The sequence below is a fragment of the Coprococcus aceti genome, assembly GCF_025567285.1.
Taxonomy (GTDB): domain Bacteria; phylum Bacillota; class Clostridia; order Lachnospirales; family Lachnospiraceae; genus Coprococcus; species Coprococcus aceti.
This window is the reverse complement of the sequence record NZ_JAOQJT010000007.1, coordinates 123,025-180,695: the sequence shown is the minus strand read 5'-3', so window position 1 is coordinate 180,695 and position 57,671 is coordinate 123,025. Positions and strand designations below refer to the sequence as shown.

The window sequence follows — 57,671 nt, the reverse complement described above, 5'->3', positions numbered from 1 at the left end:
TGAATCAGCATCAACACCCTGCTGAGCCTCGATAACAGCGTCTGCCATCTTTGAAACGATAAGCTTTACAGCTCTGATAGCGTCGTCGTTACCAGGGATTACATAATCAAGCTCCTCTGGATCACAGTTTGTATCAGCGATACCAACAAGCTTAATTCCAAGTGACTGAGCCTCCTGGATACATATTCTCTCCTTCTTAGGATCAACAACGAAGATCATGTCTGGGATTCTCTTCATGTTCTTGATACCGCCAAGATTCTTCTCGAGCTTCTCCATCTCCTTCTTGATCTGGATAACTTCCTTCTTAGGAAGAACGTCAAATGTACCGTCCTGCTCCATCTCCTCGTACTTCTTAAGAGTAGCGATTCTTGTCTGGATTGTCTTGAAGTTTGTAAGCATACCTCCAAGCCATCTCTCATTTACATAGTACATACCGCAACGCTCTGCCTCGCTCTTGATTGAGTCCTGAGCCTGCTTCTTTGTACCAACGAAAAGGATTGTTCCTCCGTTTGCAACACAATCACCGATTGCATTGTAAGCATCGTCAACCATTCCTACTGACTTCTGAAGATCGATGATGTAGATACCATTACGCTCTGTGTAGATGTATGGCTTCATCTTAGGGTTCCATCTTCTTGTCTGGTGTCCGAAATGTACACCTGCCTCTAATAACTGCTTCATTGAAATAACGCTCATTTTTTCTACCTCCATGGTTAAAATCTTCTGCCGGCATCAACTCTTTGGACCACCCGAGCACAGGCACCACGCCAACTATCAACCAGCATGTATATTTGTTATGCGCACTCACGCAATCGACATTGTAACACAAAAAAAAAGTGCATTCAAGCACTTTTTTCTTGTGTTTTATATATTTTTATTTACTGATGACCTAAAAGGATCCACACTATTCCGCCGTTTGTCTCATTTCCGGTAAATGTGTATGTTCCAGGTACAAGACTCTCAGAATATCCCGATCTGAGAAGCCAGTCGTAATACTCATCTGCATCCCTGATGCCTATCTGTCCAAGCAACTGGCATATCTCGTATGCTGATGTGCCGGCTCCAAATGTGATCTCTCCGCCGCCATTGTCATACTTGATGGCACTCGCTTTCACAGCCTCTGTCGCCGCCTCGGTAGTCTTATTTGTGCTGCTTCCTGAACCGGTCTGCGAATTCTTATCCTCTGTATAGCCGTTGTCCTTGGCAGATGGAACTCTCTCTGTCTTATCAGAAAGACCTCCGTTGTTATCTGTTGTGCCGGTTCCATTTGACTTGTCGGAGCTTCCGGTCGTACCACTGTTGCTTCCGCTGCCGCTCTCTGCATCGCTCTTGCCATTTTCTGACTTGCCTGTCTCTGTTGTAGTCTTATCGGCATTGGCATTCTTTTCCGTGGTTACTTTCTGTGTCGTTGTCTTTTCTGTCGTCTTATCCTCAGTCTTCTTCTCTGTTGTCGTCTCTGTGGAAGAATCCTCTGTGCTCTTATCCTGCTGCTGACTTACGACCGCCGTCTTGCCCTGACCTGAATCAGTTTTTCCGGCATTTCCAAAATTAAACGCAACAGTCATGGTAAGTGCTCCTATCACCAGCCCTGTACCAAGGCCTCTGAAATAACTTTTTTTATACATAGCTTACCTCCCGGACTGATTACTGTTTGTCAGCCTCATTGATCTTGTCTATCATAACCTTAGCCTCTCCAACTCCTATTCCAAGTTTGTTTGCGATCTCCATGATGCTGAGTCCCTTCTTGTGCAGATCTGCAACCTGCGACTCTACATCTGTGCCTTCATCCCATATATCAACAACCTTGTTCTGAGCGGCTTTCTTCTTTTTTCTCTTCTTTGAACGATTGTTTCTAGATCTGGCAGCATTGTTATTCTCAGCGATCGCTGCGGCTGCCTTCTCAGGATTTTCAGCCTCTACCACTGTAAATGCACTGTCTGTTACCGGTGCATCCTCCACACTGACTGCTTTCTCGGCAGCCTCTGCATCTGCAGCAGCCTCAGTGCTGCTCTCTGACTCGGTATTCTCTTTCTGCGCTTCACCCTCGGATGTCTCCGACTTATCATTGTCAGCGATACCGTCTGTCTTTACGTCATCTTCTGCTTCAGCATCAGCTTTAGTCTCAGCTCCATCTGCTGTCTCTGTCTTATCTGCTGCCTGAGAATCATTTTCTGACTGAGCTTTCTCTGCATCCGGCTCAGTCTTCTCTGATCCGTTATCTGCCTCCGCAGGCTCTGACTCGGAAGTCTCTACAGTCTCAGGCTCATCGTATGTCACAGGCTCTTTCTCGCTGGTGTCATCCGGATCATATGCCTCGTATGCGTCCTTAAGGCTCTGGTTGATGTAATCTATCATCTGCTTCTTGGCCTTCTCTGACAACTGTTTCTCACAAGCCTCAAGCTCTGTCTGCATCTTCTTCTTTGCAGCCTCTATACCCTCCTCGTATGCCTTGACTGCATCATCTATCTTCTTCTGGGTATCAGCCTGGGCTGTCTCATTTGCCTTGACTGTGCCGGCTCTGAATTCATCCAGCTCATTCCTTGTGCTGTCCATGAGCTCACTCATTTCCTTCTTTGAACTCTCTCTCATCTCAGCAAGCTCTTTTTTCGATGACTCCCTGACCTCATCAAGGCCCTTTTTCATGTCTGATTTCACAGCTTCGCCCTGTTTCTTCAGCTCATTCTTCTTCTTCTCTACAAGGCTGTCACAATACTCATCAAGCTTCTTCTCCAGATTCTCCCTGCTCTCATCCATCACAGAATTCTCTGTATTCTCTTTTGGACCGTCAGTGAGGAAAAAGCTTACTATCACTATCGCTACACCTACTATCAATGTCACTATTGCCGGTATCATATACGTCTCTCCTTTTCGATGTATTTATAATTCTGTTCTCAGGCATTCTTCAGTTCATCAAACACCACATCATTCAGCACTTTTATGTACGTGCCCTTCATTCCCGATGATCTCGCCTCGATAACACCTGCGCTCTCAAACTTTCTGAGTGCGTTCACTATAACCGATCTTGTTATGCCTACCCTGTCTGCGACCTTGCTTGCAACCAGTATTCCCTCTTCGCCGTCAAGCTCGGAAAAAATGTGTTTGATCGCCTGCAGCTCTGAAAACGACAGAGTGTTGATTGCTGATCTCACTATGGCCAGCTTGCGGTTCTCCTCAGCATTCTCCTCATTGAGCGCCCGCATCATCTCAAGCCCCACAACGGTGGTTCCATATTCGCCAAGAATGATGTCATCTATATCGTACTCAGTCTGAAGTCTGTACAGAAACAGAGTTCCAAGTCTTTCTCCTGCTATATCAATAGGAAGGAGCAGACCATGATACTTGTCTATATCCTTTCCATCAAATCCAAGTGTCGTCAGATTAACGTTCTCCTTAGTGGACAGGACGAGAAGAAGACGCTCGTTGAGCATGTTGTCTATGAGACTTCCTACCTTACCCTCAATGAGCTCATGGATCTCCGGAATATCCTCTCTGTTCTTGAGTCCGAGTATCTTGCCCTTCTTGCTTATTACCATCACGTTTGAAGCAAGAATGTCGCTGAGCACATCACAAATGTCATTAAAAACAACCTTATGTGAATTGTTATTGTGCAATAACTTGTTGATTTTTCGTGTTTTATCTAACAATTGTACACTCATAAGTTATCCTCCATTTTTTTATGTAACAAAAAGTATCTTTTGCTCGAAATATTATGACTATTTGTGATTCTACCACAACAAGATTGACATAACAACCATATTTTATGTAAAGTTGTCCTAAAAACAAAGATTTAAGAAAGTGTTGATTTTACTGGATTTTTCAGCCACAACATATAGTGGTCAGTCTTTTTTTCGACACAATTTTAATAATTATGACAACCATACACTTCTTTTAATTTTTCTACAATTCAACAAAAAAACAGACAAATTCACTAATTGTCTCCAATTAGGAATCTGTCTGTCACATATCTTATATCTTAATTATTTATCAGCAGTCTCCGCCGCCTTGTTGTTGCAGGTATAACCACACTCCTGATCTGAGCATACCAGCTTATTGCCCTTTACTATCATGTACTTTCCACATTCAGGACATTTCTCATTGCTTGGCATTGCCCATGACATGAAATCACACTCAGGTGCATTGATACATCCATAGTATCTTCTGCCCTTTCTCGTCGTCTTGATGACCACGTCTCCGCCACACTTAGGACAGGTAACACCTATCTTCTCGTAGAACGGCTTTGTAAATCTGCACTCAGGGAATCCAGGACACGCTAGGAATTTGCCGTGAGGACCATACTTGATGACCATGTTTCGTCCGCACACGTCACACACTTCCTCGGACACCTCATCCTCTATCTTGATGGACTCAAGTTCTGCCTCCGCCTTCTTCACCGCCTCGTCGAGATCCGGATAGAAATTGCGGACAACCACTTTCCAGTCCACGGTTCCCTCTCCTATCTTATCGAGAAGGGACTCCATGTTAGCCGTGAAATTAACATCTATGATAACCGGGAACGCCTGCTCCATGCTCTGGTTAACCGCATCACCTATGGCTGTCACATATAACTTCTTCTGTTCCTTCGTTATATATCTTCTCGCAAGTATGGTCGATATGGTTGGAGCATAGGTACTTGGTCTTCCAATTCCAAGCTCCTCCAATGTCTTGACAAGCAATGCCTCTGTATATCTTGCAGGCGGCTGTGTAAAATGCTGTTTCTCCTCAAAGCCGTCAAGCTCCAGCACATCGCCCTCAGCAAGATTGTTGATTCCCGCAACTGTCTCTCCTCTGTCATTGTCCAGATTGTATACAGCAAGGAATCCGTCAAATGCTATCTTTGATGCGGATGTCTGGAATGTCGCATCGCCGCAGCTTACCTTTACACTCTTGACAGAATATACCGCCCCCGCCATCTGGCTTGCAAGGAAACGATTATATATGAGCTGATACAGTCTGAACTGATCCCTTGAGAGCTGTTCCTTTACCATGACCGGTGACAGAGTCACATCTGTAGGTCTGATAGCCTCATGAGCATCCTGTATCTTCTTATCTGTCTTGGCGCGTCCATTTGAATCGCCAATATATATATCACCGAAATTGTCCGTTATATATTTGTCAGCAGCAGCAACTGCTTCCTCTGATATTCTAGTGGAATCTGTTCTCAGGTATGTTATGAGACCTATCGTTCCACGGCCCTTGATATCAACTCCCTCATAGAGCTGCTGTGCGATCCTCATCGTCTTGGATGTCGCAAAATTGAGCTTCGATGAAGCCTCCTGCTGCAGCGTACTTGTTGTAAATGGCAGCGGTGCCTTCTTGTTTCTCTCACTCTCTTTTATGGACTTTACAACGTACTCTCCATCTTGAAGACCGCTGAGTATCTCATCGAGTGCCGCTCTGCCTGATATCTCTTCCTTATTCTTACCATCTCCGGTAAACTTGAACGTGATAGGCTTCTTGAGCTTGCCGCCGGTAAGATTCGCGTCCAGTGTCCAATATTCCTGCGGGATAAAATCATTTATCTCCTTCTCCCTGTCACACACGAGCTTGAGTGCAACAGACTGTACACGTCCGGCAGAAAGACCTCTCTTGATCTTTGCCCAGAGAACCGGGCTGATCTTGTAACCAACAAGTCTGTCGAGCACTCGTCTCGCCTGCTGGGCATCCACAAGGTTCATGTCTATGTCCCTTGCCTGCTTTATAGAATTCTTTACCGCATTCTTTGTGATCTCATTGAACGTAATTCTCTTGTAATCCTTATTCTCCAGCTTAAGTGCTTTCATCAAATGATAGGATATAGCCTCTCCCTCACGGTCCGGGTCAGTTGCGAGATAGATCTTGTCGGCCTTCTTAACCGCTTTTCTCAGAGCGGCAAGGATATCACCTTTACCCCTTATAGTGATATATTTGGGCTCGAAATCATTATCAACGTCTATTCCCATCTGACTCTTTGGCAGATCTCTCACATGGCCATTCGAAGCAATCACCTCATAGTTTGATCCAAGAAACTTTTTTATTGTCTTAGCTTTAGCTGGAGACTCAACAATAACAAGATTTTTTGCCATAGCTATCTGTCCTTTCTGTAGGTTTCCTGTAATTCTTATCATCCCAGAGCATCTTCCGGCAGTGTTCATTTTCATGGTCAGGCTCTGACATAATAATTTCTTACCAACTGTTTTATCAATCTTTTCTGTTCTAATTCATACAATATCTGAGTCACCTCAGACACTGAAATCCCAGTCTCGAAGCATATATCATCTATATGCCTTGATTCCAAACGTACACAACTATACACTTTTTTCTCTGCAGGCGCAAGTAAATTTTTGTTAAATGCCTTTGATTCAGCTCGGTTTATGCCCATTTCATCAAGTATATCCTCCACCTGTGTGACACACACCGCCCCCATTCTGATAAGTCCGTTACAGCCTCTGCTGCCCGAATCCGTGATCCTCCCGGGAACAGCATACACTTCCCGCCCCTGCTCCAGCGCCTGGTCCGCAGTGATCAGAGAACCGCTTTTTTCCCTCGCCTCAACGATGAGCACACCGGACGAAAGTCCACTGATTATCCTGTTCCTGTACGGGAATCTGAAAGCATCCGGTCTTATGTCAAGCCCACATTCCGACAGCACTACTCCGCCGCCATTTCTTATGTCGTGATATATATCATAGTTCTCCCTCGGATACGGAACATTTATACCACTTCCGAGCACAGCCACAGTCTTTCCTCCGGCCTTCATGGCAGCTCTGTGCGCAGCGCCATCTATTCCCAGTGCCATTCCACTGACTATAGTAACCCCTGATGCTGCAAGCTCCCCCGACAGCCTGTTGGCAGCTTCCCTTCCGTACACAGAGGCCTTTCTTGCCCCTACCACCGCAACCGCAGGGTCCAGATCCGCCAGCACATCCACATCCCCTGCTGCAAACAGAAGCATTGGGGGATCCGGTATATCATACAGCTTCCCGGGATACAGCTTATGTCCCGGATAAATATATGTAATGTCATTTCTTCGAAGCTCCTCTGCATATGCCGCAACTTTCCCGGCATCCCTGTGTTCAAGGAATCCGTCAGCCTGAGCCTGTGTGAGTTCATCCCGAAGCTGTTCCTCAGAAGTGTTCCACAGTCCTCTTATACCTCCGTATTTCATGGCAACGTTCATCTTCACAGTGTGAGTCATCTTGCTTATCATCCCAAACCAGAGATAAAGTAATTCCTCCGTCATGTCACACACCTCCCTGAATGTCCGCATTTCTGAAGAACACCGCTTCTCTCAGGTGTTTTATCCCGACCTCAGGATCTCCATCGAGATCCGCAATAGTCCTGGCTATCTTGAGTACCCTGTATGCTCCTCTCGCAGTCATATCCATATCGGCAAAACAATCCTCCATGAAATTCTTTGCCTCGCCGTCAAGTACTACATATTTACTGCATAATGACGAATCCATCTGGGAATTGAACCGTATATTTTCATCGCTGAACCTTTCACTCTGTATCCTCTGGGCCCTCAGCACACTCTCCCTCATTTCTGCTGAATTCTTCCCTGTCCGGCCACCAAATAACTGTCTGCAGTCCACCTTCCTAACATCCACATTTATATCTATCCTGTCAAGCAGAGGCTTGCTTATCCTGGCATTATAATTCCTGATCTGCCTGACCGTGCATGTACACCTGTTCATATCCGGGTACTGTCCGCAGGGGCATGGATTTCTCGCCGCAACCAGCATGAAGTCCGCAGGAAATCTGTATATTCCACCAAGCCTTGATATACTGACCTCACCGTCTTCAAGGGGCTGTCTCATGACCTCGAGCACGTTCCGGTTAAACTCCGGCAGCTCATCGAGAAACAGCACACCACCGTGTGCAAGACTTATCTCTCCTGGTCTCGGATTATGCCCGCCGCCGGACAGGGCATGCAGGGATATCGTATGATGAGGTGCCCGGAATGGACGGCGGTTTATTATATGACAGGATTCATCCAGAAGCCCCGCCACACTGTACACCTTCGTTATCTCTATACTCTCCTCAAGGCTGAGTCTCGGAAGTATCGTCGGGATACGTCTGGCTATCATGGATTTGCCTGCCCCGGCGGGGCCTGTCATGAGTATGTTGTGCATTCCCGCCGCGGCTATCTCCACTCCACGTTTAAGGGATTCATGCCCCATTACCTCAGAGAAATCCACTTCAGCTTCATCCCCTGACGTATCCAGCATGGCTTCTACATCAACATATTCAGGCTCTATGGTCTGTATACCACTCAAGTGATCGACCAGCTCTCCTATACTTGTGACCGGTATAACAGTCATCCCACGTATAATGGCGGCCTCCCTGGAATTCCCCGCCGGCACTATACAGCTCCTCACACCTTCGCTGTACGCAGAGTGAACTATGGGCAGCACACCGCTCACCGTATTCACATGTCCATCAAGCCCCAGCTCTCCAAGGATAAGTATGTTCTTTATATTGTCTGTTGGAATAACGCCCATGGACGCCAGCATACCCGCTGCGATGGGCAGATCGAAGGCAGTGCCTTCCTTTCTGATATCCGCCGGAAAGAGATTGATCGTTATTCTCTTCGGAGGAATGTTGAAACCAGAATTGCGCAGTGCAGTCCGGACCCGTTCTCCTGCTTCCTTCACGCAGGAGGACAGGTATCCGACCATATTCATAACGGGAAGCCCATCGTGTATATCCGTCTCCACTGATATGAGCGTCCCGTCGATTCCCTGTACAAGTCCACTTAATACTTTACTATACATAAGCAAGTGCTCCTTCCCGCTCTGCCGAGCAGCCTCTCCATCGGAGCACATATTACACTAAAAAGGATATCCCATAATCAAACACAAGTCAAACTCCATTTTGTATACCTATTTGGAATATCATATCCTTGACTTTTTCCTTTTTCTGCTGCCCTTAACCAGCTTCACCGAAGCCACCTTAAGCAGCACAAATGATGCTGCGAGATTCACACACACTGAGATCACGGCCATATGATCCACCACGAAATTCGTGTATTTACCGTATCCCGTCATGGTTTCCACCACAGATTCATCCTTGAGCAATCTGATGAAATTTTCTGCTATCCATATGGCAGGATTGACTGCATAGCACACTGCCTTTCCCATCATATAAGCAGCATAACTGCTTCTTGAACCGTCCGACATATACATCATGGATTCAAAAACGTTTCCTATCGCATATGATAAAAACACAACAGCCGCTATAGTCACTATGGTTGATATGGCCGCCGACACAGAAGTTCTCTTCACGCAGGAGTAAAATATTCCGATACTACCAACGTATATATCTATAAAGAGAACCATTCCAAGGTATTTGAACAGTTCGTCCCAGCCCATTCCTCCAACTATGAATGCAACCGCCATAAACGGAAGAGTTGCTATGACATACATTGCCGTGGTGGCAACTGCCGACAGGAGCTTTCCGGCAACTATCGATATAGGTCTTACCGGAGTCGTCAGCATGATCTCAAGCGTCTGTCTCTCCCTCTCACCGGATATCGAGGTGGATGTGATTATCGGAACTATGAGTCCTATTATGCACAGCTCACACACCGCAAGCACAGGAAACATCTGTGCAATATTTGAATAATATACCTGATATGCTGAGCCTCTGCTCGTCATGAAGAGCATTCCGACAACCAGCGCAAACAGGCAGTTGATGACTGTTATCGTCACGACCATTCTGGCACTTCTCGCATTTACCAGAATATCCTTCTTCAATATGGGATTAATAATTGTTCTTCGCGCCACGATTCTCACCTCCCGTAATCTTAAGGAACAGGGATTCCAGATCTTCCTTCTCCCTGAAAAACTGATGAACGTGCACACCGTTGTCCACAAGACTTCTGAGAAGCTCGGCGTCAGACTCCCTCGTGCCTGAATAATAGACAAGAATTTCTCCATCTTGTATACTTATGCGATCCACATTGAATCTTTCCTTCACAATGACAGATATCCTGTTGGCTGAGGCCTCCGCATCAAGTCCCAACATATATCCCTTTATCCTTACAGGAGGCATGTTTTTATCACCATTTACAATCTCATCCACGCTTCCGCTGGCCACTATCTTTCCGTGGTCTATGACACCTATACTCGTACACATCTCTGAAAGCTCCGGCAGAATATGCGAGCTTATCACGATGGTCTTGCCCATCTCCTTCAGATCACGCAGTATATTCTTCATATCATGTCTTGACCTTGGATCCAGACCCGAACTCGGCTCATCGAGCACCAGAAGCTCGGGATCATGTATGAGCGCTCTTGCTACACAGAGTCTCTGCTTCATACCTCTTGAAAGGCTGTCGACGAACTCGTCCTTTTTATCCTGAAGGGCGACAAGCTCCAGATATTTATCTGCGACCTTCTCCACTTCCCGCTTGCTCATGCCGTACATGGAGCCATAAAAATCCATGTACTCCATGACCTTCAGATTGTCGTACACACCGAAAAAGTCAGGAACATATCCTATCTTCCGTTTCACATCCGCAGGTCTGCCAAGTGCGTCTACACCGTCTATGGTGACCTTTCCCGATGTGGCTTTAAGGAGTCCGCACATGATCCTCATGGTTGTCGTCTTACCGGCACCATTTGGTCCGACAAATCCGAATATCTCGCCCTTATCAATATGAAGATTCATATGATCGAGCGCAACAAACTTTCCATATCTCTTGGTGAGTTCTTCTATATCAACCATTACCGGACACCTCCCCTCGCACTGATATGTGGAAGGTAACTGTCCACATAATAATCTCCCTGCTGAGGAGATATAAATCTCATAGCCAGGCATCCGTCCGACATATATTTGTCAAGTTCCTGCCCCTTTATGATCGTTTGTCCATCGGCAAATACCGTGTCATATTCACCGGTCTCTCTGTTGAGCATCTGCACTACGACCTTGTTCTTGCCGCTTCCCGCCTGGGTCTTATCGTATATCAGTTCCGTTATATCATCATTCTTGCCAAATCTGATGTTAACGTCCACGGTTTCAGAATACATCAACAGATCGTCATCACCATAATCTGATCCGCCGATTCCATTCTCATCCCTGTCATAAATGCTGTAATAATAAACTCCATCCACATCCTCATATTTAAGGGTATCTATGTCGTATACCATATAGCTGCCATAATTTTCCGTATCGGCATCACTCATCATATCCGGATCCCGCTGTATGGTTCCCCACACAGCCACAACGCCGTCATCTGCAGCGAGTCTACTGTACTGGGCAAGCCGGAGCTGCATGTAATAATTTCTGGACCATTCCGCCGACGATTCATCATCTCCGAAATAATCCTCACCATACTTCTTCGTGTAATATGATCTCATTCCGTCAAGTATGGAGCCGCCGTCAAATTTGTGGGTATTCTTCCTGCTTATCCGTATGGTATCTCCCGCTCTCAGGACATCAGCAACGTAATAATATCCCTCGGACATGACCACAAGATTCTCCACATCGTACGAGGTGTCATTTGTCAATGTTCCCTCAAAGCCATCTGTATATAATGTCAAATTCTTCCGAATTCTTCCAATATCGTTGCTTCCAGCAAAGCTTGCATTAGCTGATATAGTGCCAAATGAACGATTGCTGTAATAATTCAGTGTAACGCCATCTTTTCCATCATTTTTTACCGCATTGAGATTGTCATAAAAGCTGGATTCCATGGAATCATCCATCTCGATGTTGGAATATTTGCTGTTGATGTCTATCTTGTATTGGCCTGATCTGCCGCCTATTATATATGAATATGCATCCTCCCGCTTGGTATCACCGCTTATATCCGCAGCCACAAATGTAAGTCCGATAGGCTTTGTAACTCTGTACTTGAGGCTTACCATATATATGGCACCTGTACCGATAATTGCACATACCGGGATAACTCCCCATATGAGCTCCTTCTTTTTGAGCCTGCTGAGGACGATGTACGCCACAGGACCACACACAATGATATATATGATCAGCACGAGCATAATGACAACAGGTGACGGGGTGCTTCTCTTGTTGGCTGCATTTGCCACATCATATCCATAATATGTGCCACCATAATACCAGCCTCCATCGATCCAGTTCTGTGTCATATCCGTAAAGCCTGCCTCCAGAGCAGCCTGCGCCTGGGCAGTCTTATCCTTCTCATCCGTCTGTGCAAGCGAATACGGGAGCACCACGATCCTGCCATATCCCATATTCAGATAGTACCCATCTGAGCCGTCCAGCTCATGTACCTTCTGTGTGTCATTCACAGCGGAGACAAAATCGCCGTCAAAGCTGCTGAGTTCATTTTCATCTGACGACTTGGCCAGTATCATAGCTCCACCACTGTACACCCATTGTTTTATGGCAGCACTCTGCTTCTCTGACAATCCCGACAGATCATAATCATCCACCAACAGGTACTCTATAGCCTCCAGTCCCTCCTCGGACTCAGGAATGTCTGAGGGTGATAATGCAACAGTCTCTACCTTTGCATTATCATACACATTGTCCATGGAAACATCCTCTATATAAGACATGGCATCCTGTCTGTCACTAATCACTCCCACTGCGGCTACCATATCATTGCCCTCTATACTCAGCGAATCCCGCTCTGAGTACACCAGCACTCCGTCGCTGTCCTTGATCTCAACCTTTGCTATGCCGGAGCCCATATTGTCGACACAGAATTCCAGCGTTGTATTTTCACCCGCCTTGAATTCCACATCTTTGGCATATGTCATATTCTTTGTGCCAAAACCCTCGGAATAGCTCGTCTGCACAGACACATTTCCCGCAAAATCTGTGTCACACACAATATCCAGCCTGATAACACTGCCTCTGTCATTTACCGCATATCCATTGAGTCCATACTTTAGCTGTATATCAAAATCAGGGTTATTTTCAATTATCCTCTGTTCAACCCGTCCATATGCACTATCTGTGTTCGTTTCCGCCATAGCTGGACAGATCATACCTCCAAGCAGCATAAGTGCAACCGCACCGCCACAGGCAAGTTTCGCCGATCTGATCATAAGTCTTTCCTTCCAATTTGACTTTATTTTTTACACTAAACTTATAATAAATTCTGCCGGTAAATAACGCAACTTACACTTTCGTAAGGACACGTCAAAGCTCTTCCGGCATTCCCCGTCCGCGCAAAAAAAAGCTCCCCGGATACATCAAATATCATGTATTCAGGGAGCTGCTCAACTCTTAACTGAAATATACTACCTCTTCATCAGGTGCACTTGTGAGTGTGACCTTCTCTGCTGTGAGAACAGGTCCTTCACCTTCAAAATCTGGGTAATACTCGTAGCCTATCTTGGCTGTGACATCAACCCACTGTCTGTCCACAAGATTCTTAGCACCCTGATAATAGCACTTGAATCCGACAAACTGGATATCCTCAACACAGCATGTCATGGCGAATCTTCCAGGAACAAATGCATTGCTGCCGTACTGCTTTGGTCTAAATACCATGGCCTTGAAGTGGATCTTCTTGCCGTCGTATCTCTCTTTCATGTCAGATGCATCCACATACCAGATACCGAAATCGTCATCCGGCAGTTCTATCACATCTGCGCTCACATCGTATGGCAGATCCTCAGGTTCATTTGTCTCAGGTGCAATGGATCCATCTTTCATCTCAAAGATGATCTGTGCTCTTCTGTTCACCGCCTTGATGGATCTTCTCCACTCAGGGATCTTGGAATTCTCATCACATCTGTTGAAGATGACCATGTCCGCACTGTTGAACTGCTCAACCATGGTTGCCTTCATGTTCTGTGAGTACACATCGTATGTCTCCGCATTCACAAATGAGATAACCTGGACAACCGTCCATCCCTTTGGAACCCTTATCTCAAATATCTTATCGAGCTTCCACATACCATTGTACTCGATCATGACCTGTTCCGGATTGTATTTGTCCTGAAGGTCAAGGAGATGGTCTGTGGTGAGCTGATCTTCCTCTATGAACTCTGTATATATATTAGCCTTCTTCAGAGCCTCAAGATCATACTCCTCCTCTCCGTCCTCACAGACGAGAAGAAGTGTCTTGGCTCCACCTGTAAAGCCTCTGTCCATCAGGGTCTCCTTGGCAAATGTTGTCTTACCGCTCTCAAGGAATCCCATGAACACATATACAGGTATCTCTTTATTCTGACGTCCCATCATATTAACTCCTTATCATAGAACAACCTGCTTAAACCTCGAACAGTTCTGCAAGGTCGTCCTCCTTAAGCTTGCTTCCTATTACGCAAAGCTTACCAGTGATGTCAGCCTTGCCCTTTCTGACCTCAAACTCGCCTGGTACAAGATCAAAGTACAGCCACTCACCTGCATCGCTAGGTACGATACCCTTTGCTCTGAGGATAACACCGTACTTCTCTGTGTCAGCCAGAGTGTCAAGGATCTCTCTGAGTTTGTCCTCATTGTACTTGTGTGGTGTCTCCTTGCCCCAGCTTGTAAATACCTCATCTGCATGATGATGGTGGTGATCATGGTCATGGCAGCCACATGTACACTCATCACCATGGTCGTGATCATGATGATGATCGTGGTCATCGTGGTCGTGGTGATGCTCGTGCTCATCGTGGTCGTGATGATGCTCATGGTCGTCATCATGGTCGTGATGATGGTCATGGTCGTGACAGCCACATGTGCACTCATCGCCGTGGTCGTGGTCATGATCATGTCCCTTCTTAGCCTCATCCATCATTGTCTCCTCAAGAGACTTGTAGTTCTGCATAGCCTCTCTGATGGCTGCTCCATCGATCTCATCCCATGGAGTTGTAATGATGGTTGCATGATCGTTCTTCTCTCTGATCATGGCTACAGCCTTCTCTATCTTGTCCTGTGTAGTAGTCTGTGTTCTGCTCAGGATGATAGTGTTAGCACTCTCGATCTGGTTGTTGAAGAACTCGCCAAAGTTCTTCATATAAATCTTAACCTTTGACACATCGGCAACTGTTGTGTAGCTGTCGAGCTCTACATCAAGATCTCCTGATACATCCTTTACTGCCTTGATAACGTCAGACAGCTTGCCAACTCCTGATGGCTCAATGATGATCCTGTCAGGTGTGTAATCTGTGATAACCTGCTTAAGTGCAGTACCGAAATCTCCGACCAGTGAACAACAGATACAACCTGAGTTCATCTCTGTGATCTGAACGCCGGCATCCTTCAGGAAACCGCCATCGATTCCTATCTCACCAAACTCGTTCTCTATAAGAACCAGCTTCTCTCCCTTAAATGCCTGCTCAATAAGTTTCTTGATCAACGTTGTCTTGCCAGCTCCAAGGAAGCCTGAGATAATATCAATCTTTGTCATATCAATCACTCCTTAAACAAATTTATATTAAGACCATGTATACTAAATACACGGTCTTTGATATCTACATCCACATGATTATACTCGATTGCTTTTATTTTTGCAAGAAATCAGACATCATATGTGGATTATTGAGTATTTATTTCATGTGTACATCCATCTGATTAAATGGAATCTCTATGTCATTCTCGTCAAATGCCTTTTTCAGCTTCCACATGGCATCCCACTTGGCATCAAAGAACTTCTCTATCGTCGCATAGAACTTCACATACATATTGATCCCACTGTCTGCAAATTCATCTATATAGAACAGAATCTGCTCATCCGGAAGATAACCATCCACATCCTTAATGGTCTCAATGGTAACCCTCTTGACCTTCTCCATATCAGAATCATACGCAACAGAAAATGGTATATCCACCCTCCTCATATCATGCTCTGTCACATTCACAAGGGATGTGTTGGATATGTTGCCATTCGGTATGACGACTGATTTGTTGTCGAAAGTTATCAGCCTTGTATAGAATATGTCTATGGACACGACTGTTCCTTCGCAGTGGGTATTGTTCTCCACAATATAGTCACCGACCCTGAATGGTTTTAATATGAGAATCAACAAGCCGCCCGCAAGATTCGACAGACTTCCCTGAAGTGCAAGTCCGAGGGTAACCCCCGCTGTGCCTAGTATAGTTATAAATGAAGTGATCTGAAATCCCACAATGCTCGCCGCAGTGAGCACGATCAACACATTCAGAACAATCTTGACCGCAGATATGAAAAAACCAGCAACGCTTGGATCCAGCTTTGACCTCTCAAAACTCTTCCTGAGTATCCTGAGCAGCAACTTCACCAGCTTGAAGCAGACGACCATGAATATGACAGCCACAACTATACTGCCAAGCTTGGACATACACCAGTCTGTAAGCTTCTGGATATACTGCCCTACGATACTTACCTGATCCGTGGCCTCCTTCACCGCATCCCCGACCACACTCTCTGTGGTCGCAGTATCAGCCGCCATGTTATACAGATCACCAATCAATAGCATAAATGTCTATTCCTCCTATTTTACATGGGCAAACACTGCAAATGACAGTGCAGGAGCACTCACTTCTATCACGCCATCCGCAGCAGTCTTATATCCTTTGTTATTGTTGCCCTCGCCTCCGTATTTCAGGTTATCACTTGAGAAGATCTCTCTGTACTTTCCATCCGTCTCAACCGGAAGCTTATATCCTGTCACATTTTTAAGTCCGAAGTTGCAGACAATATACACATCATCTGCGACATCCAAACCATGTCTTACAAATGATATTACCTGTCCCTTCTCCTGTATATCAAGTGCACTGCCGGCAAGGTTCCTGCCATCACCGCACAGAGCATTCTTTGTATCGTATAATTTGTTGAGTTCCTTTATATATTTCTGAAAATAGCTGTTTGCATCGAACTCAAGAACCGACCAGTCGATCTGGGTTCTTCCGTCAAACCCGACAAATCCGCCTAATTCCTGTCCCATAAACGTCAGCTTTCTTCCCGGTAGTGACATGATGAGACCAAACAGAAGTCTGAGATCAGCATACTTGTCCTCATAGCCACCCGACATCTTGGATGCGTAACTTCCACGCTCATATGCAACCTCATCATGGCTGAGCGCCCATACGGTATCATCCTTCTCGTCAAATGGTATACCACATGTATAATCCATAAAGCTTCCTCTGTTCACTGGAGGTATCATCATGAAATCTGTCACTCTGGACACAGCTTCATTATTCCACCTGAGATCTGTCATGACAGCATCGCCTGCAGTGCCGAGGGTTGTTCTCAATGCTCTGATAAGTTCCTCGTCCTCCAGCCTTACTCCGTCCAGATGATATGTGTCTATCCAATATGCGATGCAATCCACATCCCTCACAGATACCATATCCATGATAACGCCTATTCCCTTGCTGTGGAAATGGTCGACCATAGCCATGAACTCCGTAGGTGTTCCAAATCTCGATGTCGGAGCGAACATTCCCACGGTATCATAGCCCCAGCCATTGTCATCTCTATATTCCATAAGTGGCATAAACTGTATGTAGTTGTATCCCATATTCTTCACGTACATGGCAGCCTCTTTGCCAAATTCGAGATAGTTAAGAGGATATCCATCTGAGTTTCTCTTCCATGTCGGCATGTGGACCTCATATATATTTACCGGGGCAGATACACTGCCTCTCTTCTTCATATATGAAGAGTCTGACCAGCTATACTCAAGCTTTGCAAGTACCGACGCATTTCCCGGTGCCACCTCATAAACCTCAGCGTAAGGGTCTGCAAATATATCTGTATTTCCATCTCTGTATAATGCCTCGAATTTGTATCTGGTATTCATGAGATCGCCCGGAATAAACAGCTCAAACATATCAGTGTAGTCAATCCTTCTCATAGGATTCACGCGTCCATCCCATCCGTTGAAATCTCCGACCACACTGACCCTGGTTGCCCCCGGCATATTCATGCAGAACGATACACCCTGTACACCATCGAGCGTGATCTGTCTTGCTCCAAACAGATCCTTTACATGGAAATCCGACAATATTCCATCGTCTCCATTTACCACCTTCATGACATTGACCGGATCCACGCTGTATCCGAATGAATACGGATCATAGAATTCAGCCGCCTGCTCGCCTTCTGTTATGAGCTTATATGCAAATGCCCCGCTATCCTCGATCTTCACTGTAAAAAATCCCTGTGAACCTATCTCGGTCATAGGATATTTAAATATCGGCTCGCCCGTTTCTTCATTTATCCTGAGAACAAACGCAGCCGTAGCCCTCGGAAGGTATGCATTTACATAGCAGTCATTAAGACACTGGTGCATACCAAGAATATGATGAGGGTTGCCATGCGTACCCCTTGTTATCGCTGCAACCTCATCTGATTTCAATACAAATATCTCCATAAAACCCCTTCTCCTAATGTTAGTCTATCTTGTGTATAAATATTCCGCTTCTGAGCTTTGGCTCAAACCACGTTGACTTTGGAGGCATGAGAAGTCCCGCATCTGCAATGTCGAACAGTTCAGTGATGGATGTCGGATACATCGAGAATGCAACCGCCATTCCTCCATCCACCAGACGCTCAAGCTCTGCAAGTCCTCTGATTCCACCTACGAACATGATCCTCTGATCAGTTCTCGGATCCTGTATTCCAAGTATCGGTGCAAGCACATTGTCCTGAAGTACCGATACGTCAAGTCTGCCCACGACATCATCCGGAACAATACCTTCTCTGACATCCAGTCTGTACCAGCTTCCATCCATGTACATTCCCACCTGTCCTTTGACCTGTGGTTCCACCGGAACATCACTGGCTGTCACATCAAATATCTTTGAAACCTCATCCATGAATTCCTGCTTGTCATGTCCGTTGAGATCCTTTACCACTCTGTTGTACGGCATGATCATAAGCTGGTCATGAGGGAAAAGTACAGAGAGGAAATAATTGAATTCCTCATCCCCGGTATATCCCGGATTCTTCTCTCTCATATGGATTCCCGCCTTGACGGCCGATGCCGCCCTGTGGTGTCCATCCGCTATATAGATATCGTCCACTCCTTCAAATGCAGCTCTGATGGTGTCTATATCTTCCTGGCCATCTATTATCCATACGTTGTGAGTGATCCCGTCAGGTGATGTGAAGCCGTACAACTTATCACCCTTCTTCACTCTATCGATGATCTCGTCAACCTTATCTATCGCTCTGTACGCAAGGAATATAGGTCCCGTCTGCGCTCCGCATGCCTCGACATGCTTTATTCTGTCTATCTCCTTGTCCTCTCTGGTATTCTCATGCTTCTTGATGACTCCATTCATATAGTCATCTATAGAAGAACATGCCACGAGTCCTGTCTGATGCCTGCCATCCATGATAAGCTCATAAATATAATAGACTGGTCTGCGCTCCATGATATATGTTCCATCATCTATCATGCCCTGAAGCAGCTGACCAGCCTTATCATATACACATGGAGCATATGTATCCACATCTGGTCCAAAGGATGTCTCTGCTCTGTCCACTTTCAAAAATGATAATGGTTCGCGCTTGACCTCTATCTCTGCTTCCTGACGGTTATACACATCGTATGGCAAGGCAGCTACTCTGCCTGCAACATCTGGTCTCGGTCTATAGGCTCTAAAACTTCTGATTGTTGCCATATTCTCTACTCCTGTCATAAATATTTTATTGTATGTGCCAATTAACCTCTCACAGCCTTGACAACCTTCTTGATCGAATCCTCATATTCCTCCTCTGATGAGTTCTCGAATATGAAGAGATCCTTGATGTTTGTAGGCGGATTGAAGTTCTGGCTGTTGATGTACTCATCCCAGTGCTCAAGCTTCCATGTATCTCTGTCTGAAGCTCTCTTGATCATTCTCTCATGACATACATCTTTTCTTGTATTTACCCAGATAACGAAGAGCTCTGCATCTTTCTCTGCAAGCTTAGCGCGAAGATTGTCAAGATACTCATCATCTCTGATCTCCTCTGTGAACGGAGCATTGATGAGAACTGTATCATTGTAATCCAATGCCTCAAATGCAAGATCCAGCACACAGTAATACTCGTAATCTCTGATCTCCTTCTGGAAGAAGTCTGATGAACGGTTGTACTCCTGTCCGGCAACTACAAATATCTGCTTTGAAAGTACGATAAGTGTATCCTTGTCAAGGTATACACAATTGTGAAGTGCCTTTGCAACCTGCTTTGAAATAAATGTCTTTCCACATGCTGGTGGTGATGTAACTAAAATAAGCTTCTTCATATCTATAAATGCCTCCATGTAAATGAAATCAATTTTTCTAATAGTTTATCACAATTGCTATTTGCTTACAACATTTTTTAACGTTAAATAAAAATAAAGAACAGCAAAGAACAATATACGTAAAAAACCGTCAGACCTGTTTTGCAGGCCTGACGGTTAAGATCATATCTCCCAACTGTATGTTGTTATATTTTTATTTTACTCTGATTGTACACTTTGCATACTTACCACTGCCATCCTTAGCCTTACATGTAATTACCGCACGCCCCTTCTTCTTACCTACTACTGTTCCTCTTGTTGTTACAGTAGCTATCTTCTTATTTGAGGAAACCCAGGTAACTGCCTTGTTGTTTGCAGTTGCAGGACCTACTGTTGCCCTGAGTGTTATCTTTCCCTTTCTCTTTATGGTTGCTGTCTTCTTGTTTAACTTGATCGAAGAAACCATAATAACTGAATTGATTGTACACTTGGCAGTAATATTGCTTCCGTCCTTTGATTTACATGTGATAACTGCCGAACCCTTTCCAACAGCCTTGACAACTCCTGTTGACGAAACTGTTGCAACCTTGGTGTTCGATGATGACCATGTAACCGCCTTATTGTTTGCCGCTGCAGGACCTACAGTTGCCTTGAGTGTGAATGTCGCACCCTTCTTGATAGTCTTGTTTGTTGCATTGAGCTTGATGGATGTTACAGGCTGTGAAACCGTAACAGTACACTTTGCAAGCTTGCCGCTTCCATCCTTAGCCTTACATGTGATAACTGCTGTTCCCTTTGATACTGCTGTGATAGTACCATTGTTTACAGTTGCTACCTTGCTGTTAGAAGTTGTCCACTCAACATTTCTGTTATTTGCGTTAGCAGGAGCTACAGTCGATGTTATTCTGCCCTGTTTACCCACAAACAGATTCAGTTTTGTCTGATTAAGTTTTATTCCTGTAACCGGCTGGTTAACTGTAAGTCTGAGAGCTGCCTTGGCCTTTCTTCCTTCAATGCCTTCGACAGCCTCGCATGTGATTGTCGCTGTACCACGGCCCTTAGCTACTATCTCACCGTTCTCATTTACTGTTGCAACTGCATCACTTGATGATGTCCACTTCAGTGCTGCACTGGCTGCATCCTCTGGATTGATAGTTGTATTTACTACAAATTTATCGCCAACATTTACTGTCTTGTTAGTCTCAGCAAGAACTATGGATGAAATCTGCTGAATAACAGTGACCTCACATGTCTTTGATATGTTACTTCCATCTCTTGCAGTACATGTTATTGTTGTTGTTCCGGCTTTAACACCTGTTATTGTTCCGTTTGATACTGTTGCAACACCCGGATCACTTGACTGCCATATAACATTTCTGTCATTTGCATCTTCTGGAAGTACGGTCTGCTTAACAGTTCCTCGTTCACCCACATACAAAGTGAGCTTCTCCTTGTCAAGTGTTATAGCACTTACATACTTCTTTACTGTAAGAGTGAATGATGTTGTTTTCTCACTTCCATCAGCTGCTGTAGCTGTGATAACTGTGGTTCCTCTGTCGAGGGCTGTTATCAAACCATCCTTGTCAATGCTTGCAACACTCTCGTCTGATGATGCCCAGATGACTTCCTGATTCGATGCAGTTGCAGGGGATGCAGTGCTTGTTACCTGCAGTGTATCACCAGCATATATTGTTGTCTTGTCTCTGTTTATTCTAAGGCTTGTAACTCTCTGCTTTACTGTAATGTTGCAATCCACATACTCATCATCTGAAATTGAAAATCTGATAACAGCAGTTCCTGCTGATCTGGCAGTAACTGTAGCCTTTGTCTTATCTGTTGAACTATATGACACCGAAGCAACGTTTGTATCTGACGATGTCCACTTCAAATTCTTGTAAATACTTGCATCATCCGCATCGATAACAGCCTCAAGTGATACTTTTCTGCTTTCCGTATCTGCTCCGAGCAGCAATTCTGCACTGTTCATATTGAGAGTCAAACCTTTTACAGGCGGCTGTACAGTCACATGACACTTGCCGTACACCTGCTCAGTATCAACAGATGTACATATGATATCAGCTTCTCCCGGATTGACTGCCTTCACATTTCCCTCGGCATCGACCGTAGCAATGCTCTCATTTGATGATGACCATACAACTCTCTGCTCCACTGCAGTATTTGGAGAAACCGTAGCAACGAGATTACTGCTTCCACCTGCAATGATCGTCATTCTAGACTGTGAAAGTGTCACGCTGTTTACTCTCTGTTCAACATTTACCTGAATTACTGTCTCTACATCAGGATTATCAGTTGATGTAAAATGAAGGAATGCGATTCCTGCACCTCTTGTTGTTATAGTCTTACTTGATGTATTAAACGACAAAACCTTATTGTTTTCTTTGCCATCCACATCAGTCACCTTACAAGTGAATCCTGATATCTCTTTGGACGCAAGACCATCCTCGGTAACACACTTTACATCCAGCTTCTTAGAGCCATTTCTTGGATATGTTCCACAGTCCATGTTGATGACTGCGCCATTCTCGTATGTTATCTGGTTGCCTGCATCATCCTTCTCGTTCTGATCTACAAGATAAAGTCCGGTAACAGGCTTGTGACACTCCATATTCACATATCCTATAGCACGATCATTCAGCAGAATGTTAATCTGAGCTGTTCCCGCCGAAACACAGGTCAGTTCTCCTGTCTCCCTGTCTATCTGTGCAACTCTTTCATTTGACGAACTCCATGTTATGTTCTTGTGTGGATTCTTTTCGTCATCCGTAGCTGTAAGTGTAGTCGTATCACCAACTCTGAAGCTGAGTGTAGAACTGTCTGACTTTACAACATTTCCATCAGTTGTATACCATACTGTGACCTTGAGCGGGTTAAGAATGTTGAGTGTGAACTTGACCTTCCCCATTCCTGCTCCTGTATAGTAATTGTATGTAATCTTCTCCGCATCCGGCTCCGCTGTAAATATATATCCATCAAGCTGTCCTCCAGTCACGGATGACGCCTCATTGCTGGCATCTATGCCCTGTATTCCTGCGTATCCTGTAGTATTCCTGTTTCGTTTATGAATTTCAACCCCATTATCATCCGTTAAAGGCTTGCCGTTGTTATCTACAGCAACAGGAAGTTCATAGTCATACCACGCCTTATGCAAACCATAGACTTTTGAAAAATCGCTAAAATCATAATCATAGTTCGTAGTATCAAGTGTTATATCCCTGCTATTCCCACTGCAACTGAACACACCATCATCGCCATAAAGTTTAGGACACACTGATATATCTATGGCCACAAGATTGTTGTTGTCAATCTCAAGTTCTTTAAGGTCAGGATGACCATCAAGCTTTATACCCTGGATATTATTGTCTGAAATATAAAGCTTCTCCAATAAACTGTTTGATGCTATATCAAGCTCTGCAAGAGAATTTGATGATGCGTCAAGATTAACCAGATTGGTGAGAGTAGATACATCAAGCTTATTTATGCCAGTATCCTTGACATAAAGCTCTCTAAGTGCTGTATTCGCAGTAAAATCCACCGCACCCAGAACATTGCTGCTGACATCAAGGTAGCTAAGACTTGTGTTCTTTGACACATCTATTGATGTAAGTCTCGTGTTAGAACAATCAAGTGTTGTAAGCGCCGGGGTATTGTCTATGTTCAGCTCAGCCACATAGCTATTTGAACAATCAAGCGAACCAAGGACTATATCACCGGATACGTCAAGCTTGGTAATTGACGAACGAACAACAACTCCACTGTCGCTCTTTGCTCCAGCACAATAAAGATTCTTAAGCTTCTCATGACCTGACACATCAAGGACAGGCAGTGAACGCATGCTGTCACAATAAAGTGTTGTAAGCTCCATGTTTGAGCCAAGATCAAGTGTTGATATGGTGGTTCCACTTACGCCAAGCACCTTAAGCCCCTTCATATTGCTGACATCTATCGATGAAAGGTTTGTTGAATTGGCATTGAGCAGTACAAGATTATTGTAATCAGCCAGAGATGTAAGGCTTGTGATCTTGTTTCCACTTATATCAAGATATGTAAGTTTCTCTGCACTTACCGGCAATGTCAGACTGTCTATTCTGTTACTTGAGACATCTATATATTCAAGATTCTCAAGATTCTCTATATCAAGATTCCTTATAGACTGCTCATTACAATCCAGCTTTGACAGATTGGTGAACAATTCTACGCCATTCAAACTTGATATAGCAGGAGAACACTTCGAAACATCTATAGATGTTACATTCGCGATCTCCGCATCTGACAGATAACCATTACTGTCTTTATCGAAATTACTCGACACATAGCTTCTAAACGACGAATCCGTAAACGTGTCAGCTATGGATACGCCATCATCCGCTGCATAAACCGGGCCAACACTGGCCAGTGACTGGACAATCATCGCTGCACTCACAGCCGCTGCCAGCCATCTCTTCCCTTTTCTCATAAAATACCTCCCTTAGTAATTCATGGTTTATTTACAATTAATCTAATTTTAGTATACCTGTTTGTGCAATGTCAACATAATGTTATCAATAATACTGCATAATATAACGCCATGCAAAACAAAAAAATTGCCGGAACATGTTCACTTCATAGCAGCAACATTATCCCGGCAAATCTTTATGATATTGTTAGCACAGACACTTCAAATATCCATATAATTTATTACTTCTTTGTGATATATCCCTTAGCCTTCAGAAGCTCTGCACAGAGAACTGCACCACCTGCAGCACCTCTTACAGTGTTGTGTGAAAGGCCAACGAACTTCCAGTCATATACTGAATCCTCACGGAGACGTCCAACGCTGATACCCATACCTTTCTCGAAGTCAACGTCCAGAGCAACCTGTGGTCTGTTGTCCTCCTCAAGGTACTGGATAAACTGCTTTGGTGCACTTGGAAGACCAAGCTCCTGAGGCGCGCCCTTGAAGCTTGTCATAGCCTCGATAAGCTGCTCCTTTGTAGGATTCTTTCTGAACTTTACGAATACAGTTGCTGTATGTCCGTTGAGAACTGGGACTCTGATACACTGGCTTGTGATAGTGATTCCCTCTGCAGGAACGATCACACCATTCTCCTTGTCTACCTTACCCCAGATTCTGAGTGGCTCCTTCTCTGACTTCTCTTCCTCACCACCGATATATGGGATGATGTTGCCAAGCATCTCAGGCCAATCCTTGAATGTCTTACCTGCTCCTGAGATTGCCTGATATGTGCTTACGATAACCTCGTATGGCTCAAATGGCATCCATGCTGTAAGTACAGGTGCGTAACTCTGGATTGAGCAGTTAGGCTTAACTGCAACAAATCCTCTCTCTGTTCCAAGTCTCTTCTTCTGGAACTCGATAACCTCTGCATGGTCTGCATTGATCTCTGGAACCATCATAGGAACATCAGGAGTCCATCTGTGAGCTGAGTTGTTTGAAACTACAGGAGTCTCTGTCTTGGCATAAGCCTCCTCTATAGCCTTGATCTCATCCTTTGTCATATCTACTGCTGAGAATACAAAATCAACTGTGGCAGCAACCTTCTCTACCTCATTGACATTGTATACTACAAGCTTCTTAACTGCCTCTGGCATCGGTGTATCCATCTTCCATCTGTCACCAACTGCCTCTTCGTATGTCTTGCCTGCGCTTCTTGGGCTGGCTGCAACTGTAACGACCTCGAACCAAGGATGGTTCTCAAGAAGTGAGATAAATCTCTGACCTACCATACCTGTTGCGCCAAGGATACCTACCTTTAACTTGTCACTCATTTTTCTTCTCTCCTATTTATCTTTTATTACTTTATGACTCTTACCTTAACAACTCCCTCGATTGCTGAGAGTTCTGCGATGTCGTCTGCTGTTGGCTCTACACCGATATCAAGGATAGAATATGCGTAATCGCCCTTTGCCTTGCTGATCATTCCTGATACATTGCCGCCCTTCTTGGAGAATACTCCTGTGAACTGGGTGAGCATGTTAGGGATGTTCTTGTGGCAGATAGTAACTCTGGCTACATCACTGCACTGTCCCATGTTTACGTTTGGATAGTTTACAGAGTTCTTGATGTTTCCATCGTTGATGTATGCCTTGATCTCCTTACAAGCCATAACTGCACAATTGTCCTCTGACTCTGCTGTTGAAGCTCCAAGATGTGGGAATGCTACCACGTTCTTGTAACCTGCTATAGCTGGGTTAGGGAAGTCTGTCATATACTTTGCAACCTTGCCTGAGTCGAGTGCCGCCTTCATATCCTCATCGTTGACCAGTACGTCTCTTGCGAAGTTGAGGATCTTCACGCCGTCCTTCATCAGTGCAAATGCATCTGCATTGATCATTCCCTTTGTGCTGTCAAGAGCTGGAACATGAACTGTTATATAATCACAGTCTCTGTAGATATCCTCTACATTTGTGATGTGCTTTACATCCTTTGAAAGTCCCCATGCTGCATCTACTGACACATATGGATCATATCCGTATACCTGCATGCCGAGCTTAAGCGCAACATTTGCAACCTTTGCTCCAATGGCACCAAGTCCGATTACACCGAGCTTCTTGCCAAGGATCTCATTGCCTGCGTAGTTCTTCTTCTGCTTCTCCACCATCTTGGCGATATCTGCCTCAGCGGCATTGTCCTTGACCCAGTTGTAACCGCCAACGAGATCTCTTGAAGCCATGAGGAGTGCTGCTACTACAAGCTCCTTAACACCATTTGCATTTGCTCCTGGTGTGTTAAATACTACGATACCCTTCTCAGCGCACTTATCAAGTGGAATGTTGTTGACACCTGCACCTGCACGGGCTACTGCCAGAAGGTTGTCTGACAGCTCAAGATCATGCATGGATGCACTTCTGACCAGAACTGCATCTGCATCTGCGAAATTGTCTGTTACTTCATATGTATCAGGTAAAAGCTCCATACCGCACTTGGCGATAGGGTTTAAGCAATTAATCTTTACTGACATGTCTTTTTCTCCCTTTTCTATTACTATATATTACTTGTTCTCTGCCTCGAACTTCTTCATGAACTCTACAAGCTTCTCAACACCCTCGATAGGCATTGCGTTGTAGATAGATGCTCTCATACCACCTACTGTTCTGTGACCCTTGAGGTTGACAAATCCAGCCTCTGTAGCCTCCTTGACGAACTTTGCATCAAGGTCTGCGTCACCAGTTACAAATGGTACGTTCATGAGTGAACGGTCTTCCTTTACTACAGTTCCCTTGAAGAGCTCTGAGCTGTCGAGGAAATCATAGAGGATCTTGGCCTTTTTCTCGTTGTGAGCCTTCATAGCCTCAAGGCCGCCCATCTCCTTAACCCACTTGAATACCTTGCCACAGATATAGATGCCGTAGCATGGAGGTGTGTTGTAGAGTGAGTCTGCATCTGCCTGAGTCTTGTACTTGAGCATGGTTGGTGTAAATGGCATTACGTCATCTCTGATAAGATCCTCACGGATGATAGCCACTACTACGCCTGCAGGACCAACGTTCTTCTGAACTCCGAAGTAGATCATACCGTAATCCTCAACATTTACAGGCTGTGAGAGAATGTCTGATGACATATCTGCAACAAGTATCTTGCCCTTTGTGTTAGGAAGTGTGTGGTATGTTGTTCCATATATAGTGTTGTTATGACAAATGTATACATAATCAGCATCGTCATCTATTGGAAGATCTGAACAATCTGGGATATATGAGAAAGTCTTGTCTGCTGATGATGCAACTGCAACTGCCTTTCCATATTTCTTTGCTTCTTCGTATGCTTTCTTTGCCCACTGACCTGTTATGATGTAGTCAGCTACGCCATTCTTCATGAGATTCATTGGAATTGCTGCAAACTGCTGTGAAGCTCCTCCCTGAAGGAAAAGCACCTTGTAGTTGTCAGGTATGTTCATGAGATCTCTGAGATCCTTCTCTGCCTCTTTGATGATATTGTCGAAGGCTTTAGATCGATGGCTCATCTCCATTACGCTCATGCCTGTTCCCTTGTAATCAAGCATTTCTTCTGCTGCCTCTTTTAATACCACCTCAGGAAGAACTGAAGGGCCTGCTGAAAAGTTGTACACTCTTGCCATTTTTGTTATCTCTCCTTCTTTTTAGTTGTGACGATGATTTTGTTTTAATGTATGTAAGCCTGTGTTTCGCTGCCTATATCGTTCTGCGGAGCGCTCCCGCTCGTCTCCTCCTGCAGCGGTACTAAGGTGCCGCCTACAGCGCCACCTAAGGACCGGCGGAGGAGAATGTCCTTCGAACGATATAGGCAGCTAAACACAGGCTAATTTACTTTATTTACGAAATCATCTGTTTATGACCTAATAAAATGTGTGCGAGATATTTTACTTAACAAAAATGTCCTTCGTTCCCATTTATATGAAAATTCTGACTTATCTTTGTTCTTTTGGTGTATCCCGCTTGCGATTAACAAGTTATTTTTACTAAATTCTTATATTATCAAGTAAAACAACTTTATTATCGCTTATATCCCTGTACTATAGCACTCTTTTCGCCTGTCGGCAAGTAGGGATTATATATATAAGCACCATATCTATGTTTTGTACGCGCACAAATATGGTGCCTTTCCGAGCTTATATTGACATATATTACATATCGTCCTCTGAGAAACAGGTGTCGATGGCTGCTCCCGGAGCTACCATTGGCCATACCTTGTCGTCTCCCGCTATTGTTACATCTATTACCACAGGTCTGCCTGCTGTCAGGGCTGTCTTCATTGCTGCCTCGAACTCATCAAGGGTGTTGGCTCTGATTCCCATGGCACCAAGTCCCTCTGCTACCTTGACGAAATCTACCGAATCGTCAAGCACGGTGTTGGAATATCTGTGGTCATAGAACAGTGTCTGCCACTGTCTTACCATTCCAAGTACGTGGTTGTTCAGGACTACCTGGATGATAGGCACGTTGTATCTCGCAGCTGTTGCTATCTCGTTCAGATTCATTCTGAAGCATCCGTCACCGGCTATGTTGATGACTGTCTTATCAGGTCTGCCGTACTTTGCTCCGATAGCTGCGCCAACACCGTAACCCATGGTTCCAAGTCCGCCTGATGACAGGAATGTCCTAGGCTCCTTGAATGTATAGTTCTGGGCTGCCCACATCTGATGCTGTCCGACATCTGTTGTGATGATCGCATCACCCTCTGTAAGCTCGTAGATTTTCTTGATAGCTGCAGGTCCGTTCAGTGTGTCAAAGCTGTACACGTCAGGATTCTGCTTCTTGAGGTCTTCGATCTCAGACATCCATGTCTTGTTGGACTGGGCGGCAAGCTTGCTGTTGAGGAGCTTCAGGACCTCCTTTGCGTCGCCGACTATGCTGGCATTTGTAGGGATGTTCTTGTCTATCTCAGCTGCATCTATATCTATATGTATGATCTTTGCATTTGGCGCGAACTTGGATGCATTTCCGATAACTCGGTCTGAGAATCTGGCACCAACAACGATCACAAGATCTGCCCTTGACACACCGAGGTTGGACACCTTTGTTCCGTGCATACCGATCATGCCTGTATATCTCTCGCTTCTTCCGTCAAATGCGCCCTTGCCCATAAGTGTATCGCACACTGGTGCATCCACCTTATCTGCAAATTCTGCAAGCTCTGCTGATGCGTCAGAGATGATACATCCGCCACCTGCCATGATAAATGGTCTTCTTGAAACCTTGATCATCTCAAGGACTTTGTTCACATCCTCCTCGCGGATGGTGTCTGTCTTTCTCTCGATGACCTCCGGTGTCTCTGGTATATACTCTGTCTCCGCTGCGGTTACATCCTTTGTTATATCCACAAGTACCGGGCCAGGTCTGCCGCTCTTTGCGATCTTGAACGCACGTCTGATGGTCGGTGCAAGATCATCTATGTGCTTCACGATAAAGCTGTGCTTGGTGATAGGCATAACAACACCTGCAATGTCTACCTCCTGGAAGCTGTCCTTACCGAGCATATTTACACCTACATTTGCTGTTATTGCCACAACAGGAATGGAATCCATGTATGCTGTAGCTATACCTGTTACAAGGTTGGTGGCACCCGGACCTGATGTGGCCATACATACGCCGACCTTGCCTGTAGCTCTGGCATATCCATCTGCCGCATGGGCAGCCCCCTGCTCATGTGATGTGAGCACATGGTTGATCTCATCCTGGTGCTTGTAGAGGGCATCATATACGTTGAGGATAGTTCCTCCCGGATAACCGAACACGGTGTCAACGCCCTGTTCTTTAAGGCACTCTATAACAATTTCAGAACCTGATATCTTTGACATCTTACTTTCTCCTTTTCCCTTAATTGTGATCAATTAATTCTTTGGCACCTCAAGAACAGCACCTCTGTTGCCTGATGTAACCATAGCTGCGTATCTTGCAAGATAGCCTGTTGTAACCTTTGGCTGTCTTGGCTTCCATGCAGCCTTTCTCTTTGCAAGCTCCTCGTCTGAGACATCGAGCTTGATGCTGAGGTTGTTGATATCGATCTCGATCATATCGCCTTCCTCAACAAGAGCGATAGGTCCGCCCACAGCAGCTTCAGGTGATACATGTCCGATGGACGCTCCACGGCTTGCTCCTGAGAATCTTCCGTCTGTGATAAGGGCAACTGATGAACCAAGTCCCATACCAGCGATGGCTGATGTAGGGTTGAGCATCTCTCTCATACCAGGGCCTCCCTTTGGTCCCTCGTATCTGATGACTACCACGTCACCCTCTACGATCTTGCCGCCCTTGATAGCTGCGATTGCGTCCTCCTCACAGTCAAATACCCTTGCAGGGCCCTTGTGAGCCAGCATCTCAGGCACAACTGCTGAACGCTTTACTACAGAGCCGTCTGGTGCAAGGTTACCCTTGAGTACAGCCAGACCACCTGTAACTGTATATGGATTGTCCATAGGTCTGATGACCTCAGGATTCTTGTTTACACTATTGGCAACAGCCTCTCCTATTGTCTTGCCTGTAACTGTCATGCAGTCCTTGTTGATGAGTCCTGCATCTGCAAGCTGCTTGATAACCGCATACACACCACCGGCCTCATTGAGATCCTCCATGTATGTGTGGCCTGCAGGAGCAAGGTGACACAGGTTAGGTGTCTTTGCGCTGATCTCATTTGCAAATGAGATATCAAAGTCGAAACCGATCTCATGTGCGATGGCTGGAAGGTGGAGCATAGAGTTGGTTGAACATCCAAGTGCCATATCAACTGTAAGAGCGTTGATGATTGACTCCTTTGTGATGATGTCTCTAGGCTTGATACCCTTTCTGTACATATCCATAACTGCCATTCCTGCATGCTTTGCAAGCTTAAGTCTCTCTGAATATACTGCAGGGATTGTTCCATTTCCAGGAAGTCCCATTCCAAGAGCCTCTGTCAGACAGTTCATAGAGTTTGCTGTGTACATACCTGAACATGATCCGCATGTAGGACATGTCTTGCACTCATACTCGTATACATCCTCCTCAGTCATGGTTCCGGCTGCGTATGAACCTACAGCCTCGAACATGCTTGAAAGACTTGTCTTATTTCCCTTTACGTGTCCGGCAAGCATAGGGCCGCCAGATACAAATACTGTTGGGACATTTACTCTGGCTGCTGCCATGAGAAGTCCTGGAACGTTCTTGTCACAGTTAGGGATCATGACGAGCGCGTCAAACTGATGTGCTATAGCCATAGCCTCTGTTGAGTCTGCGATCAGATCTCTTGTAACCAGTGAATACTTCATTCCGATGTGTCCCATTGCTATACCATCACACACAGCGATCGCCGGAAACATAACAGGTGTACCACCCGCCATGGCAACTCCCATCTTTACTGCCTGTGCTATCTTGTCCAGGTTCATGTGACCTGGAACTATCTCATTGTATGAACATACGATACCTACTAAAGGTCTCTCCATCTCTTCCTTTGTCATGCCCAGTGCGTTGAACAGAGATCTGTGTGGTGCCTGCTGCATTCCAACCCTAACATTATCACTCTTCATCTTATTCTCCTCCAATAATGGTCCTTTCTATATTCTCTCACAGATAAGATCACCCATCTCGGAACAGCTTACGAGCTGTGTTCCCTCTGAGTGGATATCTATTGTTCTGTATCCGTCCTTGAGAACCGTCTTTACAGCGTTCTCAACTGCATCTGCCTCCTTGTCGAGGTCAAATGTGTATCTGAGCATCATTGCCGCAGACAGGATGGTTGCTATCGGATTCGCCTTGTTCTGGCCTGCTATGTCAGGTGCCGATCCGCCTGATGGCTCATACATACCGAACTTTGTCTCGTTAAGTGATGCAGATGAAAGCATTCCGATAGAACCTGAGATCATGGATGCCTCGTCTGAGAGGATGTCTCCGAACATGTTCTCTGTGAGAACCACATCGAACTGTGCAGGATCCTTCACAAGCTGCATCGCACAGTTGTCGACGAGCATGTGTTCAAGCTCAACCTCAGGGTAATCCTTTGCCACTTCCTCAACGACCTTTCTCCAGAGTCTTGATGAGTCAAGGACATTGGCCTTGTCAACGGATGTGACTTTCTTTCTTCTCTTCATAGCTATGTCAAATGCCTTGATGGCTATTCTTCTGATCTCGTTCTCATTGTATGTGAGGGTATCAACGGCTGTCATAACTCCGTCAACCTCCTCTGTGTGTCTCTCGCCGAAGTAGAGACCACCGGTGAGCTCTCTCATCATCATCATATCAAATCCGCGCTCTGCGATCTCAGCCTTAAGTGGACATGCCTCCTTCAGCTCATCGTAGAGATTGGCTGGACGAAGGTTTGCGAAGAGGCCAAGCTCTTTTCTGATCTTCAGAAGTCCTGCCTCCGGGCGGAGATTTGGAGGGAGCTTATACCATGGTGATGTGGATGTATTTCCTCCGATAGAACCGAGGAGAACTGCATCCTTTGACTTTGCAACTGCCACAGCCTCGTCTGTGAGCGGTACGCCTGTTGCATCTATTGAACATCCACCCATGAGGATCTGCTCATAGTCAAATGTATGTCCGAACTTCTCTCCAACTGTATCGAGAACCTTCATAGCCTCTGTGACTACCTCAGGGCCGATACCGTCGCCTTTTATTACGGCTAAATTACACTGCATTTTTGTCTCCTTCCTGTTTTGCCTTTCATGATATATCTTCACTCTGGCCAAACATGCTCATACTCTATTTATTTTTATTATTGATATAGTTGATGAGTCCCTCGCTCTTGATGATCTCCTGCATGAATGGAGGGAATGCCTGTCCCTTAAATTCTGTTCCCTGGGTTCTGTCATAGATCATACCGCTGTCGAAGTCGATCTCCACATCATCTCCCGCCTGGATAGCCTCTGCTGCCTCAGGGCACTCGATGATAGGAAGTCCGATATTGATGGCATTCCTATAGAAGATTCTGGCAAATGTCTCTGCGATTACGCAGCTTATTCCTGAAGCCTTGATGGCTATAGGTGCATGCTCTCTTGAAGATCCGCAGCCGAAATTCTTTCTTGCCACCATGATGTCGCCTGGCTTTACGCGCTTAACAAAATCCTTGTCTATATCCTCCATACAGCTCTTTGCAAGCTCTGCAGGATCTGATGAATTCAGATATCTTGCAGGGATGATTACATCTGTATCTACGTTGTCACCATATTTGTGTACTGTTCCATGTGCTTTCATACTCTATATCTCCTTATAAAATATTCTGTAATAAACTGAATCCTATAAACCGAGTTCGTCAGGGCTGCTGATCTTACCTGTGATGGCTGAAGCTGCTGCTACAGCAGGGCTGGCAAGATATACCTCTGAGTCTACATGACCCATACGTCCTACGAAGTTACGATTGGTTGTTGATACAGCTCTCTCTCCTGCTGCCATAACGCCCATATGTCCTCCAAGACATGGTCCGCATGTAGGAGTTGAAACCACTGCTCCGGCCTTGACAAATATAGTCATGAGGCCTTCCTCAATACACTGAAGGTAGATATCCTGTGTTCCTGGGATGACGATAACTCTGACACCGTCAGCAACCTTTCTTCCCTTGATGATATCTGCCGCAATTCTCATATCTGATATACGTCCATTTGTACATGAACCGATGACTACCTGATCGATCTTGATATCTCCGACCTCATCGATAGTCTTTGTATTCTCTGGGAGATGAGGGAAAGCAACTGTTGGCTTAAGCTGTGACAGGTCGATGGTGTACTCTGCATCGTATACAGCATCCTCGTCTGCCTCATACTTTGTATATGACTTTGTGCTGTGCTCCTTCATGTACTCCTCTGTAAGCTCATCGACAGGGAAGATACCATTCTTAGCACCTGCCTCGATGGCCATGTTCGCAATTGTAAATCTATCGTCCATTGTGAGGTTCTTGATTCCCTCTCCAACAAACTCCATAGACTTATAAAGCGCACCGTCAACACCGATCATACCGATGATGTGAAGGATGACGTCCTTACCACTGATCCACTTTGCCTTCTCTCCAACGATGTTGAACTTGATGGCTGATGGAACCTTGAACCAGGCCTTGCCTGTCACCATTCCTGCTGCCATATCTGTACTTCCGACACCTGTTGAGAATGCACCGAGTGCTCCGTATGTACATGTATGTGAGTCTGCTCCGATACATGTCTCACCAGCCACGATAAGTCCTTTCTCCGGAAGGAGCGCATGCTCGATACCCATTGCTCCGACATCGAAATAGTTCTCGATCTCATTTGCCGCTGAGAACTGTCTTACACACTTACAGTGCTCTGCACTCTTGATATCCTTGTTAGGTGTGAAGTGATCCATGACAAGTGCTATCTTCTTCTTGTCAAATACTTCCTTCTTGTTGAACTTCTCCATCTCGTGAATTGCGACCGGAGTTGTTACGTCATTTCCTAATACTAAATCCAAATCTGCCTCGATAAGCTGTCCTGCTTCAACTAATGGCAGTCCTGCATGAGCAGCTAAAATCTTCTGAGTCATGGTCATACCCATATTTATAGTCCTCCTATCATTTGTTTCTAAATACAAATTCTTACTCTTGATAATATCACTCATCTAGGTATAATTACAATATATATATAGAATAGTTGTTATAACCTGGAGGAATATCATGATAAGTAATCTGAACAATTACGTTATTTTTCATACAGTTGCCAAAGCCGGCAACATCAGCAAAGCTGCAAATCAGCTCTACATCAGTCAGCCCGCGATCAGCAAATCAATATCCAAGCTGGAAGCAGAGCTTGGCACTGCACTCTTTTCCAGAAGCTCAAAAGGTGTCACCCTGACCGAAGAGGGACAGGTTCTCTATGAATATGTTGAGAGGGCATTTGACTCTCTGAATATGGGTGAAGAAAATCTGAAGAATTACAAGGAGCTTGGAATCGGCCACATAAGGATCGGCGTAAGCACATCTCTGTGCAAGCACATACTACTGGACTATCTGAAGGACTTCATCAGGGAGAATCCCAACATCAAGTTCAGCATAGACTGCCACTCAACCGTGAACACCATCAAGCTCCTCAGAAATGAGGATATAGATATAGGCCTGATCTGCAACACAGAGCTTCCAAAGGGAATAGTCTACTCTCCTGTCAAGGAGATACATGACGTATTTGTGGCAAGCCCTGAATATCTGGATAATTTCTACGAACGTACAAATGGCAGAGATCAATACAGCTTTGCCGATGAGCTTCCAGGCAACATCAAGGGTAACATTATACCACTGCTTAACTCAGGCTTAGTCTCTGCCACACATGACGATGCAACAGATCAAGTTGTGGGAAAAAAAAGCAGAGATACCGGACATTCATCCGGCGTCTCTGCTTCTACCACTATTCATAACTCAAGCAACTCATGTATGTCCAATATATCAACAGTCAACATCCTTGAAGGCTCCAACCTCATGGTTCTGGAGGAGGCAAATGTAACCCGTACCCACGTGGACGAGTATCTCCGCTCACAGGGCATAAGCTGCAGCCAGGTACTTGAGATCAACAACATGGATCTCCTCATCGACTTCGCCGCCATAGGAATGGGCGTCGCAAGCGTGGTCCGTGAATTCGCGCAGGAACAGCTGAGCTCAGGAGTCATCACCGAGCTTCCTCTTAACACTCCTATTCCAAGCAGAACTGTCGGATTTGCTTACTCGGGAGTGAAGAACCAGGGTACGGCTATGAGAAAATTTATGGAATGGGTAGGGGTGTGATTACATGCTTCTGTTTACTGTCCCACCTCAGCATAAACAGCATGATGCATATTCCAAACAGCGAAACCAGTGCGCCAGCCATAAGCCCAGGTGTTCTGTATGCAATTTCTATATCGTGACTGCCCGCATATATCCGGACACCCATATTGCCTCTACCAAGGCGAATTTTTTCTGCCGGCTCTCCATCCACATATATCTTAAACCCATCATCATATGGATATGCGATATACAGGATACCTGGATTTTTCACATCCACACTTCCATAGAAAGTATTCTTTCCAAATCCTGTGCACTCAAGCGGACTATCGAGTATCTTCTCTTCTGCTTTCTCAAATTCATCTGCATTGTAATTGTATACCTTTACAAATCGCTCACCAACACTTCTTGTTTTAGAGCTGGTCGCACCTCCTATAGTTATCCTGACATGTTGTCCTTTCTTTACGAGGCCGACATGTGACAGCTGTTCTGTAACATATGACCCATTCGATGCCCTGAGCTCTCCGTCCACGATCATCTCCACATAGTGATCACGGCTATCCTTACTGTAGACATACATATCCATATCAGATTCAGCATCAAACTCATACCGGGTCATCGGCACAAATGCATTTGACGTTCTGTATATGCAATAACCCACTGATTCCTTAAGTGTGTCCTGATTGAGATAAGAAGTACTCCAATCCGATATATCAATCTCTGTAAATACATCTGACGACAGACCACAGCCACTCTTCATAAAATCATTCTGATTTTCAAGAGGTGTCCTGTCTGCTTTCCAGTCTACGATACCATCATCCAACATAAATCCCATCATCTCAGGAGTTTCTGCTTCATACAGATTGTATACGTCATTCTCAGCAACAAGGTTATACCCTGCGTAAGTACCATTCTCCGGACTCAGCACATATCTGACATTGTACATGAGCGCTGTAAGCGGTGTAGTTCCCGAATATATATATTCAACATTGTCAAAGTGGGCAAGTCCCATACTGGAAAACGCTCTGATCGTATTTCCATTTGCCATGGATGAATACCAGTTTGTCTGAGAATATGGCGCATAATTCTCATAAACCATAGCGCTCTTTCTGGTGCCATTTTCTGTATCCAGGGAATTGTATACTGATTCCCACTGATCTAGTCTTACAGCATCTGTCAGAAGACAGTCCTCCGTCTTGCCCGGCATTACATATAATGCATTTCCCATAATCTCAGCTATCCAGCAGCCACAGATAATGCACACAGCCACTCCCGGCTTTATGCTTCCTCTTCTGCAAAGCACGCACAGAATGGCTGCAAATGCCAGCATAAGCATAAATATAACATAGCCAAGCGGGGTACTCATCTCTCTGCTGTCAATAAGACTTGCCACAAATATTACGCCTGCCACCGCAGTACTTACAGCAATATACCTCAGTCTCAACTTAGCAAGATTCATGAGAATTCGATATGTTGCAACAATTAATATAAATGTTAATATGAATGCAAACCTGTTTCCAAGTCCATGTGTGATCGTCATGCCATGGAACACATAATTAAGCGGGAGATAGTTCAGGGCGAGCACAAGCACGGCCATGGCTATACAGTATTTCACCCTCGTCTTCCAGTCACTCACATAAGACAAAAGAAAAAGGCAGGCAGCAAATACAACAATACTTCCACAATAACTGTTATTGCTGAACATAGATACACATTCCAGATCCTTCAGTGGATAGAACGAGGATATATACGCTCCAAACTGCCCCCACATCTGTGTTCCTTCAAGTCCCATATCAGTCACCGAAGACGCAGCTCTCATGACCACCAGTCCGGCAGGGATCAGAACCACTCCTGCGAGTAGAGCAGATAGCACCGAGCAGCCAGCAAACGAAAGTCCTCTGCATAGGAAATCTCTGACATTTTCCCGTTTTTCCAGCAAGAAATATATCACGGCAAACACACATATATAGAATGAAAAATAGAAATTGCATATGATAGACGCTGCCAAAGACAGCGTGTATAACATCCATCCTTTTCCATCTGACAGATGCTCTATGCCAAGTGCCACTATCGGAAGCAGAATAAGCCCATCAAGCCATATAATATTATGTCCATATGCAAGGACATACCCGGACAGTCCATATGCCATACTGCATGCCAGCTCTATGAACGTTGCAACTGTCTGGCTGTACCCATTCTCTATATTTTTCTTATTGGTATGTCTGAAAAAGTAAAGCGCCGTGACCGGCAGGCAGGCGGATTTTATGATGATAAGCAATACCATGGAAAGTTCCAGCCTGCTCTCTCCCAACATCAGAACGATGATATTGAACGGGCTCAGGCAGTAATACAGTGACTCCTGTACAGCATCGATTCCCATTCCCATCGACCAGATAAAGCTTCCTTTGCCACCTCCCGAAATCCATTCAAATAACATATGAAACATATTCTTATACTGCACATATGCATCATACGTCAGAAAACTTTTATCTCCGAACGGATATGCTTTCTGCAGAATCAGAATTACTGTATATATCAGAAATGTAACTAAGAATACAGCCGCATACAGAATCCCGCTCTTTTTATGTTTGTTTACTTCTCCTTGCTTTGTACCCATATCAATCCCCACTTAATTTATTGCGCTATCTGTTCTATGCAGCCTGTACCTTCTTTTTCCTGCTGCGTCTGAGATTCACCATGTATAATACAACTATGAGCCATCCTGCTGCAGATAACATAAGCCCTAGCTTAAAGCCATATGTTACATACCTGAATTCTATTGTATGTGTTCCTGCTGTCAGCTCCAGACCCACAAGCGCACCGTTTGCCAACGGTGTTATATCGGTCTTATTTCCATCAACATACGCTGTAAAGCCTCTGTAATAAGGAATTGATGTATACAATATACCATCCTCCTTTGCTGTCACCGTACCCTTTACATATGTAGATGTCACTGTGTCAAGTGAAAGTGTCCTATCCTTAATTGATTCCTTGCATTCCTGCATCTTGTCATCGTGATATTCATAGAAATCTATACACGTTACTCCTTTTTTAAGGACTGTGGACAGATTGACTGCCTGTATCTCGACCTTCTGCCCACTCTTCAGCTCGCCGAGATCAAGTACATCCTTTGGTGAGGGATAAGCGTCATACTCATTTATATCCGCTATCACATTTCCGTCTACAGTTACAATATTACACAGCTTATTTGCATCCTCAAGGCTCACATACAGATGCATATCCCTCGGAGCTGTAAACATATAAATCTGTGTGGCATGGTAATCTTCATCGAGTGACACATTCATGTATGTATAAGCATTTTTATCAGTCTTTCTCTCCAAAGTTACTCCATCCGGCAAGACCTGTCTATCCGGAGTGCATCCTCTATATTTCACATCAAAATCAGTCAGTTCATCCGGTGAAACATGAGTGAACACTCCTTCAACTCCCGACACATCTTTCACGAATTCATTCTGCACCTCAAACGGAACTACGTCTGACACATTCCAATCTTTTATACTGCCATCTGTAGAAAAGCCCGCTCCCACAGCATAGTCTGTTGTATACCATGCAATCTCATCATCTATATCGTACACATCGTTTTTCAGATTATAACTTTGCTCCTTTGTATATCCACCATAATATGCATCTGCATCCGATAATACATTTCTTACATTGAACATAAGCGCAGTTACCGGTGTAGTATTTCTGTATGCATATGTAGCGCCGTGTTCCTGATACACCATTCCAAGCGCATCAAAAAGCCATGTCACTTTTGTATTTATGATTGAAGAGAATATATTAGTGTCTGAATAGACTGTATTATTTTGTGACAAAATCCAGGATGTCTTTCTATTAAGATCACTGTTGTCCTTTTCATTATATATGGCTCTCCATCCGTCAGTCCCGCCTAGATGCTCCTTGCCCGTAGTATATGCATCCGTATTCACATATACGGCATTGGATATCAGTTCCACAAAAAGTATTACTATAAAATTCACAATCAGAGAATTTATCTTTATGCTGTTTCTGGCCTGCAATACAAATACCATAAACAAATATATAATAAGCAGAATCGTGACCATATAGCAGACTACATTTTGCACCTCATTGTTTGCCAGAAAAACGCCCCCAAGGAAAACCAGAAATACAACTCCGGTCAGTATCCCTTCCCGAATCCCCGGCTTCGTCCAGTTCACAGCACACTCAAAAGCTGAAACAATAAGAAGTATGACAAGAATAAAAGCATATCTGTAAGAATATAGATGTGGATATGTGAACCCATGAAGAACATACAGTGCCCCTGTCAGATTCAGACAGGCAACAAGCAGCGCTATCTCCACCAGTCTCTTAACTCTTGCCCGAAGCTGTATATTCCTGTTAAACACATATACAACCGCAAGGAAAAGCAGAGACAGTCCCATATACATATTCCTTGCATACAGAGTTCTTCCAGCTATATCTATATCATGTCCCCAGAAAAAGCTCTGGAACAAATTTGCAAAATTACCAAACTTGCTAAATGGTATATCTTCTGTGAGTGAACTTGCACCTTCTCTTCCAACTATCGCAAGGAAACACGGCACAAGTACAACACATGCACTGAGTGCAGCCGTCATAGATGTGAGTGCAAACTTCACTCCACGCTTCCAAAACATTTTCCAGCTATCCTTTTTCACATCGATAAACCATATCACAGCTATCATAGCCACAAACCACGAAAAATAGAAGTTGAATACAAATGACATGAAAAGCATCACAAAATAAAGTCTCACATCACCGCCCTCAATAAGTCTCTCAACGCCAAGCATCATAACAGGCACGAGAAGAAGGCATATAAGCCAAATGAGATTATACTGATATGCAAGCATATAATCGCACATGGAATAAGCCATTCCCATCACAACACAGAGTATGTCATTCAGCCATCCGTGCTGCATTTTATTTCTGCTGGTATGCGATAAGAAATAGGTCATAGTAACTCCGCAAAGTCCAACCTGAATACACATACTGACGATCATTCCCAGCTCCATATGTGAACCGCCGAACAAAACTGCTATTAGATTGACAGGACTTGCCAGATAATAAAAGAAATTAGTATAGAAATCATATCCTAGTCCCATGTCCCAACTGAAAAAAATTGATTTTCCCTGTCTTATCCTGCCTGATAATTCCACAAAAAACGCATAATACTGGGTATTAGAATCTCCAAGCAGTATAGTATTCTTTCCAAATGGATAACAGTCTGTCATCATCATATGTATCACTATACATATGATAGGAATCAGAAATGCCATTCCATACTTAACAATTTTTCTTGACCTGATTTTCTTTTTTTCCATAATTACTCCACCACTCCATATAACTTTGTATTTTTCCTTTTTCGACAGCATGTTGCATTATAAGTATCAATAACATAAGCAAGACCGCTGATATACTTATTCTCCATGACCAATGCTGAATCTTTGTCCCCTTATATTTTACAACAACTTTACCTGCCTCTGGCGAAACTGATATTTCTACCAATCCATCATTTAGACATTTGCTTACCGTCAGTTTCCGTCCATCAGCCATTATTGCTTCATATCCCTTATAATAATACTTTGGAACTATGCACTCCCCCGCAGTTTTACCCGCATCAAACTCATAGCTTCCGTCTGATCCATAGCGCCCCCGTATGTAAGTATCTTCGCACTTTACCATCCCGCTGCTTTCTGCTCCGACAGATGTTGCAAGATCCCCTTCTGCTGGAAGCCACTCCCAGAACCCTATGCTGTCTGTACTTCCTGCATTATCCGCATAACCTTCCGGATAGTTCACATAGCCACCAAGTTCTATATTCCATACCATATTCAGGCTAAAAATACCGATAAGTATGCTTCCAGCCGCACATAAACATGCATTTCTTCTGTATGATGGCAACAGCTTTATTATATCCACTGACTGAAGTGCAAGACCAAGTGCCACAAAGAATTCTGTGAACATATTCAGCCTCCACGGAAACTGTATACTGACAAATGGAGTTCTGTCGATAAGTTTCCATGGAAAAATCTTTGTCTCGCATACAAGAAGCACCGCCGCTGTCACAAGGCACATCAAAGCCTTTTTATTATATACTTTTTTATATATACTGACAAATACCATAAGTGCCAGTATTCCAATCTCAATGAATGCAACCGAATACTTTCCACTCACTATCGCGAGCAGTGTCTGAGTCTCCTCATGTGTGTAAAATGCCGGTTCATTGCTTACATAGAACCTTCCATCTGCAAATTGTTCAAGTACAGGAAGCCAATAATAACATGTAAGTACTGCACACGCAAGAGCTTCCATACACACAGCCCCAATAAGTCTTCTGCAAGCCGCAATTCTTTTCCATCTCGCACACACCCAGATTATTCCCATTACTACACATAATACAAAGCTTATCGTGTGTGAAAGCATAAGACACGAATATGATACACATAAAAGGCCTTTTCTACTGTGTCCCATCTCAGTCAGGTCGTAAAGAGCAAGAAACGCCAGTGGAATAAATACCATGGCAGCAATTTCGCCAAGTGCAAATCTGGTATATACATCCTCAAGATGATAATGTCCCATTGTGTAAAGCACCATAGTGACAACACCCGCGCAACGGCTTCTGCCAATGCTCCGCCCTGTATAATACGCAGTAAGTCCCGTACATATCATCAGTACATATATATATATCTTCATTGCAATCTCCGGTGATGCCCCCAGAAGTCTGAAGAGAACGGCTGGCAGCAAGAACAAATCAGGGTAAAATATTCCCATACCGTAGCCATACCCTTCCAACATAGTCTGATATATATATACAGGGTATCCCTGCCCTGACTTTAGCGCTTTGAGGATACTCTCCACCCTGAGCATATGAACCTGCTGGTCATCACCGTATGGCAGGCCTGTCTTAAAACAAGGGATCATACATACACCACTTATCAGAAGCACCAGCATTGCAATTCCCAGAATCTCTATTCTGTTTTTCTTTTTTTCTATCACGCAGAATCTCCTCCCGGTCGTCAAAGCTCTGCCACATCATCCCCGGCAGTCAGTACGCATAAATATAAAGACAAACGGGGACAGGTATGGAATCTACTCTCACCTGTCCCCGTATTCTCAGTCATCTAAAACTGTTTATGACTCCTGCACATCTGTGCTATTTTTATTGGTATATCACCGGATATAATCCGTGTGACATGATTTCATCTTACTTAAAATACTCCACACCACTCTCGAATATCTTCTGGTTCTGGTCGCCGTATACGTTTACAGCTACAGCCTGTCCAATACGCTCCGAGTGACCCATCTTACCAAGGACACGTCCGTCTGGGCTTGTGATACCCTCGATCGCATAGTATGAACCGTTGACGTTGTAGTACTCGTCCATGGTTGGGTTGCCGTTCATGTCGACATACTGTGTTGCAACCTGTCCATTTGCAAAGAGCTTCTCGCACCATTCCTTGCTTGCAACGAAACGTCCCTCACCGTGTGAGATAGGAATTGTGTATACTCCGCCGAGCTCTGCCTTCTTCAGCCATGGGCTCTTGTTTGTTACAACCTTGGTGTATACCATCTTGGACTGATGACGTCCGATGCTGTTCATTGTCAGTGTAGGTGAATCATCTGTCTGTGGTCTGATCTCGCCGTAAGGCACAAGACCGAGCTTGATGAGTGCCTGGAATCCGTTACAGATACCAAGTGCAAGTCCGTCCCTCTCGTTCAGGAGCTTCATGACTTCCTCGGAGATCTTCGCATTACGGAATGCAGTTGCGATGAACTTACCTGATCCGTCTGGCTCATCACCGGCTGAGAATCCGCCTGGGAACATGATGATCTGTGAATCGCTGATTGCCTTTGCAAATGCGTCAACAGAATCTCTGATTCCCTGTGCTGTCATATTTCTGAATACTATCGTCTGTACGTCTGCGCCTGCTCTCTCAAATGCCTTTGCTGAGTCATACTCACAGTTTGTACCAGGGAATACAGGTATGAATACCTTTGGCTTGGCAACCTTGTTCCTTGATGTGTAAACTGTCTTGGCGTCGAAGAGTCCAGTCTTGATCTCTGTCTGTGGAACATTTGACTCTGTTGGGAATACCTTCTCAAGAGTCTTTGTCCATGCTGCAAGAGCCTCGTCCATAGTGATCGTGACATCCTTGTATGTAAATACAGGCTCCTTTGTAACCTTACCTATCTTCTTGACAGGAATTCCGAGCTGATCAAGATCTGCTGCCTTAACCTCAAGAATGATAGCGCCATAGTTCTTGGCAACAAGATCCTTCTTGCTGACTGTATCCTCAAGCTCAACACCGAGCTTATTTCCAAATGCCATCTTGCTGACAGCCTCTATGATACCGCCAAATCCAACTGCGTATGCAGACTGGATCTTGCCCTCCTTGATCTTCTTGTTCAGGAGGTCATACATGTACAGAACATTCTCATATACAGGTATGTCGTTCTCGTCTTTCTCTATATCCATCTCCACAAGAACATTGCCTGCCTTCTTGAGCTCAGGTGTCACAACGTCCATGTAGCTTGCCACGTCAACTGCAAATGATACAAGTGTTGGAGGTACATCTATATCATTGAATGTACCTGACATACTGTCCTTTCCACCGATAGACGGAAGTCCAAGTCCTATCTGAACATCATATGCTCCGAGGAGTGCTGCCAGTGGCTGTCCCCATCTGTATGGGTCTGTTCCAAGTCTCTTGAAATATTCCTGGAATGTAAGTCTGATCTTGCTTACATCTCCACCTGCTGCAGCTATCTTGGCTGCTGATGTAACAACCGCATATACTGAACCGTGATATGGGCTCCAGCTTGACAGATATGGGTCAAATCCGTAGCTCATCATGGTGATAGTGTCTGTCTTACCCTTGAGTACAGGCAGCTTTGCGATCATTGTCTGTGTAGGTGTGAGCTGATACTTTCCACCGTAAGGCATTGTGACTGTTCCTGCTCCGATAGAGCTGTCGAACATCTCCACAAGTCCTTTCTGTGAGCACACATTCAGATCTGACAGTGTATCGAGCCATGCCTTCTTGACATCCTCAGGCTCCTTAACTGAAGCAAAGTAATTATCTGCCTTGCTTGGAACTTCAACCTTGACCTGAGTCTCCTGATGAGCACCATTTGTGTTGAGGAATGCACGTGAGATGTTCACGATGTCCTTGCCTCTCCACTTGAGGATAAGTCTAGGCTCCTCTGTAACCTTTGCAACTACTACAGCCTCAAGGTTCTCCTCCTCAGCGTATCCGAGCATAGTGTCAACATCCTTAGGATCGACAACTATAGCCATACGCTCCTGGGACTCTGATATTGCAAGCTCTGTACCGTCAAGACCTGCGTACTTCTTTGGCACCTTGTCAAGATCTACCACAAGTCCGTCTGCCAGCTCTCCGATGGCAACTGACACACCGCCGGCACCAAAATCGTTACACTTCTTTATAATAGATGAAACCTCTTCTCTTCTGAAGAGTCTCTGGATCTTTCTCTCTGTAGGTGGGTTACCCTTCTGAACCTCAGCACCACATGTCTCGAGTGAGTGTGATGTGTGAGCCTTGGATGAACCTGTTGCTCCACCACAGCCATCACGGCCTGTACGTCCGCCGAGCAGGATGATTACATCTCCCGGATCAGATGTGAGACGCTTTACAGCACGTCTTGGAGCTGCACCCATAACTGCTCCGATCTCCATTCTCTTTGCAACATAATCTGGATGATATATCTCATTTACAAGGCCTGTTGCAAGACCGATCTGGTTACCATATGAGCTGTAACCGTGGGCTGCTGTTGTCACGATCTTACGCTGTGGAAGCTTGCCCTCCATTGTGTCCTTGAGAGACTTTGTAGGATCAGCTGCACCGGTAACTCTCATAGCCTGGTATACGTAACCTCTTCCTGAGAGCGGATCTCTGATAGCACCGCCAAGACATGTAGCAGCACCACCGAATGGCTCGATCTCTGTAGGATGGTTGTGTGTCTCGTTCTTGAAGAATACGAGCCACTCTTCCTCTACTCCGTCCACAACTACAGGGACAACTATGGAACATGCGTTGATCTCGTCTGACACTTCCATATCATCGAGCTTGCCTGCTGCCTTGAGCTGTTTCATACCCATAAGGGCTATATCCATGAGACATACAAACTTGTCATCTCTGTCCTTGTACATCTCCTTCATCTCTGCTCTGTATGCGTCAAATGTCTTCTCAAGAAGATCCTTGTAATCTCCATCGTCGAACTCTACATCTGTGAGCTCTGTTGAGAATGTTGTATGACGGCAGTGATCTGACCAGTATGTATCGAGAACTCTGATCTCGGTCATGGATGGATCTCTCTTCTCCTCACCCTTGAAATAGTTCTGGATGTGAAGGAAATCCTTGAATGTCATGGCAAGTCCAAGTGAGTCATAAAGCTCCTTAAGATCTGCCTCTGCCATGTCCTTGAATCCGTCAAATATATGAACATCGGCTGGCTCAGGGAACTCTGTAACCAGAGTCTCAGGAATCTCCATACCGCATATTCTTGAATCAACAGGGTTTACACAGTAGTCCATGACAGCCTTCATCTGCTCGTCTGTCACGTCGCCCGAAAGTACATATGTTGTGGCAGTCTTGATAACAGGCTCCTCATCCTCTGCAAGAAGCTTTACACACTGCTCTGCTGAATCGGCTCTCTGATCGAACTGACCTGGAAGCGCCTCTACTGAGAACACCTTATCTGTGGCAGCAAGCTCAGGCTCACCCTCATAGATCACATCTACAGGCGGCTCAGCAAATACTGTCTCAAGAGCCTTTGCATATGTCTCATCTGATATGTTCTCAATATCATACCTGACAAGCACTCTCACATACTCAGCCTTGATACCCAGATAGTTCTTAATCTCTTCGTGAAGTTCCTTCGCCTTGACCGCATAGTCAGGCTTTTTCTCAACATACACTCTCTTGACCTTACTCATGTCATACCTCCATAGTAAAAGCGTTTTTGTTATTTCAATTCTTTAATAATAGCATTTATCTTGTTTTTTTTGTAGTAGTTTTTATCTTTTTGCCTATTTTCAGCTTATTTAAGCATAAAATTGTATCTTAACCCTGCATTTTCACCAAATATGTCATAACTTTCCATGCTAGTTATGCAGTCTTCGTATCATCTTAAATATCACCGAATTCTGGTATATCATAGGTGAATTCTGACAGTAGAATATGATTCCATCCGTCGGTGCGTATATGTCCGTCGTATTCTCGCCCGTCATCGGATTGATGATATTTGCAATTATGTCGCCTCGTACAACCTCGTCTCCCGGCTGGACAAGCTTCTTGAAGAAGCCGGCGGCATGCTCGGACCTTATGCTGAGCAGATCCTCCTCGTCCATGATGGTGGAAATGTATCCCGCATGGCAGTTGTATCTTATAACGCCCATACGTGTCAGGAATCTGAGCACTGAGGACACCGCCTGATTGGCACTCTCACCATTGATGGTGTCGGTAACTCCCGAATATACCGAGAAAGCCTCCGTGCCGCGCATCTGCCAGTTGTAGTTGAGCGTTGCCTTATCATATGATCTAGGCTCCGCTGTCAATACATACGGCATACCGAACTGGCTGGCAAGGCTGTTGCTCTGCTTGCCTGTCTCTATCATCCTGACGTGCGGGATAAACTCACCATCCATATAGAAGCTCGCAAACTGTATTCCGTATGCGTAGCCGGTGACCTTCTCCATCACCGCCGCTGCAATACGGCTTGTCGCCTGACCTTCAGGATTGCCTGGGAATGATCTGTTTATATCTGAATTGTCTGTTATCCAGTATTTCTTGCCCACATTGAACGAGCTGTAATTGATTGATGGTATCAGAAGTATCTTCTTCCCTGATACTATGGCGCCCCTCGCCTCCAGCTCCCCAAGCTTCTTTGCCAGAAGTGAGCTTATGTAGAGCTGCTGAAATTCATTTCCTCTCATGGCACCAACTATGCATGCAGCCTTGTCTCCGCTGCCATAGGAAAATCCCTGTATCTCGTACTCTCCTCTGTAGGCTGTGTTCATGGAATATATGATCTCTTTATTCATGGCCACCTCCGAAAATTCTGGCCACAAGTGACCCCTCTTCTATAACCGGATATTCTCTGAGTGAGAACACAATGCCGCTTCTCGGCGACCTGATGGTCTCCTCCACCGAGCCCGTGAGCACATTTACAATTCTTCCTATGATCTCTCCCTGCTGTATATATTCTGAGTGCTTTGCCACAGGAAGGAAGATTCCGCTGCTCTCAGCATTTACAAATACAACATCCTTGTCTTTTGCAAATTTAGGCTTATGTGCAGTCTCGACTTCGCCCTGCCATATTCCCATCTTCTTCATAAGAGAGAACAGTCCGTCCACTATCTGGTTCGAGTAATCGTAATCTATCTTGAGGGCAACGCCGGACTCCACTACCATACTCTTGACTCCGATCTCGTTGAGGGCATGTGCAAGACTTCCCTCCATGACCGTAGACGACGGATGTATCCATACAACATCCACATTCATGCACGCAACATACGGAGCAAGATCCGATGCCACGTCAGAATTAACCCTGACCTGTGGGATCTCCTTGATGTACACACTGCTGGAATGGACATCAACACAAATGTCCGCCCCCTCTATGTCCTTCATGACCTTTGCCGCTGTGTACTCTCCCACAGTTCCGTCCTTGGAACCTGGGAACAGAGTGTTCATATCAATGTCAAATACCGGCACATCCCTGTACTGCGCCTCAAGTCCCATCGGATTGATAAATGGATATACATCCACGATTCCAGTAAGCTTGTCAAAATCCTTCTTGATCCTTCTGATCAGTTCATAACATATGTACTGTCCGGCAACCTCATCCCCATGTATACCGGACACAATACACAGCCTCTTTTCATTTCCAGTTGGGAAATCCGGAGCCAGATGGTTCTTCTTCACCCTCATGACTTCCCCGATCAGCATGTTAGCTGATACTACAGTTTCTATCATATTTTGTCCACCTTGTATTATTTATTCGTTAGTAATTTTGCAAATTATCCCGGTACATAAAGAAAAGCAGGGTACTTGCCGTATCCTGCTTCTTGTACCTAAGTTATTATACATGATAACTGTCAGTTCTTCAAGGTATGTTGCCTACTCTGTGAGCCTGTTATGCCCTTTTCTTATACTCTATTCTGAGCTTGTCCGCTATGAGTGCGATAAACTCGGAATTTGTCGGTTTGCCTTTTCCCGCATTCACTGTATATCCAAACAAATCGTTGATGGTGTCTATCTGACCTCTGTTCCACGCCACCTCTATGGCATGTCTTATGGCTCTCTCCACGCTGGAGGATGTGGTCTTATATTTCTTCGCTATCGTCGGATAGAGAAGCTTTGTTATGTAGTTCAGCATGTTCACATCGTTGACCGCCATGATGATGCCCTCACGGATGTACTGGTAGCCCTTTATATTTGCAGGAATACCTATATCCCTGATGATATCCGTCACATCGCTCTCTATAGTATTCTCTATCTTGTGTGCCATACTCTTCTCTGTGAGACATGTAAGCTTGTCGTTCAGCCCTGACTCAAGCTCCTTCTTCTTCATATACATCTGTCTGAGTCTTGTCACAAGCTGCACCGGATTGTACGGCTTCAGGATATAATATGTCGCACCCATCTCAAATGCACATCTTATAAGTCTCTGTGATGACACCGATGTGAGTACCACAAATATCGTATTCTGATATTCAGGCAGTTCACTCATATGCTCCATCACTCCCAGGCCATCCATTCCCGAAAGGCAAATGTCCAGTATCACTATATCCGGCTTGTAGAGCTTTATTGATTCCACCGCTTCATCCCCGGTGCTGACCATATCAACTACTCTCATCTCGTCCTTTGATGCATATGTGGCGATCTGTTTTGCTATCTGTGTGCTGTCGCCATCAGCAATTACAATTTCGATCCCTTTGTTTCCCATAGTATCTCCCTTGTTATGTATAAATTTACAGGATTAAGCGCTTATCCCAACTGCTTTATAATAATATTAAATATGATATAATTTGTCAAGTGCTTTTAATATCGTTTTTAATATCACATATTATGACAACATTTTACTACAAATTACCCTGCATTTCTCATCTTCGCTTCCAGTCTTATCTTGTCGGCAATGAGGGCGACAAATTCTGAGTTCGTAGGCTTTCCTTTGCCCGCACTTATGGTGTAACCAAACAGTTCGTTGATAGTCTCTATCTTTCCTCTGCTCCAGGCCACCTCTATGGCATGTCTTATGGCTCTCTCCACCCTTGATGCAGTTGTGCCGTACATCTGGGCGATCGTCGGATAAAGCTGCTTTGTTATAGAATTCAAAATATCCATATCCCCCACAGCTATGACTATCGCGCTTCTGAGATACTGGTAGCCTTTGATGTGCGCCGGGACTCCTATCTCGTGGATTATCCTGGTCACCACCGCCTCCAGCTCGTCCGTCTTCTGCTCATTTTCATCCATCTTCAGAAGCTGGGTTGTATTGCTTCCGCGTCCTTTACATGCATCATCAAGCACACCTCTGACCTTTTTCTCATCGTATGGCTGTTCAAGCAGTCTCACCACTGCCTTGTCACCTATCGTCGAAAATACAAAGTCCAGATAATTTCTGTGCTGCTTCGATGAACAGAGCACAAATTTGACATTTCTCAGGTTCTTATTTCCAGATACGCCCTCGACCATATCCGTGATATCCGTACCGGGTATAACCTCGTCCGCGATCACTATGTCTGGCTTATCTTCTGCAATTTTCTTAACAGCTTCGTCACCCTTCTCACAACATCCAATGTACTCATAATCAGGCATATCCTCAAATACGTGCTTTAGCTGTTCAATTTCTCTTTTGTCATGTTTTACCATCATAACTTTAACATGACTCATGTTATACTCCTTCCCAAGTATAGTGACGGAATAACAATATTTACTTTTTTATTCCTGTTATTCCACTACGAACATTATATATAAATGTAGTTTTCTTGGGAATATATAGAACTTCGCAAGTTACGACAGCATCAGCTTCCGGAAAACATTTTTTCTACTGCGGCTGACACCAGCAGACCACATACGCACATTTAATGAAAAAATGCGGCATATCTTCCCTTTTCGGGTCGATATGCCGCGCATGATCACTTCTCTTTTGTATGTTCTTTTTCTCTGAGTCTTATGATCGCATCATAGGCCGCCGGATTGTGCTCCTTCAGGTGCTCATCCATTCGTTTTCTTCTCGCCTTATATCTGTCGACAAATTCAGGATGCTCGCTCTCAAGCCTGTGAAGAAGCTGGCTCCGCCTGCGCTCGATACGCTCTGCAACAGAGTCCTCATCCTCGCCTGTGGCCCTCACGATCTCCTCTATGTGGGCCTCCATATGCTCAAGCCATTCTTCCTCATCCTGTATATCCATCTGCTTCCAGAAACCGGTCATGAGCTGTTCAACCCCGGTTCCGTTCTTCATACTGCCTATGGATTCACGGATGTGCTTCTCTATGACATCTTCCGCATCATCGCCAAATGCCCACACAAGCTCCTGAGCCATGTGCTCCGCTCTCTTTCTCCTGATGTCATGATAACTGTTATGTACACCAACCAATGGATATGGACTCTCAAGGCCGCAGTCTGACAGTGCTCTCTCCATGGTCTGTCTCACGCATCCTGCCTCTATCATGTCGCCAAGTCCAAGCTTTCTGAGCTGGACGTTGAGCTGGCCTATATGCTCCGTGATATAGAGCTTCACCCCCTTCTCTTTCAGCGTATCATACATGATCCTGAGGGTCTTGGCAGCCGTCACATCCACGCTTCCCATGGCGGACGCATCCACTATTACAGCCTTTGTGTCATCCTGCACCGCATCCATGATATCCTTCTGGAATATGGCTATATTTGCAAAAAACAGGTTACTGCTGAATCTGTAAATAACTATATTCTGTATCGGGTATGCATGCTTGAACCTCTCGAGCGCAAGGAATTCCTCATGTCCAGGTACCAGTCCAAGGAAGCTTCTCGGAGGGTCCGCAGCCTTCCTTATGACTGCGGCAAATGAGAGTATGATTCCTATAAGAACTCCATTTATCGTTCCAAGTACCAGCACACCTAGGAAAGCTCCGCAGAATATGTAGAATTCCACCTTACTCACCTTCCACAGCTTTGCCGCCAGATCAAATTCCAGAGCACTGTAGAGTGCGGAGATGACGATTGCCGTGAGCACCGGAACCGGCAGATAACCTATAAATCCCGTTCCACACACGAGGATCACGATCATCACTACTCCTGCAAATATTCCAGTGAGCTGTGTCCTGCCTCCATACTGCTCACTCATTGTGGTTCTGGACACGGAACCGTTTATCGGACAGCAGCCTGTGAATGCCGCTGCAAGATTTGCCATTCCAAATGCCAGAAGCTCCTGATTATCGTCTATCTTATATCTGTTCTTCTGGGCGAAATTGTTCTCAGCCAGAAGCGTCTCCGCCATGATTACTACTGCTATCGACAGACTGACCGTCATGATATTTGGAAGCATCCTCTCATCTATCTGTGGTACAACGATCTGTGGAAGTCCTCTGCTCACCTCCGACAGACATACTATTCCGTATTCATCCATATCTATCACGCAGGACAGCAACGCTCCCGCTGCCATGACGCATATCGCCATCGGAAACTTTGGTATGAATCTTCTTGAAACAAGCAGTACCGCAAGAGCCGTAAGTCCCATGATTATCGACGGCACATTTACATCTCCTATCGTCTCTGCTATGTGTTCCACAAGCTCGAACAGTTCTCCTGTTCCCGCTCCGGCTCCATAGAGCTTCGGCACCTGCATGAGTATGATGGTGGTGCATATTCCTGATATGAATCCGCCCATGACCGGAGTCGATATGTAATTTACAAGCTTGCCCGCCTTGAACAGGAAGAATACCAGCAGCCACAGCGCCGTAAAGAATGTTATCACAGGAACGACCTGCATCGCCTGCTCTGTTCCCGGCGTAACCCCCAGCGTCACCAGTGCCGCTCCGACCAGCGCCGCAGGCGCGGCATCCACACCGAACACGAACTGCCTCGACGTGGACAGCAATCCAAATATTATGATCGGGAACACCGACCCATACAATCCATATACCGCCGGCAGCCCGGCTATCTGTGCATACCCCATCGATATCGGTATGGACACCGCCGCTATGATAATTCCTGTCAAAAGATCAGAAAGCAAATTCTCTTTTTTATAATTCTTTAGTGTATGACATAATGAAATTTTTGAAACCTTGATTTTCTTGCCCTCCTGGGATGTTTGTGTGTGCCGGTCTGCCTTATGCTAAAGTCCGGCACTTCTGTTCTTAATTTTATCACTAAACAGGATTAATTTCACTCCTCCAGCATATTTTCAATAAAAATCCCATACCCCCTGGTTGGATCGTCTACGAATACGTGGGTGACGGCGCCGATTATCTTGCCATCCTGGATGATCGGGGAACCGGACATTCCCTGTACCACTCCGCCCGTCAGGTCTATGAGGGCATCATCGGTCACGTGGAATTCTATATTCTTGTCGGATGAATTCCTGTCCACATACTCTATGTCTATCTCATACTTCTCAAGCTCGCCGCTCATTCTGGAATATATATAAGCCTGCCCCTTGCGGACTTCATGACCTCTGGCTATATACATACGCTCCGCATCGCCGTATTTCGCCTGGCAATAGCTGGTGTCCAGATGTCCATATATTCCACTGGCACTGTTGCCATCAATAATACCGACCAAAGATCTTCTATATGCGATGCTTCCCTGAAGTCTTCCCGGTTCCGAGGAGTATGACTTGCTTATATTTGTAATATCCGTTGTGTACACTCCACCGGTGCTGCACCGCATCATAACTCCCGTATCTATATCCGACACACTGTGTCCAAGAGCCATGAAATTTGTTCCGTCGACAAATGTAACCGTGCCTATTCCCGACACATCATCCTTCACCCACGCGCCCAGCAGATAAGCGCCATTCTCGTTTTTTTCCGGCGTGATGCTACAGACCTTCTCCTCCCCATCCCTTATATATCTCACGGACAAGCTATCACCCTGGCTTTCAGCAACAATATCAAGCAGCTCCAACCTCTTAGATATCTCCATACCGTCTACACTCACAATATAATCCCCTGTACAGACCTTTCCATCAGCAGGGCAACAGGACTCGCCATTTTCATTTTTAAAGCTGCACACATCCACCACCAAGACTCCCTCCGTCTTCATATAGATTCCCATCGCCTCGCCGGACGGAACTACAGGCCGGTCAAATATATCTCTTCCAAACTCCGCATCCTTCGTGGTCGCCCTTGACACTACCCCATCAAGTGTTGAGCTTGTCTTCTCTGACCTTCCAACATCCACTCGTCTGTCCACCAACACACATAAAACCAATAGTGCTGCAAGGAGCAACAGATCCGCCACAGCCACCCATATGATCACCTTCTTATATCGCCTCATAATCTATTCCTCCTACATATACTTAAAAACAACTAATAGCTTATAAAAAAAGAGTAACAGCCTTGGCTGTTACTCTTAGTATGTTGTGTTAGGAATAACTTTATATCAGTATTTTTTTGTCTTTTCTGCCATTTGTTTCATCTCGCGGGCATTGCTCATGACTGCCTCAGTTATGGTCACGCCGCCGAGAAGTCTTGCGATCTCCTCTGTTGATTCCTCGTCGTTCAGACGGACGATCCTTGTCACTGTCTTGCCCTCGTCGGCAGACTTTTCTATGAGATAATGACTGTCTGCCATCGCTGCGATCTGCGGAAGATGGGTTATGCTTATAACCTGATGGCTTCTGGAAATAACTGCCATTTTTTCAGCAACCTTCTGAGCTGCACGGCCGCTTATTCCCACATCGATCTCATCGAATACAAGAGTGCCGATATTGTCCTCGGACGCCATGCAGGATTTGATCGCCAGCATGATCCTTGAGAGCTCACCGCCTGAAGCCACGTCATATAACGGTCTCATCTTCTCGCCGACATTTGTCGAAATGACAAAATAGCAGTCATCGATTCCATTTGCCGTACACTCCGGAAGCCTGTCAAATACCATGTCGAACCGAACCTCCATGAAACTCAGATCAGCAAGTGCATCTCTGATGTCTCTGCACAGATTCTCAGCCTGCCTCTGTCTCTCAGCAGTAAGCGCATCTGCTGCCTTGAGCATGGCTTTCTCCGCCTTTTTTATTTTGTCTGAAAGTCCTGCTATATATTCGTCATATTCAGACAGCCTTTCATATTCCTTCCTGCTGTCCTCCAGATATTTGAACACCTCTTCCACGGTGCTTCCATATTTTCCCTTTATATCATTGATGACGTCAAGCCTGGACTCAACACTTCTAAACTCAGAATCGTCAAAGTCCATGCTCTGCATGTAATCATTTAATTCAACGTTAAAATCATTCAGCAGCGCGTCAATATTTTCCAACTGGCTATACAGACCGTCTATCTCTCCGTCGAGATCCTTTATACCCTTCATCGATGCCAGAGCTCTGCCGATCTCATTTCCCGCAGATGAAGAAGATTCATAACCTGTAACGCTGTATACATCCGAAGCTGCCGCAACTATATCGCGTGAATTGACCATCCTGTTGTACTGATGCTCAACATCTTCGTCCTCACCAGTCTTTATATTTGCTGACTCGATCTCCGCGATCTGATACTTGAGGAATTCTACCTTTCTGCTCCGCTCCGCCTCATCCATCGAGAGCTCGTCCATCTCACGCCTGAGTGTGACGTACTCTCTGTGACACTCTGCAACCTTCTGCTTCAGGGGATCTATGGATGCTCTGCCATATTTATCCAGAAGCTTCATATGCTCCGCTTTCTTAAGGAGCGTCTGCTGCTGGTGCTGCGTGTGCATATCTATGAGAAGCGCAGATACCTCCCTGAGCTTTGCGGCGGTCACCGCCATATCATTTATAGTGTTGATGGTTCTGGAATTATTTATTCTCCGCGTGATGAGTATCTCGCCATCCTCCGATGGCTCCACTCCCAGATCTCTGATCTGCTCAATCACCTGGGGATCATCCACCAGGAAAAGCAGTTGACAGAAGCCCTCCTTGTCAGGCTCCCTGACTATATCCTTCGGAAGCTTATCTCCCATACCAATCTTCAGGGCTCCCATGATTATGGACTTACCCGCACCGGTCTCACCGGTAAGTATGTTGAGATTATCGGTAAAATTAACATTTGCATCGTCTATGAGTGCAATATTCTTGATATGTACATTAAGTAACATTTGTATCCTCCTGTTGACGCACAGACTTTATTACACATAACATATTACAGAGAGCTGTCATCTCTGCATCTTATCTATCGTCTTCATGACCGAATCGGTCATCTCCCGGCTTCTGACCGCCAGGAATATGGTGTCGTCCCCGGCTATACTTCCGAGGAGTCCATTTATCTCCACATTGTCAAGTGCTGCGGCAACTGCCATAGCCATGCCCGACACTGTCTTGATCACTATCAGATTCTCCGCCGGCACCATGGATAATATGCCAGCCCCGAGAACCTTTCTGTACGACTCTATGGACTCATGTGTTGCCGACTTTCCCAGAGTGTACTTCTGCCTGCCACCCGCCACGGCAACCTTGGTGAGGTTAATCTCTCTTATATCTCTCGATATGGTGGCCTGGGTCGTATTGAAACCCGCCTCGGCCAGCTTCTCCAGCAGTTCATCTTGGGTCTCTATATCATATTGTTCGATTATCGACAAAATCATCGCCTGTCGCTTCTGTTTCATATCACTTTCCCCCAAGCTTGTTTCTAAGTATCTCGTAGAAATTCACGTCACTCGCCTTTACGAGCTGCGTGGTTCTCTGTGACACGCATATATCAAGGACATCGCCTGCTGCCAGTTCGAAATCATTTCCACCGTCAAATGAAACTATCGCCTCGGTGTCCTGCGTCTTCCTCTTCTTGGCGATCTCTATTGAAACCTTTGCGTCACTAGGAAGCACAATACTCTTCGAAGTCAGCGAATGTGGACATACCGGAGTGATGATCATCAGTCTTGCCATAGGATCCACGATCGGACCTCCGGCTGAGAGATTGTAACCCGTGGAGCCAGTAGGGGTCGATATGATGATTCCATCTCCCTCATAGGCATTCAGAAAGCTTCCATTTACATAGACATCAAGGCCTATAAGTCTTGAAAATCCTGCCCTGCTGATAACTATATCATTGAGTGCCCTCTTCCTGCACTCCTTGCCGTCTCCTGTTCTGACTGTTCCCCTGATCATCATTCTGTCCTGCATGGAATAATCATCCGCAAGCAGTCTGTCTATGATGGTCTGCCAGTTGGTGATCTCCCCCTCAGTGAGGAAT

The 57,671-nt window shown here is 45.2% G+C and carries 39 protein-coding genes (2 of these 39 only partly in view); 1 reads left to right on the top strand and 38 read right to left on the bottom strand.

Annotated elements, in window-relative coordinates; all coding sequences use genetic code 11:
- The 25 genes from rpsB to leuC all read right to left on the bottom strand — a co-directional run.
- Positions 1 to 696, bottom strand: the 5' portion of a protein-coding gene (gene rpsB / locus OCV54_RS10855; RefSeq protein WP_055144098.1) for a 30S ribosomal protein S2. 39 nt of this gene lie to the left of the window's left edge; 696 of the gene's 735 nt are visible here — the first part of the coding sequence; its start codon is at positions 694 to 696; its stop codon lies off the left edge, out of view.
- Positions 697 to 878: 182 nt separating this feature from the next.
- Positions 879 to 1,625, bottom strand: coding sequence for a hypothetical protein (locus OCV54_RS10850; protein ID WP_055144096.1), 747 nt, complete (start codon positions 1,623 to 1,625; stop codon positions 879 to 881).
- Between the two features lie 19 nt (positions 1,626 to 1,644).
- Entirely contained in the window at positions 1,645 to 2,853 is a 1,209-nt protein-coding gene (locus tag OCV54_RS10845; RefSeq protein WP_055223962.1) for a DUF6115 domain-containing protein, read from the bottom strand.
- Positions 2,854 to 2,891: 38 nt separating this feature from the next.
- On the bottom strand, positions 2,892 to 3,656 hold the full coding sequence (gene codY, locus OCV54_RS10840) for a GTP-sensing pleiotropic transcriptional regulator CodY (protein WP_022216094.1): 765 nt from the start codon (positions 3,654 to 3,656) through the stop codon (positions 2,892 to 2,894).
- A 321-nt stretch (positions 3,657 to 3,977) separates the two neighbouring features.
- Positions 3,978 to 6,062 (bottom strand): type I DNA topoisomerase, encoded by a 2,085-nt coding sequence (gene topA, locus OCV54_RS10835; protein ID WP_055223980.1) that lies wholly within the window; start codon positions 6,060 to 6,062, stop codon positions 3,978 to 3,980.
- Positions 6,063 to 6,139: 77 nt separating this feature from the next.
- A complete protein-coding gene (gene dprA, locus OCV54_RS10830) occupies positions 6,140 to 7,219 on the bottom strand; it encodes a DNA-processing protein DprA (protein ID WP_055223960.1) in 1,080 nt (359 codons plus the stop codon).
- Position 7,220: 1 nt separating this feature from the next.
- Positions 7,221 to 8,753, bottom strand: a complete 1,533-nt coding sequence (locus OCV54_RS10825; RefSeq protein WP_055223958.1) for a YifB family Mg chelatase-like AAA ATPase — start codon at positions 8,751 to 8,753, stop codon at positions 7,221 to 7,223.
- A 120-nt stretch (positions 8,754 to 8,873) separates the two neighbouring features.
- The gene (locus tag OCV54_RS10820; protein ID WP_055223957.1) at positions 8,874 to 9,764 is read right to left on the bottom strand and encodes an ABC transporter permease; all 891 of its coding nucleotides are present in this window, start codon (positions 9,762 to 9,764) and stop codon (positions 8,874 to 8,876) included.
- Positions 9,742 to 10,707: an ABC transporter ATP-binding protein gene (locus tag OCV54_RS10815; RefSeq protein ID WP_022216089.1), complete on the bottom strand. Its 966-nt coding sequence runs from the start codon at positions 10,705 to 10,707 to the stop codon at positions 9,742 to 9,744. Before OCV54_RS10815 ends, OCV54_RS10820 begins: the two co-directional genes overlap by 23 nt.
- Positions 10,707 to 13,016, bottom strand: coding sequence for a hypothetical protein (locus tag OCV54_RS10810; RefSeq protein WP_055223955.1), 2,310 nt, complete (start codon positions 13,014 to 13,016; stop codon positions 10,707 to 10,709). The genes OCV54_RS10815 and OCV54_RS10810 overlap by 1 nt, the downstream gene beginning before the upstream one ends.
- Before the next feature lie 181 nt (positions 13,017 to 13,197).
- Positions 13,198 to 14,157 (bottom strand): TIGR03943 family putative permease subunit, encoded by a 960-nt coding sequence (locus tag OCV54_RS10805; protein WP_015533531.1) that lies wholly within the window; start codon positions 14,155 to 14,157, stop codon positions 13,198 to 13,200.
- A gap of 31 nt (positions 14,158 to 14,188) precedes the next feature.
- Complete coding sequence (locus OCV54_RS10800) at positions 14,189 to 15,316, bottom strand: CobW family GTP-binding protein (RefSeq protein WP_055223953.1); 1,128 nt, start codon at positions 15,314 to 15,316, stop codon at positions 14,189 to 14,191.
- 139 nt (positions 15,317 to 15,455) lie between these two features.
- Positions 15,456 to 16,364 (bottom strand): mechanosensitive ion channel family protein, encoded by a 909-nt coding sequence (locus OCV54_RS10795; RefSeq protein ID WP_015533533.1) that lies wholly within the window; start codon positions 16,362 to 16,364, stop codon positions 15,456 to 15,458.
- 15 nt (positions 16,365 to 16,379) lie between these two features.
- Complete coding sequence (locus OCV54_RS10790) at positions 16,380 to 18,263, bottom strand: GlgB N-terminal domain-containing protein (protein ID WP_055223951.1); 1,884 nt, start codon at positions 18,261 to 18,263, stop codon at positions 16,380 to 16,382.
- A gap of 19 nt (positions 18,264 to 18,282) precedes the next feature.
- The gene (locus OCV54_RS10785) at positions 18,283 to 19,518 is read right to left on the bottom strand and encodes a DUF1015 domain-containing protein (protein WP_055223949.1); all 1,236 of its coding nucleotides are present in this window, start codon (positions 19,516 to 19,518) and stop codon (positions 18,283 to 18,285) included.
- A 41-nt stretch (positions 19,519 to 19,559) separates the two neighbouring features.
- Positions 19,560 to 20,126: a P-loop nucleotide/nucleoside kinase family protein gene (locus OCV54_RS10780; protein WP_015533536.1), complete on the bottom strand. Its 567-nt coding sequence runs from the start codon at positions 20,124 to 20,126 to the stop codon at positions 19,560 to 19,562.
- A 193-nt stretch (positions 20,127 to 20,319) separates the two neighbouring features.
- Positions 20,320 to 24,579 (bottom strand): Ig-like domain-containing protein, encoded by a 4,260-nt coding sequence (locus tag OCV54_RS10775; RefSeq protein WP_055223947.1) that lies wholly within the window; start codon positions 24,577 to 24,579, stop codon positions 20,320 to 20,322.
- Positions 24,580 to 24,800: 221 nt separating this feature from the next.
- On the bottom strand, positions 24,801 to 25,892 hold the full coding sequence (gene asd, locus OCV54_RS10770) for an aspartate-semialdehyde dehydrogenase (RefSeq protein WP_015533537.1): 1,092 nt from the start codon (positions 25,890 to 25,892) through the stop codon (positions 24,801 to 24,803).
- Positions 25,893 to 25,918: 26 nt separating this feature from the next.
- Positions 25,919 to 27,085, bottom strand: coding sequence for a phosphoglycerate dehydrogenase (locus OCV54_RS10765; RefSeq protein WP_015533538.1), 1,167 nt, complete (start codon positions 27,083 to 27,085; stop codon positions 25,919 to 25,921).
- A 30-nt stretch (positions 27,086 to 27,115) separates the two neighbouring features.
- Positions 27,116 to 28,198, bottom strand: a complete 1,083-nt coding sequence (gene serC / locus OCV54_RS10760; RefSeq protein WP_015533539.1) for a 3-phosphoserine/phosphohydroxythreonine transaminase — start codon at positions 28,196 to 28,198, stop codon at positions 27,116 to 27,118.
- Positions 28,199 to 28,723: 525 nt separating this feature from the next.
- Positions 28,724 to 30,397, bottom strand: a complete 1,674-nt coding sequence (gene ilvB / locus OCV54_RS10755; RefSeq protein ID WP_022216081.1) for a biosynthetic-type acetolactate synthase large subunit — start codon at positions 30,395 to 30,397, stop codon at positions 28,724 to 28,726.
- 33 nt (positions 30,398 to 30,430) lie between these two features.
- Complete coding sequence (gene ilvD, locus OCV54_RS10750; RefSeq protein WP_015533540.1) at positions 30,431 to 32,101, bottom strand: dihydroxy-acid dehydratase; 1,671 nt, start codon at positions 32,099 to 32,101, stop codon at positions 30,431 to 30,433.
- Between the two features lie 27 nt (positions 32,102 to 32,128).
- Positions 32,129 to 33,211: a 3-isopropylmalate dehydrogenase gene (gene leuB, locus OCV54_RS10745; protein WP_015533541.1), complete on the bottom strand. Its 1,083-nt coding sequence runs from the start codon at positions 33,209 to 33,211 to the stop codon at positions 32,129 to 32,131.
- Positions 33,212 to 33,275: 64 nt separating this feature from the next.
- Complete coding sequence (gene leuD / locus OCV54_RS10740) at positions 33,276 to 33,767, bottom strand: 3-isopropylmalate dehydratase small subunit (RefSeq protein WP_022216080.1); 492 nt, start codon at positions 33,765 to 33,767, stop codon at positions 33,276 to 33,278.
- A 42-nt stretch (positions 33,768 to 33,809) separates the two neighbouring features.
- Positions 33,810 to 35,075: a 3-isopropylmalate dehydratase large subunit gene (leuC, locus tag OCV54_RS10735; protein WP_015533543.1), complete on the bottom strand. Its 1,266-nt coding sequence runs from the start codon at positions 35,073 to 35,075 to the stop codon at positions 33,810 to 33,812.
- A 118-nt stretch (positions 35,076 to 35,193) separates the two neighbouring features.
- On the opposite strand from leuC, the gene OCV54_RS10730 reads away from it, so the two are divergent.
- Positions 35,194 to 36,291, top strand: coding sequence for a LysR family transcriptional regulator (locus OCV54_RS10730; protein ID WP_055223945.1), 1,098 nt, complete (start codon positions 35,194 to 35,196; stop codon positions 36,289 to 36,291).
- On the opposite strand, the gene OCV54_RS10725 is transcribed toward OCV54_RS10730, so the two are convergent.
- The 13 genes from OCV54_RS10725 to OCV54_RS10665 all read right to left on the bottom strand — a co-directional run.
- On the bottom strand, positions 36,269 to 38,884 hold the full coding sequence (locus OCV54_RS10725) for a YfhO family protein (RefSeq protein WP_055223943.1): 2,616 nt from the start codon (positions 38,882 to 38,884) through the stop codon (positions 36,269 to 36,271). The genes OCV54_RS10730 and OCV54_RS10725 overlap by 23 nt on opposite strands.
- 34 nt (positions 38,885 to 38,918) lie before the next feature.
- The gene (locus OCV54_RS10720) at positions 38,919 to 41,609 is read right to left on the bottom strand and encodes a YfhO family protein (RefSeq protein ID WP_055223940.1); all 2,691 of its coding nucleotides are present in this window, start codon (positions 41,607 to 41,609) and stop codon (positions 38,919 to 38,921) included.
- On the bottom strand, positions 41,572 to 43,284 hold the full coding sequence (locus OCV54_RS10715) for a DUF6541 family protein (protein WP_055223938.1): 1,713 nt from the start codon (positions 43,282 to 43,284) through the stop codon (positions 41,572 to 41,574). The genes OCV54_RS10720 and OCV54_RS10715 overlap by 38 nt, the downstream gene beginning before the upstream one ends.
- Positions 43,285 to 43,492: 208 nt before the next feature.
- On the bottom strand, positions 43,493 to 47,245 hold the full coding sequence (locus tag OCV54_RS10710; RefSeq protein ID WP_015533547.1) for a phosphoribosylformylglycinamidine synthase: 3,753 nt from the start codon (positions 47,243 to 47,245) through the stop codon (positions 43,493 to 43,495).
- A gap of 168 nt (positions 47,246 to 47,413) precedes the next feature.
- Entirely contained in the window at positions 47,414 to 48,352 is a 939-nt protein-coding gene (locus OCV54_RS10705) for a M14 family metallopeptidase (RefSeq protein ID WP_015533548.1), read from the bottom strand.
- Positions 48,345 to 49,283: a M14 family metallopeptidase gene (locus OCV54_RS10700; protein ID WP_022216686.1), complete on the bottom strand. Its 939-nt coding sequence runs from the start codon at positions 49,281 to 49,283 to the stop codon at positions 48,345 to 48,347. Before OCV54_RS10700 ends, OCV54_RS10705 begins: the two co-directional genes overlap by 8 nt.
- A gap of 160 nt (positions 49,284 to 49,443) precedes the next feature.
- On the bottom strand, positions 49,444 to 50,256 hold the full coding sequence (spo0A, locus tag OCV54_RS10695) for a sporulation transcription factor Spo0A (RefSeq protein WP_015533550.1): 813 nt from the start codon (positions 50,254 to 50,256) through the stop codon (positions 49,444 to 49,446).
- A 143-nt stretch (positions 50,257 to 50,399) separates the two neighbouring features.
- The gene (gene spo0A / locus OCV54_RS10690; RefSeq protein ID WP_015533551.1) at positions 50,400 to 51,203 is read right to left on the bottom strand and encodes a sporulation transcription factor Spo0A; all 804 of its coding nucleotides are present in this window, start codon (positions 51,201 to 51,203) and stop codon (positions 50,400 to 50,402) included.
- 245 nt (positions 51,204 to 51,448) lie between these two features.
- A complete protein-coding gene (locus OCV54_RS10685; protein ID WP_055144066.1) occupies positions 51,449 to 53,566 on the bottom strand; it encodes a SulP family inorganic anion transporter in 2,118 nt (705 codons plus the stop codon).
- Between the two features lie 110 nt (positions 53,567 to 53,676).
- Positions 53,677 to 54,789 carry a SpoIVB peptidase S55 domain-containing protein gene (locus OCV54_RS10680; protein WP_022216688.1) on the bottom strand — a complete coding sequence of 371 codons (1,113 nt, stop codon included), beginning with the start codon at positions 54,787 to 54,789 and terminating at the stop codon, positions 53,677 to 53,679.
- 105 nt (positions 54,790 to 54,894) lie between these two features.
- A complete protein-coding gene (gene recN / locus OCV54_RS10675) occupies positions 54,895 to 56,580 on the bottom strand; it encodes a DNA repair protein RecN (RefSeq protein ID WP_055223937.1) in 1,686 nt (561 codons plus the stop codon).
- 57 nt (positions 56,581 to 56,637) lie between these two features.
- On the bottom strand, positions 56,638 to 57,087 hold the full coding sequence (locus tag OCV54_RS10670) for an arginine repressor (RefSeq protein WP_015533554.1): 450 nt from the start codon (positions 57,085 to 57,087) through the stop codon (positions 56,638 to 56,640).
- 1 nt (position 57,088) lies between these two features.
- Positions 57,089 to 57,671, bottom strand: the 3' portion of a protein-coding gene (locus OCV54_RS10665; RefSeq protein WP_055144060.1) for an NAD(+)/NADH kinase. 272 nt of this gene lie beyond the right edge of the window; only the last 583 of its 855 coding nucleotides appear in the window; the start codon falls outside the window, past its right edge; it ends in the stop codon at positions 57,089 to 57,091.

What these genes read in the sequence shown, in the direction of transcription:
- topA (WP_055223980.1), bottom strand. Translation starts at nt 6,062, where the DNA reads ATGGCAAAAAATCTTGTTATTGTTGAGTCTCCAGCTAAAGCTAAGACA.
- codY (WP_022216094.1), bottom strand. Translation starts at nt 3,656, where the DNA reads ATGAGTGTACAATTGTTAGATAAAACACGAAAAATCAACAAGTTATTG.
- OCV54_RS10730 (WP_055223945.1), top strand. Translation starts at nt 35,194, where the DNA reads ATGATAAGTAATCTGAACAATTACGTTATTTTTCATACAGTTGCCAAA.
- ilvB (WP_022216081.1), bottom strand. Translation starts at nt 30,397, where the DNA reads ATGTCAAAGATATCAGGTTCTGAAATTGTTATAGAGTGCCTTAAAGAA.
- OCV54_RS10780 (WP_015533536.1), bottom strand. Translation starts at nt 20,126, where the DNA reads ATGAAGAAGCTTATTTTAGTTACATCACCACCAGCATGTGGAAAGACA.
- OCV54_RS10790 (WP_055223951.1), bottom strand. Translation starts at nt 18,263, where the DNA reads ATGGAGATATTTGTATTGAAATCAGATGAGGTTGCAGCGATAACAAGG.
- OCV54_RS10765 (WP_015533538.1), bottom strand. Translation starts at nt 27,085, where the DNA reads ATGTCAGTAAAGATTAATTGCTTAAACCCTATCGCCAAGTGCGGTATG.
- dprA (WP_055223960.1), bottom strand. Translation starts at nt 7,219, where the DNA reads ATGACGGAGGAATTACTTTATCTCTGGTTTGGGATGATAAGCAAGATG.
- leuD (WP_022216080.1), bottom strand. Translation starts at nt 33,767, where the DNA reads ATGAAAGCACATGGAACAGTACACAAATATGGTGACAACGTAGATACA.
- OCV54_RS10710 (WP_015533547.1), bottom strand. Translation starts at nt 47,245, where the DNA reads ATGAGTAAGGTCAAGAGAGTGTATGTTGAGAAAAAGCCTGACTATGCG.
- OCV54_RS10805 (WP_015533531.1), bottom strand. Translation starts at nt 14,157, where the DNA reads ATGGGACGTCAGAATAAAGAGATACCTGTATATGTGTTCATGGGATTC.
- recN (WP_055223937.1), bottom strand. Translation starts at nt 56,580, where the DNA reads ATGTTACTTAATGTACATATCAAGAATATTGCACTCATAGACGATGCA.
- OCV54_RS10845 (WP_055223962.1), bottom strand. Translation starts at nt 2,853, where the DNA reads ATGATACCGGCAATAGTGACATTGATAGTAGGTGTAGCGATAGTGATA.
- OCV54_RS10705 (WP_015533548.1), bottom strand. Translation starts at nt 48,352, where the DNA reads ATGAATAAAGAGATCATATATTCCATGAACACAGCCTACAGAGGAGAG.
- OCV54_RS10725 (WP_055223943.1), bottom strand. Translation starts at nt 38,884, where the DNA reads ATGGGTACAAAGCAAGGAGAAGTAAACAAACATAAAAAGAGCGGGATT.
- serC (WP_015533539.1), bottom strand. Translation starts at nt 28,198, where the DNA reads ATGGCAAGAGTGTACAACTTTTCAGCAGGCCCTTCAGTTCTTCCTGAG.
- spo0A (WP_015533550.1), bottom strand. Translation starts at nt 50,256, where the DNA reads ATGGGAAACAAAGGGATCGAAATTGTAATTGCTGATGGCGACAGCACA.
- OCV54_RS10775 (WP_055223947.1), bottom strand. Translation starts at nt 24,579, where the DNA reads ATGAGAAAAGGGAAGAGATGGCTGGCAGCGGCTGTGAGTGCAGCGATG.
- spo0A (WP_015533551.1), bottom strand. Translation starts at nt 51,203, where the DNA reads ATGAGTCATGTTAAAGTTATGATGGTAAAACATGACAAAAGAGAAATT.
- OCV54_RS10785 (WP_055223949.1), bottom strand. Translation starts at nt 19,518, where the DNA reads ATGGCAACAATCAGAAGTTTTAGAGCCTATAGACCGAGACCAGATGTT.
- OCV54_RS10720 (WP_055223940.1), bottom strand. Translation starts at nt 41,609, where the DNA reads ATGGAAAAAAAGAAAATCAGGTCAAGAAAAATTGTTAAGTATGGAATG.
- OCV54_RS10670 (WP_015533554.1), bottom strand. Translation starts at nt 57,087, where the DNA reads ATGAAACAGAAGCGACAGGCGATGATTTTGTCGATAATCGAACAATAT.
- OCV54_RS10680 (WP_022216688.1), bottom strand. Translation starts at nt 54,789, where the DNA reads ATGAGGCGATATAAGAAGGTGATCATATGGGTGGCTGTGGCGGATCTG.
- asd (WP_015533537.1), bottom strand. Translation starts at nt 25,892, where the DNA reads ATGAGTGACAAGTTAAAGGTAGGTATCCTTGGCGCAACAGGTATGGTA.
- leuB (WP_015533541.1), bottom strand. Translation starts at nt 33,211, where the DNA reads ATGCAGTGTAATTTAGCCGTAATAAAAGGCGACGGTATCGGCCCTGAG.
- OCV54_RS10825 (WP_055223958.1), bottom strand. Translation starts at nt 8,753, where the DNA reads ATGTATAGTAAAGTATTAAGTGGACTTGTACAGGGAATCGACGGGACG.
- OCV54_RS10810 (WP_055223955.1), bottom strand. Translation starts at nt 13,016, where the DNA reads ATGATCAGATCGGCGAAACTTGCCTGTGGCGGTGCGGTTGCACTTATG.
- OCV54_RS10815 (WP_022216089.1), bottom strand. Translation starts at nt 10,707, where the DNA reads ATGGTTGATATAGAAGAACTCACCAAGAGATATGGAAAGTTTGTTGCG.
- ilvD (WP_015533540.1), bottom strand. Translation starts at nt 32,101, where the DNA reads ATGAAGAGTGATAATGTTAGGGTTGGAATGCAGCAGGCACCACACAGA.
- OCV54_RS10795 (WP_015533533.1), bottom strand. Translation starts at nt 16,364, where the DNA reads ATGCTATTGATTGGTGATCTGTATAACATGGCGGCTGATACTGCGACC.
- OCV54_RS10700 (WP_022216686.1), bottom strand. Translation starts at nt 49,283, where the DNA reads ATGATAGAAACTGTAGTATCAGCTAACATGCTGATCGGGGAAGTCATG.
- OCV54_RS10850 (WP_055144096.1), bottom strand. Translation starts at nt 1,625, where the DNA reads ATGTATAAAAAAAGTTATTTCAGAGGCCTTGGTACAGGGCTGGTGATA.
- leuC (WP_015533543.1), bottom strand. Translation starts at nt 35,075, where the DNA reads ATGGGTATGACCATGACTCAGAAGATTTTAGCTGCTCATGCAGGACTG.
- OCV54_RS10800 (WP_055223953.1), bottom strand. Translation starts at nt 15,316, where the DNA reads ATGACAAAGATTGATATTATCTCAGGCTTCCTTGGAGCTGGCAAGACA.